The sequence below is a fragment of the Rathayibacter sp. VKM Ac-2927 genome (genome assembly GCF_022815525.1).
Classification (GTDB): domain Bacteria; phylum Actinomycetota; class Actinomycetes; order Actinomycetales; family Microbacteriaceae; genus Rathayibacter; species Rathayibacter festucae.
This window is the reverse complement of the sequence record NZ_JALGRT010000001.1, coordinates 1-55,392: the sequence shown is the minus strand read 5'-3', so window position 1 is coordinate 55,392 and position 55,392 is coordinate 1. Positions and strand designations below refer to the sequence as shown.

Here is a 55,392-nt window from a genome sequence, read left to right as displayed (position 1 = left end):
CGTCCGGCGTCATCCTGCTCTCGAAGAAGGACGGCAGCTCGTCGACCGACGTCGTCTCGGTGCCGAAGTCGCGCCTGCGCGAGCTCCGCGGCACCGACGTCGCGATGGTCTTCCAGGAGCCCGGCACCGCCCTCAACCCGGTCTTCACCGTCGGCTGGCAGATCGCGGAGGGGCTGCGCGCGCACGCCTCCGTCTCGCGCAAGGACGCGCGGAAGCGCGCCATCGACGTCCTGCGCACGGTCGGCATCCCCGAGCCGGAGAAGCGGGTCGACTACTACCCGCACCAGTTCTCCGGAGGCCAGAAGCAGCGCGTCGTCATCGCGATGGCGCTCGTGCTCGACCCGGGGCTGATCGTCGCCGACGAGCCGACCACGGCCCTCGACGTGACGGTGCAGGCGGAGATCCTCGACCTGCTCCGCCGCTGCCGCGACGACTTCGGCACCTCGATCGTCCTGATCACCCACAACATGGGCGTCGTCGCCGACCTGGCCGATCGCGTCGCGGTGATGTACCAGGGCGAGCTGGTCGAGGAGGCGCCGGTTGCCGAGCTGTTCGCCGCACCGAAAGCCGAGTACACCCGCAAGCTCCTCGCCGCCGTGCCGCACGTGGGCCAGGGCGTCGCCCGGGCGAAGGAGCGCGCCATCGAGCGCGCCGGCGCCCCGGAGGCGGAGACGCTCGTCCTCGCCGAGGATCTGCGGATCCAGTACCCGGGCCGCCTCGGCCGCCCCGGCTTCGTCGCCGTCGACGGCGTCTCCTTCCGCATCCGCGCGGGCGAGGTGCTCGGCCTGGTCGGCGAGAGCGGCTCGGGCAAGACGACCATCGGCCGCGCGATCGCCGGACTCACCACCGTCACCGGCGGCTCGCTGCGGGTGCTCGGCAAGGAGATGCGCGGCATCCGCGAGCGCGCCTTCCGCCCCGTCCGCGGCGACATCGGCTTCGTCTTCCAGGACCCGGCGTCGAGCTTCAACCCGCTTCTGACGATCGCCGAGTGCGTCGCCGAGCCGCTGATCGTGCACGGGCGAGCCCGCGACGCCGGTGCCGCCCGGAAGCGGGTCGACGAGCTGCTCGAGGCGGTGCAGCTGCCGCGCTCCTACGGCGACCGCTACCCGCACGAGCTCTCCGGCGGCCAGCGCCAGCGCGCGAGCCTCGCGCGCTCGCTCGCCCTCGAGCCGAAGCTGCTGATCGCCGACGAGCCGACCTCGGCGCTCGACGTCTCGGTGCAGGCGCGCGTGCTCGAGTTGTTCGCGGAGCTGCAGCGCGAGTTCGGCTTCGCCTCGCTCTTCATCAGTCACGACCTCGCCGTCGTCGACCTGCTCGCCGACCGGATCGCCGTGCTCTACCGCGGCGAGCTGGTCGAGGAGGGCACGGGCGAGGAGGTGCTGTCCGCGCCGAAGCACCCGTACACGCAGCGGCTGCTGGCCTCGCTGCCGGTGCCGGACCCGGGGGAGCAGGCCGAGCGCCGCGAGCTCCTGCGCAGCATCGTCGAGGCGGAGCGGAAGGCGTGAGCCGAGCCGCCGCCGCCTCGGCGCCCATCGTCGTCGACGACCTGAGCGTCGAGTACCCGCCGCGCGGCATCAGCGGGCGCTGGACCGCGCTGCGCGGGGTCAGCCTGCGCGTCGAGCCGGGTGAGGTGCTCGGGATCCTCGGCGGCAGCGGCTCCGGAAAGTCGACGCTGGCGCGCGTCCTCGGCGGCGAGGGTCTCGATGGCCCGGCCGGTGCCGGGGCGCGGACGCGGCCGGTGATCATCGGCGGCGAGGCCGCCGTCTCCGGCCACCGACTCCGCGGGATGCCCGCCCGCGAGGTCAAGCGCTTCACTTTCGACGTCGCGCACCTCGCGCAGGACGCCGGCGCGGTGCTGCGCCCGGAGCTGACCGTCTCCGAGCTGATCGCCGAGCCGATCTTCCTCCGCGACCGGCACTACGACCCGAAGAGCGCGGCGGTGCGGGTGGCGACGCTGCTCGACTCCGTGCACCTGCCGCTGTTCCTGCTCGACCGCTTCCCCTACGAGCTCTCCAGCGGTCAGCGGCAGCGCGTCGCGATCGCGCGCGCGCTCGTCCTCGGCCCGAAGGTGCTGATCGCGGACGAGCCGACCTCCGGCATCGACGCGACCGTCCGCGAGTCGATCGTGGACCTGCTGACGGATCTGCGCCGGCAGGAGGGCTTCGCCGCGGTCGTCGTGAGCCACGACATCGACGTCCTCAGCCGGGCCACCGACCGGATCGCCGTGCTGGTCGAGGGCGAGGTGGTCGCCTACGGCCCGCTGCTCGAGGTGCTGAACGACTCCCGGCACCCGTACGTCCGCGAGCTCGGCGCCGCCTTCGCCGAGTTCGAGCGCTTCGACGCCACCCGCGCCGCGCGCACGGCGCCCGCGGAGGAGGCCGGATGAGCGCGCCGCGCGTCGCCGTCCTGCCCCGGCCGAAGCAGACCTTCACCGACGCGATCGAGGCCGGCGGCGGCACCGTCGTCGGCGTCGAGGACGCGGATTCCCTGCTCTGGCTCTCCTACGGCCGCACCGACGAGCTCGCGGCGGTCCTCGCGGAGCACCCGGGCCTCCGCTGGGTACAGCTGCCCTGGGCGGGCGTCGACGTGTTCGCGCCCGTGCTGCGCAGCACCGCGCATCGAGGGCTGCGCTGGACGAGCGCGAAGGGCGCCTACGCCGAGCCGGTCGCCGAGCACGCTCTCGCGCTGACCCTCGCGCTGCTGCGCTCGCTGCCCGAGCGCGCGCGTGCCGACTCCTGGGGGGCGAAGCGCGCCAGGACGCTGCACCGCGCGCGAGTCGTCGTCGTCGGCGCGGGCGGCATCGCCGTGGAGCTGCTGCGGCTGCTCAGCGTCTTCGACGCCCACGTCACCGTGGTGCGCCGGACCGACGCCGCCCTGCCCGGAGCCGACCGCACGGTCCCCGCGGAGCAGCTGCCCGACGTGGTCGCCGACGCGGACGTGCTCGTGCTCGCGGCCGCCGCGACCGACGGCACGGCCCGGCTGGTCGACGCCGAGCTGCTGCGGCGGCTGCCGGCCGAGGCCGTGCTGGTCAACGTCGCCCGGGGGAGTCTCGTCGACACGGACGCTCTCGTGACCGCCCTCGCGGAGGGACGGCTCGCCGGAGCAGCCCTCGACGTCACCGACCCGGAGCCGCTGCCCGACGGGCACCCGCTGTGGAGCGAGCCGCGCTGCCTGATCACCCCGCACTCCGCGGACACCCCGGAGATGACGACGCCGCTGCTCGCCGAGCGGGTCCGCGCCAACGTCGCCGCCTTCGCCGCGGGTCGCGAACTGCTCGGCGTCGTCGACCCGGTGCTCGGCTACTGATCCAGGATTTGGAGTTCGCGCAGACTTTGCTAAAGTAGTCACGCGCTGTTCGCCTCCGGGTGAGCGGATGATCCTCGATAGCTCAATTGGCAGAGCAATCGGCTGTTAACCGGTAGGTTCTTGGTTCGAGTCCAAGTCGGGGAGCGAAGGGCCTGGGACTCCACTCCTGGGCCCTTTTTCGTGCCCTCGAGTCGGTCCTCCGGGCCCGGTCTCCGCGCCTCGTTCCCTGCGTGCTCACCGGTCCGCCGTGCTCCCTGCCACGACCCCGACCGGAGCCCCCATGCGCGACGACGTCCTCGACCTCCTCCGCCGCCGGCCCGACGTCGAGGCCCCCGACCTCGTCGCGGTCGACGCGAGCGACCGCCTCCTCCTCGACCTCGCCGCGGGGCACTCCCGGGTCGCCGTCGTCGGCGACGCCTTCGGCGCGCTGACGCTGGCCCTCGCCGCCGACGGCGTGGCGGTCTCCTCCGCCCAGGACTCGATCGTCGCCGAGCGGGCCCTCGCCGCCAACGCCGAGGCGGTCCGCGCCGCCGGCATCGAGCTCGCGCCCTTCACGATCGCCGACTCGATCGCCCAGGCGGTCGAGGGCGCCGAGATCGTGCTGCTGCGCCTCCCGCGCTCGCTCGACGCGCTGGCCGCCGTCGCGGCCGAGGTCGCGCTCGCGAACCCCGCCGCGCAGCTCATCGGCGCCGGGCGGATCAAGCACATGTCGCTCGGCATGAACGAGGTGCTGGCCCGCCGCTACGACCGGATCGACGTCAGCCTCGCCCGGCAGAAGTCGCGGGCGCTGCTCGCGAGCGAGGCGAAGGCGGAGCAGCCCCCCGCCGCCGGTGCGGAGCGCCGCCGTCTGGCCGAGCACCGGCTCGAGGTCGTCGCACTGCCCGGCGTCTTCGCCGGCGCCAAGCTCGACCTCGGCACCCGGGCGCTGCTCGCCGCGCTCGACCCGGCCGCGCTGCCCGGGGGAGTCGCGGTCGACCTCGGCTGCGGCTCCGGAGTGCTCGCCGCGTCGCTCGCGCTCGCCCGCCCGGACCTCGACGTGATCGCCACCGACAGCTCCCGCGCGGCCGTCGAGTCCGCCGGCCTGACCGCCGAGGCGAACGGCCTGGGCGACCGCATCCGGCTGCTCCGCGACGACAACGCCTCCACGCTCGCCGACGGCTCGGTCGACGTGGTGCTCTGCAACCCGCCGTTCCACTCCGACGGCGCGGTGACCGACCTCGTCGCGCGCCGGATGATCGCGGCCGCCGGCCGCATCCTCCGCCCCGGCGGCGAGCTGTGGACGGTCTTCAACTCGCACCTCGCGCACCCGGCCGAGCTGCGCCGCTCCGTCGGGCCGACCAAGATCATCGAGCGCAGCGCGAAGTTCACCGTCGCGCGCAGCCGCCGCGAGGGCTGAGCGCTCACTCGAGTCGGGTGAGTCGACCGCAAGCCCCCGCCGCGCCTCCGGCTCTCGCGCCCGCTCCCGGGTACCATCGCTCTCCGGCGTCCCCCCGCGCCGTTCCCTGATGCCCCGGAGGCCGTCGTGCTCGAAGTCGTCCTCGTCCTCGCCCTGATCGTCGCGGCGGGGGCGATCGTCCTGTGGCGCCGCTCCGCCGCCGCCGAGCGCCGCGCGCTCGACAGCCGGGCCGAGGAGACGGCGCGCGCCGTCGCCCTCGAGCTGTCGGTCCGGGAGCAGGAGGCGCGGCTGCGCATCGTCGGCGAGCTCGAGCAGCTCGCCGTCCGCGCCGCGTCGAAGGTGGTCGAGGAGGCCGAGAGCGTGCGCCTCACCATCGACCGCGATCCCGCCGCCGCCTCGCGCTCCGCCGGGCGGGCCGTCAGCGCCGCGGAGGCGTCGCTCGCCCAGCTGCGCCGCATCGCGACGGTCGCCGCGGTCGATCCGCGCGAGCTCCCCGCGACCGGCGGGACGGACGCCCTGATCGAGAGCGCCCGCGAGCGCGGCCTGATCGTGCAGGAGGAGACCTTCGGCGAGCCGTTCCCGCTGCAGGACGGCGCGGACGTCGCCGTGATGCGCGTGCTCGAGTACGCCTTCGACGAGGCCCTCGAGTCCGGCGGCACCGGCACCGAGCTGCGGATCACCTCCCGCTGGACCGCCACGGGCCTCCGCGTCGAGGTCGACGACGACCGCGAGCGCCACGCCGGCGTCGAGTCCGACGCGAGCGCCGTCGACGCCGACCTGCATGCGCTGACCGACCGGATCGACAGCCCGGCGCTCTCGGAGCTGCGCGAGCGGGCCGGCCTCTTCGGCGGCGACGTCGTCGAGAAGCGCACGCCGGGCGTCGGGCGCAGCGTCACCGCCTCCTTCCCGACCGTGCGCCACCACAACGGCGTGCACGGCGTCGACCTGGCCTAGGCCAGGGAGCGCCGGCCCGGAATCGGAGCGGAGGCGGGGTGCCTCGGACGCTCAGTCCTCGAGGTGCTCGAGGCCCGGGGTCCAGGAGACGCCGGGCACGCCCCAGCCGCGCTTGCGGGTGATCTTCGCGACGGGCTTGGCGTACTCGTGCTCGAGGCGGTCCGTGTAGAGGACGCCGTCGAGGTGGTCGAACTCGTGCTGGAAGACGCGGGCGAACCAGCCCTCCGCCTCGATCTCGAACGGCGTTCCGTCGAGGTCGACCGCGCGCAGGATCGCGCGCTCGGAGCGCCGCAGCGGGAAGCGCTCGCCGGGGAACGACAGGCAGCCCTCGGACTCGGTGTCCTCGTCGGCCTCGCCGAGCGGCGTCGGCGTGACGAAGAGCTCGGGGTTGATCGCGACGCCGCGGCGGGGAGTGCCGTCGTCGGCCTCGTAGTCGTAGACGAAGAGCCGCAGCGGCACACCGACCTGCGGTCCGGCCAGGCCGACGCCGGGCGCCGTGTCCATCGTCTCGAACATGTCCGCGACGAGCGTGCGGAGCGCGTCGTCGAACTCGGTGACGGGGGCGGCGGGGGAGTGCAGGACGGGGTCGCCGGCGATGCGGATGGGGAGGACGGCCATGGGGATCAGGGTATCGCGGGCCCTGCGGGCGGCCGTCCTGATCGTCATCCGCTGGTTAGCCGAGGTCCCCCGTGCGTCGGAGGATGCGCGGATCGAATCTGGGTAGGGTCGTCCCCATGCCCACTGATCTCACTGAATTGGCGGATCAGTTCACCCTCGATCCCGCGCAGTTCATCGGCATCCCGATCGCGCTGATCGGGGCGGTCTTCCTCTCGCTCGGTGCGCAGTTCCAGCACCGCGGAGTCGTCAAGGTGGAGCGCTTCTCGAAGCGCTCCGGTTCGAGCGGACTCAGCGGCGGGCAGCTCTTCGCGCTGCTGTCGCGGCCGTCCTGGGTGATCGGCACGCTGATGCTCGCGCTCGCGATCGTCTTCCAGCTCACCAGCCTCGGCTTCTCACCGCTCATCGTCGTCCAGCCGCTGGGCGCGGTCGCGCTCGTCATCACGGCGGTCGTGAACGCCCGGGTGAGCAAGGTGCGGCTGAACCCGTCCTCGATCCGGGCGATCGTCCTCTGCGTCGGCGGCGTGGGACTGTTCGTCCTCGTCGCAGCCTTCAACGCGGTGGACAAGTCCATCCAGACCTCGCAACTGATCACCATCCTCGTGATCCTCGCGGTCGTGCTGACCATCTTCGTGATCGCCTTCCGCGTCTTCCGCAAGAAGGCCCGCGCGATCTTCTACATCCTCGGCGCCGGCGTCGTCTACGGCTTCGTCGCCACCCTCGCCAAGGTCGTCCTCAACCGGATCAAGTTCGGCGAGTTCGACCCGCTGACCGTCGTCTGTATCGTGGCGCTCCTGGCGGCGACCGCGCTCGGCGGCTACTTCGTGCAGAACGCCTACGCCTCCGGGCCGCCGGACCTCGTCGTGGCCGGCCTGACCGTCGTCGACCCGCTGGTCGCCGTCGCGATCGGCATCATCGTCCTCGGCGAGGCGCAGTACGCGGCGCCGTGGGCGATCCCGCTCTTCATCGCGGCGGGAGTGGTCGCCATCTGGGGCGTCTTCCTCCTCGCGAAGCACCACCCGCAGGCCCGCTGAGCCGCCCGACGCGAGGCGCCGCAATCCCGGGTTCCGGCGCCCTCCGCGCCTACACTGGGACCGCTTCGAGACGCCGTGCACCCGCCCGAACCCACGCCGATCGCTCCACTCCCTCGAGCGACACGACATCGTTAGGACCCACTCCGTGTCAGATCCCCGCGACGCGTCACGCCCCGAGTCGTCGACCGGCGACTCCGCTCCGGTGGACGCCGCCCGCCGCCCGCTGACCGTCGTGATCGGCTGCGACACCTTCGCGCCGGACGTCAACGGAGCCGCCAAGTTCGCCGAGCGCCTCGCCGCCGGCCTGCAGGCGCGCGGCCACGAGGTGCACGTCGTCGCCCCGTCCGCCGACGGCTGGAGCGGCACCCGCGTCGAGGACCACGAGGGCCAGCGGATCATCGTGCACCGCCTCTTCAGCCTCCGGTGGCCCCCGCACGACTGGCTGCGCTTCGCGATGCCGTGGCGCATCCGCCAGAACAGCGCGCGGATCCTCGACGAGGTGAAGCCCGACGTCGTGCACTTCCAGTCCCACGTCATCGTCGGCCGCGGCCTCGGCCAGGAGGCGGCCAAGCGCGGCATCCGCATCATCGGCACCAACCACTTCATGCCCGAGAACATGCTCGAGTTCACGCTGCTGCCCAAGGCCGCCCAGGCGAAGGCCGTGGCGATGGCCTGGCGGGCCGCCCGCCGCACCTTCGGCCGCGCGGAGGCCGTCACGACGCCGACCCGCAAGGCCGCGCAGTTCCTCGAGAAGTACACCGGACTGCAGGGCGTGCGTGCGATCTCCTGCGGCATCGACGCCGACAACTACACGCCCGACTTCACTCCGCGCACCGCCAACCGCATCCTCTTCGTGGGGCGCGTCACCGGCGAGAAGCACATCGACGTCCTGCTCCGCGCGGTCTCGCTGCTCGATCCGTCGCTGGACGCGCAGCTGGAGATCGTCGGCGGCGGCGACCAGATGCGCAACCTGCAGCAGCTCGCCACCACCCTCGGCATCGCCGACCGCGTCCACTTCACCGGCTACGTCTCCGACGCCGAGCTGAAGCAGGCGTACAGCCGGGCGACCGTCTTCGCGATGCCCTCCATCGCCGAGCTGCAGAGCATCGCGACCATGGAGGCGATGGCCTCGGCCCTGCCCGTGGTCGCCGCCGACGCGATGGCCCTCCCGCACCTCGTCCACGAGGGCGAGAACGGCCACCTCTTCGAGCCCGGCAGCGCGCAGGCCCTCGCTGACGGCCTCACCGACGTCCTGACGGCCGACCCCGAGCGCCTCGAGGCCTTCAAGCGCAGCTCGCTCCGCATCGTCGCCGCCCACGACATCAACCGCACGATCAGCACTTTCGAGAGCCTGTATCGTGGGGAGCCGGTGGCCGATCCGGCTGCCGACGCAGCGTCCGCTCCGGCAGGCCGAGCCGCCTCCTGACGGCCCGCCCCGCTCGCCTCGGGTGCCGCGGGGCGTTAGCTCAGCCGGTCAGAGCAGCGGACTCATAATCCGTCGGTCACGGGTTCAAGTCCCGTACGCCCTACTTCAGTCCCCGTCCCCGTCGCGCCGCCGGCCCGCGCCTCGACTCCGCAGTAGTCGTCGTACTCGCGCGCTGAGTACGCCAACTTCTGCGCACTCGACGCGACCTCGCCGTCGGTCCCGCCGCGCGTGCGCGAAAGTCGTCGTACTCCGGCGGCGAGTGCGACAACTTCTGCGGAGTGGGCGGAGTGGAGGGCGTCAGGCGTCCGGGCGGGACTTCTTCAGGCGGGACTTCGCGGCGCGCTCGGTGAGGACGGAGAGGTAGTCCTGGACCGGGCGGTCGGCGAGGGAGTCGAGCTCCTTCTGGACGGCCGACTCCACCTCGGCGGCGGGGCGGTCGGGGAAGCGGGTGCGCAGGCGCGCGGACACTTCGGAGACGATCTGGTCGAGGTTCACTTCAGCGGTCACGGGCGGATCTTCCTCCCCGTTGGTTAACGGATGGTGTTCCTTCTGCGTCGACCGCGTCGGCGCTAGCACGTCCGCCGCCCGGAAGCCCGTAGTGGCCGGTCTCCGCACGACGTGGTTCGCTGTTCTCGTGCCTGACCTCCCGATGTTCCCGCTCGGCTCCGTGCTGCTGCCGCACATGCCGCTCCCGCTCCGGCTGTTCGAGCCGCGGTATCTGCGGATGCTCGGCGACGTGCTCGAGGACGACACGCTCTCGTTCGGCGTCGTGCTCATCGAGCGCGGGCAGGAGGTCGGGGGCGGCGATCAGCGCTTCCCGATCGGCACGGTCGCGCGCATCCTCAACATCGACGGCGCCGAGTCGTTCGTCACCATCGACAGTGTCGGCGAGAACCGCTTCGAGGTCGTCCGCTGGTACGACGACGACCCGTATCCGAAGGCCGAGGTGCGCCCCGTCGCGCCGCTGGAGTGGGCGCCGGAGCACGAGGAGCTGCTGCGCTCCGCCGAATCGGCGGTGCGGACGGCGCTGGCGGTCGCGAGCGAGTTCGTCGAGCAGCGCTACGGCGCCGTCGTCGAGCTGGCCGAGGACCCGGCCGCGCACGCCTGGCAGCTCGCGGGTGTCGCTCCGGTCACCGAGCTCGACCGGCTCGCGTTCCTGCGGAGCACCTCGATGGTGGAGCTGCTCGAGGCCGTGCGCGAGCGCTCATCCGAGGCGACCGAGTCGTTCCGGGCCGGCTGGGCCTGATCGAGCACTACCGCTGAGTTCTGTCTCCAGCTGACCGCGGGAGAGCGCCCTATTCCTCGAGTGCGACTCCGCGCTCGGCGGCGAGCTTCGCCAGGTCGTCGACGACGAGGAGCGCCATCCGCACCGAGCGGTCTCGCTGATACTCCTCGTCGTCCGCGTCGATCAGCGGCGCGCGGTCGAGGGTCTCCTCGATCGACTGCGACAGCTCGCGCCAGGCGTCCTGCCGAGCGTCGTCGACGAGCGAGGCCAGGTACTGCTCGTCCCGCGCGCGGTGGCGCAGGGAGTCGGCGACCGCGAGCGAGAGCCGCTCCCGGTGATCGAGGTTGTCGATGTCGGCGGAGCGGTAGTCGTGCACGTGGTCGGAGCGGCCGCCGACCAGGGTCGCGTCCGCGGCGATGGCGCGCAGGCGCTCGGCCGCCGCCTCGGACTCGTCGGCGAGCTTCTCCAGCTCGGCGGCGGCGATGACGGAGTAGTGCCGGACGTCGAAGGGGACGCCCTCCGCCAGACCGTCCATCAGCACGCGGTTCTTCACAGCCATGCGGCTCGCGTACTGGGCGAGCAGCAGGCCCTCCTCCGCGGCCTCCTCGACCGAGACGGGCTCGCGCGACGGGTTCTCGTCCGGGTCGTACGGCTCCATCTTGAACCTGCGTCGACGGCGGAACCACACGCGCGTCACCTGCACCCTCGGTTCGAGCGCCCCGCCCGCCGGAGCACCTCTTCGAGAATACCGGTCGGGCGGGCGCGATGGTCGGCCGGTCAGGCGTCCCGCCAGTCGTCCTGCAGCAGGTGCGAGCCGGCCTGCGGCCCCATCTGCAGCATGCCGCCGTCGACGGCGTAGGACGCTCCCGTGATGTAGGCGCCCGCGGGCGAGGCGAGGAGGGCGATCACGGCCGCGATCTCGCGCGCGTCGCCGGGACGGCCGAGCGGGATGCCCGGGCGGTCGATGCCCTGCGGATCCACGTCCTCCGCGTCGTTCATCGGGGTCGCGATCTCGCCGGGCGCCACCGCGTTGGCGGTGATGCCGTAGCGGCCGAGCTCGAGGGCGGCGACCTTCAGCAGTCCGCCGAGGCCGTGCTTGGCGGCGACGTAGGCGCTCGCACCGACGCGGGGCTGGTGCTCGTGCACGCTCGTGACGCCGATCAGCCGACCACCGGAGCCCTGCTCGACCATGATGCGGGCGGCGCGCTGGAGGCCGACGAACGCTCCGTCGAGGTTCAGCGCGACGACCTCGCGCCAGCTGTCCAGGCTCTGCTCGAGGAAGGGCTCGCCGCCGCCCCCGCCCGCGTTGTTGACGAAGACGTCGAGTCCGCCGAGGCGCTGGGCCAGGTCGTCGATCACGTCGCCGACCCGATCGAGCTCGGTCGCGTCGAGGTGGGCGACCTCGGCGCGGCGGCCGTGCGAGCGCACCTCCTCCGCGGTCTCCAGGGCGCCCTGCTCGTCGCTGTGCCAGGTGATGCCGACGTCCATGCCGGCCTCGGCGAGGGCGACGGCGGCGGCTCGGCCGATGCCGGAGTCCGAGGCCGTGACGACGGCGCGGGTGGGGTGGAAGTCGCGGGGTCCCTGGGTCATGTCGTCTCCTGTTCCGAGGCGCAGCGCGCCTCCTCGATCACGATCCCAGCACCGGCGTCGGCCGGCCGGCAGACGCTTGACACGCCGGTCACCGCGGTCGCGGGCGTGGCGGATGTCCGGGCGAGGGCCCGGATCGAGTTGACTGTCCTGATGGACTCCCGACGCATCTCCGTCGTCGTCCCCGTCAAGGACGACGCCCGGCACCTCGAGCGGCTGCTCGCCCTCCTGGCCGAGCAGACCCTCGCCCCCTTCGAGATCGTCGTCGTCGACGACGGCAGCACCGATGACAGCGCGGACGTCGCCCGTGCAGCGGGCGCGCGGGTGATCGTGCACGGCGGGACCGGCATACCCGCCAGCACGGCGCACGGCTTCGACGAGGCGGAGGGCGACGTGCTCGCCCGGCTGGACGCCGACTCTCAGCCCGACCGGCACTGGCTCGCGCGGATCGCCGCGCACTTCGCCGACCCGGGCGTCGGAGCGGTGACCGGCCCCGGCCGGTTCGTCGAGCTCGGCCCGGTCGCGCGGAACCTCGCCCGGATCGTCTACATGGACGCGTACTTCGTGCTGATGGGCTCCGCGCTGGCCAACTGGCCGCTCTTCGGCTCGAACTGCGCCGTCCGCCGCTCGGCCTGGCAGGAGATCGCGGGGGAGATGCACCGCGACGACCCCTACGTGCACGACGACGTCGAGATCAGCGTGCACTTGGGCCTGCGCCACCGGATCGTCTACGACCGCCACCTGGAGGTCGGCATCTCGGCGCGACCGTTCGGCGCCGCGGCCGACATGGTGCGGCGCCTCGACCGCGCCCTGCACACGCTGCGCCGGCACCCCGGGCTCGGCGACCCGGTGCAGCGCTGGATCCACCGCACCCGGCGCCGGCACGTGGAGCGGCTGAGGGCCCTCTCCGCCGCCCGCCGCGCTCCGCGCTAGGACTCCGCGGGGGTCGCGGCCGGAGCCTCGGCCGGTCGCGGGTCGTCCTTCGGCATCGCGCGGACCGCGAAGAGCATGCCGACGGCGAGCACCGTCAGCGCGATGCAGACGAAGCGGGTGCCGGCCGCGAGGCCCTCGGGCGTCGGATCGCCGCCACCGGCCTGGGCGTTGACGATCGCGCCGAACACCGCGACGGCGATCGCGCTGCCGATGTTGCGGGCGAAGAAGTTCGTCGAGGACACGACGCCGCGCTCGTTCCACTCGACGCTCGCCTGCGCGCGGATGAGGGTCGGCGTCGCGACCAGACCCATCCCGGCGCCGATCAGCACGCAGAAGCCCGCGATCTCCCAGAGGCTCGACGAGGCGCCGAGGAGGATCGTCAGCCCGGTGCCGATGGTGACCAGCGCCGCGCCGAGGAAGGCCGTGCGGCGGAAGCCGATCCGCAGGTAGAGCCTACCGGAGAGGCTCGCCGCGACCGGCCAGCCGATCGTCATCGCGGCGACCGCGAAGCCGGCGCCGAGGGCGGAGCTGCCGAGGACGCCCTGCGCGAAGGTCGGGAAGTAGGAGGTGACGCCGAGCGTGATCGCGCCGACCGTCACCGAGACGAGACTCGTCGAGAGCAGCACCCGCCGCGTGAGCACCCAGAGCGGCAGCACCGGGGCGACCGCTCGGCGCTCGATGGCGACGAAGCCGGCGAAGGCGAGCGCCGCGACGACGAAGACGCCGACGCCCGCGGGCGAGAGCCAGGGCCAGGCGTTGCCGCCCTCGAGCAGGCCGAGGATCAGCAGCGCGGTGCCGACGGCGAGCACCGACGCGCCGGCGAGGTCGAGCGGGGTGCGCTCGCCGCGGGTGGTCTCGCGGAAGCTGCGGATCAGGAGGAAGGCCGCGAGCAGGCAGAGCGGGATGTTGACCAGGAAGATCCAGCGCCAGGCGCCCAGGTCCGAGAGCACGCCGCCGAGAGTGGGGCCGACGACCGAGGAGATGCCCCAGACGCTGGCGAGGTAGCCCTGGGTCTTCGCCCGCTCGGCGACCGTGTAGATGTCGCCGGCGATGGTGATGCCCATCGGCTGGATCGCCCCGGCGCCGAGGCCCTGCAGGGCGCGGAAGGCGATCAGCGCGGGCATGCTCCAGGCCAGGCCGCAGAGCAGCGAGCCGACGAGGAAGAGGCCGATCCCGATCAGCATGATGGGCTTCCGGCCGATCACGTCGGAGAGCTTGCCGTAGAGCGGGACGGAGACCGCCTGGGCGAGCAGGTAGATGGAGAACAGCCAGGGGAACTGCTCGAAGCCGCCGAGGTCCGCGACGATCGAGGGCACCGCGGTGGAGAGGATGGTCGCGTCGAGGGCGACCAGCGCGGTCGAGATCATCAGCGCCAGGAGGATCGGACCGCGCTCGGAGCGCAGTCCGACGCTCGCGCGCGTGGGGGAGTCGGTCATTCCGCTCACGCTATTGCAGAGCCGGGCGATGGAACGGGGGCTCGACGCACTCGGTAGACTGGCCCTATGGAACTCGTGCTCTGGCTCGTCGTAGCCGCCATCGCCGGTGTCGGCCTCGTCTCCGGAGTCGCGGCTCTGGTCGCCATGACGAAGGCGCCCTGGTCCGACGGCAAGTAGCGGGGTCCGGGGTCGCACCCGCCCGCCCTCACTCGTAGTACCGCACCACGCTCCAGCACGGATCCGTCGAGGCGACGACGTCGAGCACGAACGCTCCGCCCGTCTCGAGATCGGTCGCCTGGAAGCGCCAGCCGCCGATGCTGACCGGCACGCCGCCGAACGTCGGCGGGAAGCCGTCGAGCGGCGCCCACCAGTCGCTGGTGCGCGTCCAGACCGTCGGCCGATCGCTCACCCGATAGCTGGCGCCGCGCCATTCGAGTGCGACGGGCACTCCGTCGCCGTCGGTCGCGACCATCGCCGTCTCCTCGATCACCGCCATCGTGGGTGCTCCCGCCTGCTCCTCTCGACCCGCCGGACTCGACTGGCCGTTCGAACATGTGTTCGATAGTCTGCGAGTGTACGCCGCGGCGCCCGTGCTCGCCACGGCAGCGGATCGACCGGGCAGGAGGCGAGATGATCGAGTGGAGTCCCCTCCAGATGCTGCGCAGCAGCGGGCCCGACGAGTGGGTCATGGTGGACGCGATGCGGACCGGGCGGATCGGGCTGATCCGCAGGATCGAGACGGGACCGTACCGCGAGAGCTGGTTCCGGGCCGTCACCTGGGCCGCGGAGCCGGGCAAGCGGACGCTGGTGGGCTACTCGCGGTCGATGGAGACCATCGCGGCCACGCTGTGGGCGCATCAGCCGCTGACCGCGCAGGAGAAGCCGTTCCCGGGCTACCCGGCGTCGAGGCCGGCCGGGGCGCCCGCGCCGTGAGTCCGGCGGCCGAGGCCGTCGTCCGAGCTCGCGCCCCCGCGGAGGAGAATGGCCGGATGCTTATCGCGCTCACCGGTGGCCCCACGGGGGAGTGGCGGGCGGTCGTCTCGGACGGCTCGGGGGCCGAGGTGGGCGGCGGGCGCGGTCCGGTCGAGCTGGCCGCCTTCGTCCGCGAGCGGGAGGCGGAGCGTCCGCGCTGGGTCTGGGACGACACCGCCCGCTGGTACCCGGCTCTCCTGGCCGAGGGCGTGCACGTCGCGCGCTGCCACGATCTCCGCCTCGCCCGGGCGATCCTCCGCCGTTCGGAGCAGACGGCGCGCTCGCCGCTCGCCCGCGCGGCTCCCGACGCCTGGGACGCCGGGGCCGCCGCCCCGGTCGCCGGCGACACGCTGCTCGGCTTCGAGGAGGCGCCCGCGGAGACGGACGAGCTGGACCCGCTGGTCGAGCTCGCCCGGCAGGAGGAGGCGCTGGCAGCGGCCGCGCAGGGCGGGCGCCTGCGACTCCTGCTCGCCGCGGAGTCGGTCGGCGCGCTGATCGCCCGCGAGATCGCCGCGGCCGGGCTGCCGTGGCGCGCCGACGTCCACGACCGCGTCCTCACCGATCTGCTCGGCCCGCGTCCGCGCTTCGGCGGACGGCCGGCCCGCCTCGAGGCCCTGGCCGACGACATCCGCCGTGAGCTGGACGCGCCCGAGCTGAACCCCGACTCGCCGGCGGACCTCCTGCGCGCGCTCCGCCGCGCCGGACTCACGGTCGAGTCGACCCGCTCCTGGGAGCTGACCTCGATCGAGCATCCGGTGATCCCGCCGCTGCTGGAGTACAAGAAGCTCTCGCGCCTGCTGACCGCCAACGGCTGGGCCTGGCTCGACGCCTGGGTGCACGACGGGCGCTTCCGACCGGAGTACGTCGTCGGCGGCGTCGTCACCGGCCGCTGGGCGACGTCGGGCGGGGGAGCGCTGCAGCTGCCGCGGCAGATCCGCGCCGCAGTGACCGCGGACGCGGGCTGGAAGCTGGTGGTCGCCGATGCGGCGCAGCTGGAGCCGCGCATCCTCGCCGCGCTGGCGGGCGACTCCGTGATGGCCGCCGCGGGTCGGGGCAAGGACCTCTACCAGGGCATCGTCGACGCGGGAGTCGTCCCGGACCGGCCGCGGGCGAAGGTGGCGATGCTCGGCGCGATGTACGGGGCGACGAGCGGTGAGGCCGGTCGGCTGCTCCCGCGACTCACGCGCGCGTACCCGCTCTCCGTCGCGCACGTCGAGGCGGCCGCCCGCGCCGGCGAGCGGGGCGAGCGGGTGTCGACCCGGCTCGGACGCAGCTCACCGCCCGGTGACGTCGACGCCGGTGGTCAGCGCGCACGCGACTGGGGGCGCTTCACCCGCAACTTCGTCGTGCAGGGCACGGCCGCCGAGTGGGCGCTCTGCTGGATGGGCGAGCTGCGGGCCCGGCTGCGCGCGGAGGGCGCGCTCGCGCACCTCGTCTACTTCCTGCACGACGAAGTGATCGTGCACGCGCCCGCGGAGGAGGCGGAGCGGGTCGCAGCGGTCGTGCGCGACGCCGCGGTGCGCGCGGGGCGGGCTCTGTTCGGCGATCAGGACATCGACTTCCCGGTCACCGTCGCGATCGTCGACGCCTACGACGAGGCGAAGTGACGCGAGTGCCCGACCGAGGCTCCGGTGCGGTGGCTCAGTACCAGTGCGGCGAGCGGTTGTTCCAGGCCGACCAGGCCGCGCACGGCGAGCCGTAGCGGTCGGAGATGTAGGCCAGACCCCAGTCGATCTGGGTCGCGGCGTTGGTCTGGTAGTCCGCGCCGTAGGTCGCCATCTTGCTCGCCGGCAGCGCCTGCGGGATGCCGTAGGCGCCCGAGGAGCGGTTCAGCGCGTTCCAGCGCCAGCCCGACTCGCCGTTCCAGAGCGGGATGAGGCAGCTGTCGGCCTGATCCTGGCCCCAGCCGTGGACGCCCATGACGGAGCGCGCGTAGTTCTGCGCCTGCGCCGGCGACATGCCGTCGGTCCGGCCGGCGTAGCTGCCGAGCGCGGCGATGGTCTTCGCACTGCTGTCCTTGCCGGACGCGTCGTCGTCGCCGAGCTCGACCGGGCCGCCGCCTCCGCTTGTCGACGGGGCCGCGGGCGCCGCCGGTGCCGGAGCGGAGGGTGCGGACGGCGCCTTCGCGGCCTGCTGACGCCGGGCCTCCGCCTCGGCGGCGAGGCGGGAGAGGCGCTCCTGCTCCTCGAACGCGGCCTTCGCCTCCTGACCGGTGGCGAACTCCTCCTCGAGCGCGGCCGTGGTGTTCTTCAGCGAGGCGAGCTGCTCGTAGAGCCCGGCGCTGTACTGCTCCTGGTCGGCGACCTTCGCGTCGGCCTCGGACTGCGCGGCCTGCGCCGTGGCGAGCGCGTCCTGCGCGGCGCTGACGAGGGAGAGCCGCTCCGTGCGCGCCTGCTCCGCCTGCTCGGCGAGGGAGGCGGCGGCGTTCTCGGTCGACTCGGCGTCGCTCTGGAGGCGGCTGGTCTGCAGGGTGAGCTGGCTCATGGTGCCGAGGCGGTAGAGCAGCTTGTCGGACTGATCGCCGCCGACCAGGAGGTTCAGCGTCGCGTCGGTGCCGCCGTTGCGGTAGAGCTGAGCGGCGAGCCGGCCTGCCTGCTCCTTCGCGGCGTCCGCGTCGGCACGGGCCGCGGCGGCGCGCTCCTCGAGGGCGGTCACGCGCTGGGTGGCCTCGTCGAGCGCGCTCTGAGCGGCGTCGGCCTCGGACGCGCGGGAGATGGCGGCGTCGGTGAGGGCGGCGGCCTGATCGCGCAGGTCGGCGAGGATCGCGGTGATGCGGTCGACCTCGGCGGCGGTCGCGGTCTCGCTCGACTTCGCGGCCTCGACGTCCGACCAGGACGGGTAGTCGGCCGGGTCGTAGGCGTTGGCCGCCATCGGCGCGGCCAGGGCGGCGCAGAGGACGAGGACCGTGCCCGCTCCGGCTGCGACGAGCCGTCGGCGCGCGGAGGTGGACACGCGGAGGCCGAGAGGCGAACGGATCATAGCCCCCACCCTAGGCGACGGCGCCCGCGCCTGTCTCGTGCCGGTCGTTCTGTGCGCTCAGCGGCCCCTCGGTCGCGGCGTCGTCCCGCGCCGCCGCCTTGCGTCCGCGCCGCGGGCGCTCGAGGGCGTAGCCGCGGACGGCCGCTCCGTCGCCCGCCCCGGCGAGCTCCTCTCTGGCGGCGTCGAGGAGCCGGCGCAGCGCGTCGTCGCGCACCAGCACCGCCCGTGCGGCGAGGCGGCGCTGCGGGTGCTCGTCGAGAGCCTCCTGCTCCTCGGGGAGCGTGCTCCCGTAGGCGTCGAGGACCGCATCGAGGTCGGCGTCGGAGAGGCTCGAGGCGAGGAGGATGCGGTCGAGCACGTCGTCCCAGTCCTCCTCGGCGGAGGCGCCCTCGCCGCTCAGCCAGGCGAGCGCCTCGGCCCGGCCCTCGTCGGTGAGCGCGTGCAGGGGGAGGCCGTCCTCCGTCGATCCCGCCGCCGCGACGAGGCCGCGCTCGCGCAGCCGGTCGAGCGTGGAGTAGATCTGCCCGACGTTGACGCGACGGCGGTGGGCCGCCCGATCGAGCAGCTCGGCGTGCAGCTGCAGCCCGTAGGCGGGACCGAGGGTGAGAAGAGCGAGCAGACCGTCGCGGACCGACACGGGGCTCCTCTCGAGCGGGTCGCGGGCCCGGAGCCGGGCGACGCCGCGGTTCGGGCGGACTTTCCCGAGTATAGGCAGGGGATCTGCGCGACCCGGCGGCGGGAGCGGCGAGGCGCCTTGTCGTGGCGCGGAGGGTCCTGCATAATCTCGACTGGTGGCTCGTCCACCGCACAAGAAGGCACTGCACGTCGCTCGTGGTCCAGGTCGTTGGGGAAGACGCACCAGGACGGACGGAGGACAGCGTGGTGACGCAACAGACTCGGGGTGTGCTCTTCGTGCACTCCGCCCCCCGCGCGCTCTGCCCCCATCTGGAATGGGGTGCGGGTCGCGCTCTCGGTCGTGCCGTGAACTTCGACTGGATCGAGCAGCCGGTGCAGCGCGGCGCCCAGCGCACCGAGTACGCCTGGGAGGGACCGGTCGGCACCGGTGCGGCGATCGCCTCCGCGCTCCGCGGCTGGGCCGACGTCCGCTACGAGGTGACCGAGGACCCCTCTCCGGGCGTCGACGGCGGCCGCTGGATGCACACTCCCGAGCTGGGCGTCTTCTACGCGCAGACGGACAGCGCCGGCAACACCGTCGTCCCCGAGGACCGCATCCGCTCCGCCATGGAGAGCGCCGGAGCCGACCCGATCGAGCTGCACCGGGAGCTGCGCCTCGCCCTCGGCCAGGCCTGGGAGGACGAGCTCGAGCCGTTCCGCGCCGCCAGCGACTTCGCGCGGGTCATCTGGATGCACAGCGTCGGCTGAGCGGGCGGTGCCCACTTCTGCGCCGCTCCCTGCGCGGCGCAGCGCGGTCGGCTCGGGGAGGTGGTCGCGTTCTGCAGAGCGGGGTGCGGACGGCGACGGCGATTCGCTGGTACGCGAATCGCCGGATGCGCCTCGGGGCGCCCGGCGATGCGGCGGGCGCGACTCTCTGAAGGGTGGGCGCATCTTCGGCTCGTGAGACGCGCTTCGGCTCGTCGGAACGGCGGGATCCGGCTGCTGTTCCGCCGTGCTGGGGACGGTGGGTCTCGATACGCCCCTTCGGGGCTACTCGACCAGCATGGCCGGGCGCTGGCGGAGGTTCCGGACGGAGCGAGCCGCAGGCGATGCGGTCGCTCCACCCGGAGTGCTGCAGCGAGTGTCCGACGGAGCGAGCCGCAGGCGATGCGGTCTGGTTCCCCGGACTGTGGGCGAGGGCTTGCGGTGAACGACCACCCTCGCGGCACGAGGCGTATCCGGCGATCCGCGTCCCAGCGGATCGCCGTCGCCGCACCGCACCGGCCCTGCGATCCGCAGCCCCGTAGGGAGCGGACGCGCCTGCGCCGCGCGATGCGCGGCGCAGCCCGCGTTCCGCTCGGAGTGACGGGGCTACGCCCCGTTACACCGACCGGAACGCGGCAACAGCATTGTGCCCCCCGAACCCGAACGAGTTGGAGAGGGCGACGAGGGGCAAGGCTCCGAGGTCGCGCGGGCTGGTGACCACGTCGAGCGGGATCTGCGGGTCCTGCTCGAAGAGGTTGATGGTGGGCGGGGCGGTGCGCTCGTGCAGGGCGAGGACGGTGAAGATCGCCTCGAGGGCGCCGGTGCCGCCGAGGAGGTGGCCGGTGGCGGCTTTGGTGGCGGAGACGGCGATGTTCGGGAGGTGGTCGCCGAAGACGCGGGCGAGGGCGCGGTACTCGGCGATGTCGCCGACGGGGGTGCTGGTCGCGTGGGCGTTGACGTGGGTGACGTCGGTGCGGGCGGCGCCGGCCTGCTCGAGAGCCTCGATCATGGCGCGGGCGGCGGCGGAGCCCTCGGGGTCGGGGGCGGTGATGTGGTACGAGTCGCTGGTGACGGCGCCGCCGGCGAGCTCGGCGTAGATGCGGGCGCCGCGGGCCAGGGCGTGCTCCTCGGTCTCGAGGACGAGGGTGGCGGCGCCCTCGCCGAGGACGAAGCCGTCGCGGGAGACGTCGTAGGGGCGGGAGGCGGTGGCCGGGTCGTCGTTGCGGCGCGAGAGGGCCTGCATCGAGGCGAAGGCGGCGAGGGGGAGCGGGTGGACGACCGACTCGGTGCCGCCGGCGATGACGACGTCGGCGAGGCCGCGCTGGAGGTGCTCGTAGGCGTTGGCGATCGCCTCGGTGCTGGACGCGCAGGCCGACACGTCGGTGCGGGCGTAGGCGCGGGAGGGGATCGACATGCTGATCGCGGCCGCGGCGGCGTTGGGCATGAGCATGGGGATGGTCATCGGGAGGACGCGGCGGGGGCCGCGCTCGCGGAGGGTGTCCCACGCGTCGATGAGCGTCCAGAGTCCGCCGATGCCGGTGGAGTAGTCGACGCCGACGCGCAGCGGGTCGACGTCGGTGATGCCGGAGTCGGCCCACGCCTCGCGGGCGGAGATCAGGGCGAACTGGCTGGAGGGGTCGAGGCGCTTGGCCTCGGGCCGGGGGAGGACCTCCTCCGGGCGCACCTTCGCCTGCGCGGCGAAGGTGACGGGGAGCTCGAGCTCGGTCACCCAGTCGGCCTGGATCGTGCTGACGCCGGACTCACCCGCGAGAAGGGCGTTCCAGGACTCGCGAGCGGTGCCGCCGAGGGGCGTGCTGGCTCCGATGCCGGTGACGACGATTTTCTTGGGACTCATGACGACGATCTCTGTTCCGTGACGGGTGGGTTCCGGGCGCACCCCGGCCGGGCTCAGCGCCCTGGCCGGGGTGTCCGCCGCGAGGACGGGAAGCGCGGGGCGCTGGTTACGCGGAGGCCTTGACGATGAAGGTGACCGCGTCGCCGACCGTCTTGAGGTTCTTGACCTCGTCGTCCGGGATCTTCACGTCGAACTTCTCCTCGGCGTTGACGACGATGGTCATCATCGAGATGGAGTCGATGTCGAGGTCGTCGGTGAACGACTTCTCCATCTCGACGGAATCGGTCGCGATGCCGGTCTCGTCGTTGACCAGTTCGGCCAGGCCGGCGAGGACTTCTTCGTTGGACAGTGCCATGGTTCTCTCCTTGAGGGGTGTTCGATCAGGGTGTTTCGACTCGGTGTACGTCGAGATCGAGGTGTTCGTCGTGTGACCGTAGGTCAGTTTAGGGGTGGGCCTGCGCCCCCTAAGGGAGCACCACGACCTGCGCGCCGAAGACGAGTCCGGCGCCGAAGCCGATCTGCAGGGCGAGTCCGCCGCTGAGCTCGGGGTGCTCCTCGAGCAGGCGGTGGGTCGCGAGCGGGATGGAGGCGGCCGAGGTGTTGCCGGTCGTCTCGATGTCGCGTCCGATGGTCACGGTCTCGGGCAGCTTCAGCTGCTTCGCGAGCTCGTCGATGATGCGCATGTTCGCCTGGTGCGGGATGAAGGCGGCGAGGTCCTCGGGCGCGACGCCCGCCTCGGCCAGCGCCTGCTTGGCGACCTTGGCCATCTCCCAGACCGCCCAGCGGAAGACGGAGGGGCCGTCCTGGCGCAGCGTCGGCCACTCGGCGACGCCGTCGCGGTAGGCGGCGAGCGGGTTGTCCATCCCGACGGTGTCCCACTTCGAGCCGTCGGAGCCCCAGACGGTCTTCGAGATGCCGACGGTGTCGCTCGGGCCGACGATCGCGGCGCCGGCGCCGTCGCCGAGGAGGAAGGAGATGCTGCGGTCGGTCGACTTCACGATGTCGGAGAGCTTCTCGGCCCCGACGACGAGGACGTACTCGGCGAGGCCGGAGCGGACGAACGAGTCGGCCTGGGCGATGCCGTAGGTGTACCCGGCGCAGGCGGCGGAGATGTCGTAGGCGGGGGCCGGGTTCGCGCCGATCCGATCGGCGAGGAGCGCCGCCAGCGACGGGGTCTGCACGGTGTTGCTGATCGTGGAGACCAGCACGAGGCCGATCTGGTCGGCGCGGATCCCGGCCTTCTCGATCGCCTCGAGCGAGGCGGTCGTCGCGAGGTCGACGGCCTGGATCTCGGAGGAGGCGCGGCGGCGCTCGACGATGCCGGTGCGCTGGCGGATCCACTCGTCGGAGGAGTTGATCGGGCCGACGAGGTCGTCGTTCGAGACGACGAGGTCGCCACGGGCTGCGCCGATGCCGAGGATGCGGGTGTACTGGCTGCCGCTGGACTGGGTGAGGGAAGGGGTCGTCATGGGTCTCTCCTGCTAGGCGGCGTGCTCGTCGATGAAGGCGCGGGCGGCGTCGAGGTCGTCGGGGGTCTTGATCGCGAGGGTCGGGAGGCCCTTGAGGCCGCGCTTGGCGAGGCCGACGAGGGCTCCGGCGGGGGCCAGCTCGATGAGCCCGGTCACGCCGGCCTCGGCGAAGGCCGCCATGCAGAGGTCCCAGCGGACGGGCGAGGCGACCTGGCCGACGAGCAGCTCCAGGAAGCGGGAGCCGCTGTCGACGACGGAGCCGTCGCTGTTCGTCCAGAGGCGCAGCGTCGGGTCGGCCGGGGTGATCGAGGCGGCGACGCCGGCGAGGGAGTCGCGGGCCGGCGCCATGTAGCGGGTGTGGAAGGCGCCGGCGACCTGCAGCGGGACGACGCGGGTGCCGCGGAGGGGCTCGTCCTTCAGCGCTTGCAGGGCGTCGACCGCACCGGCGACGACGATCTGGCCGCCGCCGTTGTAGTTGGCCGGCTCGAGGCCGAGCTCGTCGAGGCGGGCGAGGAGCGCCTCCTCGTCGCCGCCGAGGACGGCGCTCATCGCGGTGGGGGTCGCGGCGGCCGCGGCGGCCATGGCGCGGGCGCGCTCGCGGACGAAGACGAGGGCGTCGGGCTCGGAGAGGACCCCGGCTCCGGCCGCTGCGGTGATCTCGCCGACCGAGTGGCCGGCAATGCCTGCGATGCGCTCGCGGCGGCCGCCCTCGAGCAGCGCGGCCAGGCTGACCAGCCCGGCGGAGACGATCAGCGGCTGGGCGACAGCGGTGTCGCGGATCGTGTCCGCGTCCGAGACGGTGCCGTGGGCGGCCAGGTCGATGCCGACCGCCTCCGAGTGCGCGGCGACCTGCTCGGCGACCGAGGGGACGGCGAGCCAGGGCTCGAGGAATCCGGGGGTCTGGGAGCCCTGACCCGGGGCGACGACGACGATCACGCTTTCAGTCTTCCGATCCGCGCCGGTTCGTGCGGCGCTCTGAGGTACTGACAAACCACAAAGAGCTTGTGGCGGTTCTACAACGGGGTGCGAGGAGGGAGCGGCTCACTTGCGGGTCGGACGGCGGCGGACCGCTCCGTCCGGGTCGCTCATCGAGCCGAGGATGAGGGCCGACTGGAGGATGAGCGCCTCGCGGGCGCCCGTCGCGTCCCAGCCGATCACCTCCGCCACCCGCTTCAGGCGGTAGCGGACGGTGTTGGGGTGCACGAAGAGCTCGCGGGCCGTCGCCTCCAGCGAGCGGCCGTTGTCGAGGTACGCCCACAGCGTGGTGAGCAGCTCGGTCGAGTGCTTCTGCAGCGGCTTGTAGATCTGGGTGATCAGGCTGTGCCGGGCGAGGGGATCGCCGGCGAGGGCGCGCTCGGGGAGGAGGTCGTCGGCGTTCACCGGCCGTGGGGCGTTGCGCCAGGAGCGCGCGACCGCGAAGCCGGCCAGGGCGGCGCGGGCGCTGCGCGAGGCCTCGACGAGCGTCGGCACCTCGTGGCCGAGGACCAGGTGACCGGAGCCGAAGCCCGGCTCGAGCGCGTTCGCGATCTCGAGGAAGGCGACCGGCGGGCCGGTCTCCTCCGTCGCGTTCTCGCTCGGCTCGGCGCGGCCGATCACCAGCACGAGCCGGCTGCCCTGCACGCCGATCAGCACGTCGGCGCTCATGTGCCGGGCGGTGCGGCGGAGCTGGTCGACGTCGAGCATCTTCGGCGCGGTGCCCACGAGCACCGCGACCTCGCCGTGGCCGTGCCAGCCGAGGGCCGCGATGCGGCTCGGCAGCTCGTCGTCGGCCTCGCCCGTGAGGATCGAGTCGACGACGAGCGCCTCGAGCCGGGCGTCCCAGAGGCCGCGCGCCTCGGCCGCACGGGCGTAGACGTCGGCCGCGGCGAAGGCGATCTCGCGCGAGTAGAGCAGGATCGCCTCGCGCAGGTCCTCGCCGCGGTTGGTGATCCGCTCCTCGACGACCTCGACGGTGACCTTGATCAGCTGGAGGGTCTGGGTCAGCGAGACGGAGCGGAGCAGCTCCCGGGGAGCCGCTCCGAAGACGTCGGCGGCGATCCACGGCGTCGCCGAGGGGTCGTCGAACCAGGAGATGAACGAGGTGATGCCGGCCTGCGCGACCATGCCCACCGCGGAGCGGCGGCCCGGGGGCATGCTGCCGTACCAGGGCAGCGTGTCCTCGAGCTTCTTGATGGTCTGCGTGGACAGCTCGCCCGAGAGGGTGCGCAGCCACGCGAGGGTCTGCTCCTTCGTGCGCGGAGCGCCCGGCCGGGTGGCCGGACGCTCCGCGGAAGGGGCAGTGCCCCGCGTCGACTGCGCGTCGTCGGAGGAGAGCACCGAGCCGTCCGTCAGCTCTCGCCGCCCGCGTTGCCGGTGGTGCCGGCGTTCACGTCGTGGAGGCTGTACTTCTGGATCGCCTGGGCGGAGAGCGAGGGGTCGACCTCGCCGCGCTTGGCGAGCAGCTGCAGCGTGCGCACCACGACCGACGGTCCGTCGATCTTGAAGTGGCGACGTGCGGCGGCGCGGGTGTCCGAGAAGCCGAAGTCGTCCGCTCCGAGCGTCGCGAAGTCGCCCGGGATGAACTGGCGCAGCTGGTCCGGGACCTGGTGCGAGAAGTCCGAGACGGCGACGAAGGGGCCCTTCGCGTCGGCGAGCTTCTGCGTGACGTAGGGGACCTGCGCCTCGTCCTCGGGGTAGAGGAAGTTGTGGTGCTCGGCGTTGATGCCGTCGCGCCGCAGCTCGTTCCACGAGGTGACCGACCAGACGTCGGCCGACACTCCCCAGTCCTCGGCGAGGAGCTTCTGCGCCTCGATCGCCCACGGCACGGCGACGCCGGACGCGAGCAGCTGGGCCTTCGGGCCGTCCCACTGACCCCAGGAGACCCGGTGGATGCCGCGGACGATGCCGTCCACGTCCACGTCCTCGGGCTCCTTCGGGTGCACGATCGGCTCGTTGTAGACCGTCACGTAGTACATGACGTTCGGCTCCGGGTGCTTGCCGCCGTACATCCGCTCGAGACCGGACTGCACGATGTGCGCGATCTCGTAGCTGTACGCCGGGTCGTAGCTGACGACGGCCGGGTTGGTGGCGGCGAGGATCGGCGAGTGGCCGTCCGCGTGCTGGAGGCCCTCACCGGTCAGCGTCGTGCGACCGGCGGTCGCCGCGATCATGAAGCCGCGGGCCATCATGTCGCCCGCCGCCCAGATCGCGTCGGCCGTGCGCTGGAAGCCGAACATCGAGTAGAAGACGTAGACCGGGATGAGCGGCTCGCCCTGCGTCGAGTAGGACGTGCCGACCGCGGTGAACGCCGCGAGGGCGCCCGCCTCGTTGATGCCGACATGCAGGATCTGACCCTGCGGGCTCTCCTTGTAGGCCAGGAGCAGCTCGCGGTCGACCGACGTGTAGTGCTGACCGCGCGGGTTGTAGATCTTCGCGTTCGGGAAGAACGCGTCCATGCCGAAGGTGCGGGCCTCGTCGGGGATGATCGGGACGACGCGGTTGCCGAAGTCCTTCGAGCGCAGGATGTCCTTCAGGATGCGGACGAACGCCATGGTGGTGGCGATCTCCTGCGTGCCGGAGCCCTTCTTGCCGATCTTGTAGGCCGAGTCGTCCGGCAGCGAGAGCTGCGTGTACTTCGACCGGCGCTCGGGCAGGTAGCCGCCGAGCGCGCGGCGGCGCTCCTGCATGTACTCGATCGCCTCGTCGCCCTGACCGGGGTGGTAGTACGGCGGGAGGTAGGGGTTCTCCTCGAGCTGGGCGTCCGTGATCGGGATCCGCATGGTGTCGCGGAAGCCCTTCAGGTTGTCGAGCGTCATCTTCTTCATCTGGTGGGTCGCGTTGCGGCCCTCGAAGCTGCGGCCGAGACCGTAGCCCTTGATGGTGTGCGCGAGGATGACGGTCGGCTGGCCCTTGTGCTCCGTCGCGGCCTTCATCGCGGCGTAGATCTTGCGGTAGTCGTGACCACCGCGGCGCAGGCCCCAGATCTGCTCGTCGCTGTAGTCCTCGACGAGCTTCTTCGCGCGCTCGTCGCGGCCGAAGAAGTTCTCGCGGACGTAGGCGCCGTCCTCGGTCTTGAAGGTCTGGAAGTCGCCGTCGGGCGTCTTGTTCATCAGGTCGAGCAGCGCGCCCTCGGTGTCGCGGGCGAGCAGGTCGTCCCACTCGCGGCCCCAGATGAGCTTGATGACGTTCCAGCCGGCGCCGCGGAAGAACGACTCCAGCTCCTGGACGATCTTGCCGTTGCCGCGGACCGGGCCGTCGAGGCGCTGCAGGTTGCAGTTGATGATGAAGTTGAGGTTGTCGAGGCCGTCGTTCGCGGCGACCTGGAGCTGACCGCGCGACTCGACCTCGTCCATCTCGCCGTCGCCGAGGAACGCCCAGACCTGCTGGTCGGAGGCGTCCTTGATGCCGCGGTTGGTGAGGTACTTGTTCGCCTGCGCCTGGTAGATCGCGTTGATCGGGCCGAGGCCCATCGACACGGTCGGGAACTGCCAGAACTCCGGCATGAGGCGCGGGTGCGGGTAGCTGGAGAGCCCGCCGCCCTGGTGCGACTTCTCCTGGCGGAACCCGTCGAGCTGGTGCTCGCTCAGGCGTCCCTCGAGGAAGGCGCGCGCGTAGGGGCCGGGGGAGGCGTGGCCCTGGATGAAGATCTGGTCGCCGCCGCCCGGGTGGTCCTGGCCGCGGAAGAAGTGGTTGAAGCCGACCTCGTAGAGCGAGGCGCTCGACGCGTAGGTCGAGATGTGCCCGCCGACGCCGATGCCGGGGCGCTGCGCGCGGTGCACGAGGATGGCCGCGTTCCAGCGGATCCAGGCGCGGTAGCGGCGCTCGACGTCCTCGTCGCCGGGGAAGTCGGGCTCGTTCTCGGCCGCGATGGTGTTGATGTAGTCCGTCGTCGGCACCATCGGAACGCCGAGGTGCAGCTCCTTGGAGCGCTTGAGGAGGCTGAGCATGACGTCGCGTCCGCGACCGGCACCCCGCTCCTCGACGAGCGCGTCCAGCGACTCGTTCCACTCCGACGTTTCCTCGGGATCCGAGTCGACGTGTCCGACGGAATACGGGTCCTGATCGTTAACAGTCACCCTCGACCTCTCTCTGGGGGCAGATCGTGCCCGAGACATCACTCTCATGAAGCGGTGCGGATCCGCGCGCAGGACCCTCGGATGACGAGGAGCGCGCGGGCACCCGTGCAAGCCTAGCGATTCCGGTCATGTGTGGCGATCCACGACGGAACCGCACAGGGCACTGTGGGATTTCTCCATCCGGACCGCGTCCAGCGGCCGATCGTCGCGGTCCCTTGGCCGATCGGCGGAGCGGGTCTAGCATTGCCCCTCGTGCTCGCGCGACATTCGTGCGCATGGAAGGACATCGTCCGATGGCTCTCGAGAAGCTCACGCTGGCTCCCGACTTCGAACTCGCGAACCAGTACGGCGAGCGCATCCAGCTCGGCGACTTCCACGGGCGGCGCAACGTCGCCCTCGTCTTCTTCCCCCTCGCCTTCTCCGGCACCTGCACCGGCGAGTTCTGCGCACTGCGCGAGAACCTCTCGCTGTTCGAGCACGCGGAGGTCGAGCTGATCGGCATCTCCGTCGACTCCAAGCACACCCTGCGCGCCTGGGGCGAGAAGCAGGGCTACGACTTCACGCTGCTCTCCGACTTCTGGCCGCACGGCGACGTCGCCAAGCAGTACGGCGTCTTCCTCGAGGGCAAGGGCTACGCGACGCGCGCGACCTTCCTCATCGACAAGGAGGGCGTCATCCGCGACACCTTCATCACGGCTCCCGGCGAGGCCCGCTCGATGGACGACTACCGCGCCGCGATCGACGCGCTCACTCCGGCCCACGCCTGACACCCTCCGCGAGATGCCACTTGTGACCGCCTTTCACGGCGTGTCGCGCTCATAAGTGGCATCTCGCGGGAGGGGTGCAGGGGTGCACACGCCAGGGCGTCAGTTGAGGATGTTCACCGCTCGGGAGATGACCAGGGCCAGCAGGACGAAGCCGGTGAAGCCCTCGAGGGCCATCAGGAGCTTCACCCGGCTGGACAGCGGCATCGTGTCGGTGGGGCTGAACGCCATGGTGTTCGTCGTCGAGACGTAGAGGTAGTCGACGAAGCCGGGGCGCCAGTCGGCCTTCTCGGAGGAGCCGACCGCGACCTCGCTGACGGTGTCGCGGTAGGTGTCCTGCGGGAAGGCGAAGTCGGCGGGCGGCAGCTGGGAGCGCTCGAGCGTACCGCGCGAGACGGGGCCGCCGCGGTCGAGCTCCCAGTAGATCAGCGCGTAGGCGACGACGTTGGTGACCCAGACCTGCAGCGCGGTGAGCAGCAGGAGCGGGCCGTCGGCGGATCCGTCGACGAGGTCGATCACGACCCGGACGACGTTGATCTGGTTCGCCGCGGCGAGCACGACCGCGAGGGCGATCGACACTCCGCGGGACCAGCGGGTCTCGGTGTCCAGGCGCCGCGGGTTGACCACGAACAGCGGGATCAGCAGCGCGAGTGTCAGGACCGCCGCGGCGATCCGGACGACCGAGGTGCCGGGATCGTGCCCGACGAGGTTGAGCGCCACGGCCACGAGGATCGCGGCGGACGCCGGCCAGCGGCTCTCGGCCCGGCGCCTCGCGCGGGTGTCGTCCGTGTCCGCCATGCGCCGAGAGTAGCGCTGCGAGCCGTGTCGTAGGATCGATCCGATCGTCCGCGGCCCGGCCGCGACGGGGGCCTTTAGCTCAGTTGGTAGAGCGCCACGTTTACACCGTGGATGTCATCGGTTCGAGCCCGGTAGGGCCCACAGGAGAACCTCGCGGGACCTCGGGTCAGCGGGACTGGCGGCGCTTGTAGGGCTTGGGCTGGCCCTTGACGACGGGGGCGCGGCCGGTGCCCTTCGAGGCCTTGGCCTTGCCGCCGGACTTGGGGGCCTCCTCCGGCTCGTCGCCGAGGGCGGCGAGCTCCTCGCGGGCCGAGACGAGGCGCTGGCGGCCGGCGGCGGTGAGGGTCGTGGCGGCGGCGCCGGGCTCGAAGAGCGGGCGGCCGAGGTCGAGCTCGACGGCGGCGACGGAGGAGTCGAGCTTCGCGCGGGAGATGCCGAGCTTCTCGGCGGCGCGCACGAAGTGGAGCTCCTCGGCGACGGCCACGAAGTGACGCAGCTGGCTGATCTTCATGAGGAACCCTTCGCGGCCGCTCGCTGCGACCGCCTCCACCCTAGGCGGACCCCGGCGCGCGGCGGACACCCGCCCCGGCGCGGACGGACGCTCGCGGACACCCGCCCCGGTCGAGACCGGCCCTACGCGGACGGCGTCAGCCGCTGATCGCCGACCACCCCGAGCAGCCGGAGGGCCTCGGCGGAGGCGGGCGATCCGGCGCGCGGCGTCAGCACCAGCAGCACCTGCGCCTGGTTCTCGGTGAAGAGGGCCTGGCAGTCGACGTCGATCTCGCCGACCTCGGGGTGCCGCAGGGTCTTGTGGTCCTCGAAGCGGGCCGTGACCTCCTGGAGCTCCCAGTAGCGGCGGAACTCCTCGCTCCGACCGAGCAGCGACTCGATGATCCGGGCGGCCAGCGGGTCGGCGTCGGGTGCCGCGGCGGCGAAGCGCAGCTGGGCGGTCTGCATCCGCCCCTGGTGCTCGTGCTCGCGCTCGGGGTAGCTGCGCCGGGCCTCGTCGGGGTGCGCGAACCAGCGGTGGATGCCGCTGCGGTCCAGGCCGGTCCAGGCGGCGCCATCGCCGAAGAGGGCGCGGGCCAGGCGGTTCTGCACCAGGGTCTCGCCGAGCTCGGTGATCACCAGCGCCGGAGTGTCGTCCAGCCGGTCCAGCACGCGGAGCAGCCCGGGGGAGACGTGCTCGTCGCGCCGGTGCCGCGCGGGCGGGGTCTGCCCGGCGAGCCGGAAGAGGTGGTCGCGCTCGTCGAGGTCCAGGCGCAGCCCGCGGGCGATCGCGGTGAGCATCTGCTCGGACGGCTGCGGGCCGCGCTGCTGCTCGAGCCGCGACCAGTAGTCGGCGGACATGCCGACGGCGGCGGCGATCTCCTCCCGGCGCAGGCCCGCGGTACGGCGGCGCGCTCCGGGCGGCATGCCGACGTCGGACGGCTGCAGCCGCTCGCGTCGGCCGCGGAGGAACTCGGCGAGCGCAGGTCGGTCCATGCGCTCATCCTGCCGGTCCGCTCGCATGGCGGACCAGGGAGCGCCGATCCCTGGATCGTCCAGCCCTTCCGGCCCGCACGGCCCGGGGCGACGCTGGGGTCAGCCGGGCGGGACAGCCCGGGACACGGAGGAGACCACATGAAGACCACGGGCAGCACCATCCTGATCACCGGCGCGACCTCGGGCATCGGCCGGGGCCTCGCCGAGCGCTTCCTCGACGCGGGGAGCACGGTGATCCTCGGCGGTCGCCGCAGCGAGCTGCTGGACGAGTTCACGGCGGCCCACCCCGGCTCGCACTCGGTCGTGATCGACGTCACCGACCCGGAGTCGATCGCCGCCGCGGTCGAGACGGTCACCCGGGAGCACCCCGACCTCGACGTCGTCGTCACGATGGCCGGCATCATGCTGCCGGAGGACCTCCAGGACTCGGGGCACCTCGACACCGCCGCGGCCATCGTCGAGACCAACCTGCTCGGCACGATCCGCACGCTGACCGCGTTCACGCCGTGGATCGCCGCGAAGCCGGACGGCGTGCTGATGACCGTGTCCTCGGGGCTCGCGTTCGTGCCGCTGCCGGCGACCCCGACCTACAGCGCGACCAAGGCCGCGGTGCACTCCTACACGCAGAGCCTGCGGGCGCAGCTCGCGGAGACTCCGGTGCAGGTGATCGAGCTGGTGCCGCCGGCCGTGCAGACGACGCTGATGGGGCAGCAGGACGACCCGAGCGCGATGCCGCTGGACGAGTTCCTCGACGAGACGGTGCGGATCCTCGCCACGCAGCCGGACGTGGAGGAGGTGCTCGTCGACCGGGTGCGCTTCCTCCGCGACGCCGAGGCCGAGGGGCGCCACGCCGACGTGCTGGCGCTGCTCAGCGGCCGCCACTGAAACCGGTGCGGGCCGCCGCCGCCGCGGGGCCGCCGTTCAGCGACTGTTCTGCGTCAGCCGTTGCGCTGGAGCGCTCTCACGCCTACCCTCGCGGGCGTGGACGGAACCCGAAGCCGGCCGCGGAGGAGGCCACTGTGGGCGCGCTCGTCTACAGCGGTGTGGCCTCGATCGACGGCTACACCGTCGACGAGACCGGGGATTTCAGCTGGGCCACGCCCCGCCCCGAGGTGCACCGCTTCATCAACGAGACCGAGACCGGAGTGGGCACGTACCTCTACGGCCACCGGATCTACGAGACCATGCGCGGCTGGGACGCGGGCTACGAGCTCGCCGAGCAGTTCGCCTTCATCCACGACTTCCAGGAGATGTGGCGCGCGGCGGACAAGGTCGTCTACTCGACGACCCTGCCCGCCGTGCGCACCCGCCGCACCCGGCTCGAGCGGACGTTCGATCCGGTGGGCGTGGCGCAGGAGGTCCGCTCGAAGCCGCACGACGTCTCCGTCGGCGGCGCGACCCTCGGGGCGCAGGCGCTCCTGGCCGGCGTGGTCGACGAGATCCGCTGGTACGTGGCGCCGATCGCGGTCGGCGGCGGGACGCCGTTCCTCCCGCGTGGCTTCCGCAGCCGCCTCGAGCTCCGGCAGCAGCGCAGCTTCGCGGACGGGACGGTGTTCCTCCGCTACGGCGTGAAGCGCTGAGGAGGAGCGACGCGGGCGCCGGTCAGGCGCGGGCCGGCTCGTCCGCGCCGACCAGTGCGGCGATCCGGGCGGCGATCCGCGCGCCCTGCGCCCGGCCGGCCTGCGCGGCGGCGGGACGGACCTCGGGGTCGAGCGAGTTCGGGCCGAAGGCGGCGATCGACGCCTCGTCCGCGTAGACGACCTCGACGCGCGAGCCCGACAGCGCCTCGAGCTCGGCGGTGGGCAGCGTGCCGACACCGGGCGAGCCGATGCCGGACATCGGCGTGATGACGACCACCCAGTCGGCACCCGCGGCGAGGTCGGCGTTGCTGCCGGAGCGCACGCCGCCGTCCATGTAGCGGACGCCGTCGATGCTGACCGGCGGCCAGACGCCGGGCACCGCGCAGCTGGCGGCGATGGCGTCGACGAGGCCGACGCCGCTCGTGCGGTCGAAGACGGCGAGCGCCCCGGTGGCGGTGTCGATCGCGGTGATCAGGAGGCGCTGCTCGGGCCAGTCGGCGTCGGCGATCCGCGCGGCGATGACGTCGCGGCGGGACTCCTCGGACAGGGTCGCGGTCTCGAGGGCGAGCACGCCGATGCGGCGCCGGGCGTCCTCCGGCGAGGTCGCGCCCTCGATCGCGGCGGCGTAGCTCGCCTGCAGGCGCTCGACGTCGACGACGGCGCCGATCTCGGCGGACTCCTCGCGCAGCTGGGACGCGTAGGCCTCGTCGAGGCCGACGGAGGTGCTCAGCTGCGAGGCGACGGCGGAGCCGGCCGAGGTGCCGATCAGGGTCGTCGAGGTGTCGAGGAGGAGGCGGGCCGCCTCGGGCGAGGCGTCGCTGAGGCCGCGGACGATGCCGAGCTCCCAGGCGATTCCGGCGAGGCCGCCTCCGGCGAGGACGAGGGCTCCGGGCATGGGTGGTCCTTTCGATGGTGCGGTGAGGGGTGCTGCCAGCCTGGCCCCCGAGGCTGGGAGGCGCCGGCCGGTGGCGCGTACCCGGCGCCGGTCAGGCGCGCGCTGCGGCGATCGCGTCGGCCGCGAGCCGCGTCGAGTTGTCCCGGTCGCGGAGCCAGAGCGGGACCGAGTGCACGCGCAGACCGGTGCCGTCGAGGGCACCGACGGCCGCCGCGTCCTCCTCGCCGACCAGCCAGGCGTCGAGCAGGCCGCCGGCCGAGCGGGCGCCGTAGTGCCGGCCCACAGCCTCCGCCGAGGTCTCGACGCCGATCGCGGGCAGGCAGTGGTCGGCCATGCCGCGCACCACCGCGCCGCCGATGATCGGCGAGACGCCGACGACCGGGGCCGAGGTGGTCCGCACGGCCTCCGCGATGCCGGGCACGCCGAGGATCGTCCCGATCGACACCACCGGGTTGGACGGGGCGATCAGGACCGCGTCGGTGTCGGCGATCGCCTCGAGCACGCCCGGGGCGGGGCGCGCCTCCTCGACGCCCTGCTGGACGAAGCGGCGGGCGGGCACCGACGCGCGCAGCCGCACCCACCACTCCTCGAAGTGCAGCAGTCGGACGCCCTCGCCGGGCAGGTCGACCTCGACGTGGGTCTCGACGTCGGAGTCGGACATCGGCAGCAGGCGGACGCCCAGCGGCCAGCGCGCGGTGATCCGCTCGGTGGCCTCGGAGAGGGTGAGCCCGTCGCGCAGCATCGAGGTGCGGGCGAGGTGCGTGCCGATGTCGAGGTCGCCGAGGGTGAACCACGGCCAGCCGACGCCGAACGCGGTCAGCTCGGCCGAGACGCGCTCGCTCTCGCCGGCCCGGCCCCAGCCGCGCTCGGTGTCGTTGACACCGGCGAGCGCGTAGGTGAGCGAGTCGAGGTCGGGGCAGACCTTGAGGCCGGTCAGCCACATGTCGTCGCCGGTGTTGGCGACGACCGTGATCTCGGAGGGACCGCCGCCGGCCGCCTCGAGGTCGCGGAGGTGCTCGCGCACCGCGGAGGTGAAGCGGGCGCCGCCGACGCCGCCGGCCAGGATCGTGATGCGCATCCGTCGACGCTACCGCGGACGGCCCCCACCGCGGATTCCGAAGGGGCCGAGGCCTTAATGCTGCGGATCCGTGCCGGAAACACCCGGGAAACGTCGGAGGACGACGATGAACCCCTGTCCGGCGCACGGAGCGGAAGCGGTCATTGCCTTCGACCCTCGCGCGGACCACAGTGAGACCACGGCCCCTCGGCCCCGCCTCCCGCGTCTCGCGGGACCTCGGCGGAGCCTCGACCGGGCCGACCGAAGCATGGAGGTACCGATGACCATCGTCCGCGCAGCGATCACCCAGACCACGTGGACCGGCGACAAGGAGTCGATGCTCGACAAGCACGAGCAGTTCGCCCGCGACGCCGCCGCCCAGGGAGCGCAGATCGTCTGCTTCCAGGAGCTGTTCTACGGCCCGTACTTCGGCATCACCGAGGACAAGAAGTACTACCGCTACGCCGAGCCGGCCGACGGCCCGATCGTGCAGCGCTTCGCCGCGCTGGCGAAGGAGCTCGGCACGGTGATGATCCTGCCGATCTACGAGGAGGACATCACCGGCGTCTACTACAACACCGCCGTGGTCGTCGACGCCGACGGCACGATCCTCGGCAAGTACCGCAAGCACCACATCCCGCACCTCGACCGCTTCTGGGAGAAGTTCTACTTCCGTCCCGGCAACCTCGGCTACCCGGTCTTCGACACCGCGGTCGGCAAGGTCGGCGTCTACATCTGCTACGACCGGCACTTCCCCGAGGGCTGGCGCGAGCTGGGCCTGAACGGCGCGCACATGGTGTTCAACCCGAACGCGACCAAGCCGGGCCTCTCGAACCGCCTGTGGGAGGTGGAGGGCCCGTGCGCCGCCGTGGCGAACGGCTACTTCGTGCTCCAGCCCAACCGGGTCGGCCGCGAGGACAACGAGTACGGCGAGCTGGCCGTCGACTTCTACGGCACCAGCCAGGTGATCGACCCGCGCGGGAACTTCGTCGGCGAGCGCGGCTCGGGCGACAGCGAGGAGATCCTGATCCGCGATCTCGACCTCGACATGGTGCAGCAGATGCGCGACGACTGGCAGTTCTACCGCGACCGCCGTCCGGACTCGTACACGAGCATCGCCACGCCCTGACCGCCGACGAACCGACCGCGCGACCGCCGCAGCACCGGAACCACCGAGGAGCATCGATGAAGACCCTCATCACGAACGGCACGGTCGTCAACGCGACCGGCACCGCCACCGCCGACGTCCTGATCGACGGCGAGACCATCGCCGCGGTGCTCGCGCCCGGCTCGACGCTGCTGGGCTTCGACCTCGCGGCGAACGTCGACCGCGTGATCGACGCGGCCGGCAAGTACGTCATCCCCGGCGGGATCGACGCGCACACGCACATGGAGATGCCGTTCGGCGGCACCTTCGCCTCGGACACCTTCGAGACCGGCACCCGGGCCGCGGCCTGGGGCGGGACGACCTCGATCGTGGACTTCGTGGTGCAGTACCCGGGCGAGAGCGTGGTCGACCGCTACCAGGCCTGGCAGGAGAAGGCGGCCGGGAACTGCGCGATCGACTACGGCTTCCACCAGATCCTCTCCGATGTGCAGGACTCGTCCCTGGTGGCGATGGACGAGCTGATGGCCGAGGGGGTGACCAGCTTCAAGCTCTTCATGGCCTACAAGGGCGTGTTCCTCTCGGACGACGGGCAGATCCTGCGGGCGTTCCAGAAGGGCGCCTCGAACGGCGCGATGATGATGATGCACGCCGAGAACGGCGCGATCATCGACGAGCTGGTGAAGCAGTCGCTCGCCGCCGGCAACACCTCGCCCTACTTCCACGGCACCTCGCGGCCGTGGCAGGCGGAGGAGGAGGCGACGCACCGGGCGATCATGATCGCGGACCTCACCGGCGCGCCGCTCTACGTGGTGCACGTGTCGGCGAAGCAGGCGGTGGAGCAGATCGCGCAGGCCCGCGACCGCGGGATGAACGTGTTCGGCGAGACCTGCCCGCAGTACCTCTACCTCTCGCTCGAGGAGCAGCTCGGCGCACCGGGCTTCGAGGGCGCGAAGTGGGTGTGTTCGACGCCGCTGCGCTCGAAGGCGGAGGGGCACCAGCACCACATGTGGCAGTCGCTGCGCACGAACGACATCCAGATGGTCTCCACCGACCACTGCCCCTTCTGCATGAAGGGCCAGAAGGACATGGGCGTCGGCGACTTCTCGAGGATCCCGAACGGCATCGGCTCGGTCGAGCACCGGATGGACCTGATGTACCAGGGCGTCGTGTCCGGGCAGATCTCGCTGCCGCGCTGGGTGGAGCTCACCTCGACCACTCCGGCGCGGATGTTCGGGATGTACGGGAAGAAGGGCGTGATCCAGCCCGGCGCCGACGGCGACGTGGTCGTCTACGACCCGAACGGGCACACCTCGATCGGCATCGGCGAGGGCCGCAGCCACCACATGAACATGGACTACTCCGCCTGGGAGGGCTTCGAGATCGACGGCCACGTCGACACCGTGATCTCCCGCGGCAAGGTCGTCGTCGACGACGGGGACTACATCGGCACCGCGGGCGACGGGAAGTACATCAAGCGGGGCTTGTCCCAGTACTTGATCTGACCCGAAGTCCCCTTTTCCCACCGCAACGAAGGAAGCCCCCATGGACTTCGGAGTCGTCCTCCAGACCAACCCGCCCGCCTCGCGCACCGTCGCGCTCGCCGTCCTCGCCGAGACCTACGGCTTCGACTACGCGTGGACCTTCGACTCGCACCTGCTCTGGCAGGAGCCGTACGTCATCTACTCGCAGATCCTCGAGAAGACCCACCGGATCACCGTCGGCCCGATGGTGACCAACCCGGCGACCCGCGACTGGACCGTCATCGCCTCGCTGCACGCGACCCTCAACGAGATGTACGGCAACCGCACCGTCTGCGGCATCGGCCGCGGCGACTCCGCCGTCCGCGTCACCGGCGGTGCTCCCACCACGCTGAAGACGCTGCGGGAGTCGATCCACGTCATCCGCGAGCTCGCCAACAGCCGCTCGGTCGAGTACAACGGCTCGACCCTGCAGTTCCCGTGGAGCCGCGGCTCCTCGCTCGAGATGTGGGTCGCCGCCTACGGACCGCTCGCGCTCAAGCTGGCGGGGGAGACGGGCGACGGGTTCATCCTGCAGCTCGCCGACCTCGACATCGCGCGCTGGATGATCCAGACCGTCAAGGACGCGGCGGCGAACGTCGGCCGCGACCCGGAGTCGCTGCAGTTCTGCGTCGCGGCGCCGATGTACATCGGGACCGACCGGGCGCACATGTACGACCAGTGCCGCTGGTTCGGCGGGATGGTCGGCAACCACGTCGCCGACATCGTCGGCCGCTACGGCACGAGCGGCGCCGTCCCGCAGGCGCTCACCGACTACATCGCCGGGCGCGAGGGCTACGACTACAACGAGCACGGGCGGGCCGGCAACTCGCACACCGCGTTCGTGCCCGACGAGATCGTCGAGCGCTTCTGCGTCCTCGGCACGGCCGACGAGCACATCGCGAAGCTGACGGCGCTCGCCGAGATCGGCGTCACGCAGTTCGCCGGCTACCTCCAGCACGACAACAAGGAGGAGACGCTGCGCGTGTACGGCGAGCGCGTCATCCCGGCCCTCGGCCCGCACATCGTGGCCAAGGCATGAGGTCGCCGGCCGCGACGCGCGGGGTCCTGCTCGGCGCGGCCGGGCTGCTCCTGCTCGCGGTGCTCTGGGAGGTCTACAAGGCCCTGGGGCCGGAGACCGGCGTCGTCGTCGGCGGCGTCACCGTGCTCCCGCGCACCAGCGCCATCGCGATGCCGCACCTGTGGGAGATCGCCGGGCGGCTCGTCGAGCCGGTGACCGGCGCTCGCAACGCCCCGGTGCTCTGGCTCGCGGTGCTGCAGGCCAGCGCCTTCTCGCTGGGCGTCGCGGCCGTGGGCTGGGTCGTCGGCGTGGTGGTCGGGCTGATGCTCGCCGTGCTGATGCAGCGCTTCCGCACGGCCGAGTCCGCGGTGCTGCCGTGGATCGTGCTGAGCCAGACGGTGCCGCTGATCGCGATCGCACCGCTGGTGCGCCGCTGGGGCTCGCAGCTCGAGCTCGGCGCCCTCACCTGGGAGAACTGGATGTCGGTGGCGCTGATCGCCTCCTACCTCGCCTTCTTCCCGGTCTCGATCGGGGCGCTGCGCGGACTGAACGCGCCGTCGGCGCACCAGGTCGAGCTGATGCGCGTCTACGGCGTCGGCTGGTGGAAGACGCTGCTGCGGCTGCGCCTGCCCGCGAGCGTGCCGTTCCTCCTGCCGGCGCTGCGGCTCGGTGCCGTCAGCGCCGTGATCGGCACCGTCGTCGCGGAGGTCTCGATCGGCCTGCGCGGCGGCATCGGCCGGATGATCATCGAGTTCGCCTCCTCCGCCGGGGGAGACCCCGCCAAGCCCTGGGCGCCGATCCTGGGCGCAGTGCTGGTGGGCCTCGCGGCCGCCGGCGCCGTCGCGCTGATCGGCACCGCCCTCCGTCCGTTCCGCAGAGGGGAGCAGCCCGCATGAGCGCTGCCGAACCGGCCGTCGTCGTCGACTCCGTCACGAAGACGTTCACCACGAAGAAGAGCACGAGCGTCACCGCGCTCGACACCGTCTCGCTCGAGATCGCCGCGGGGGAGTTCGTGTCGCTGATCGGACCCTCCGGCTGCGGCAAGTCGACGCTGCTGCGCCTGATCGCCGACCTCGACGAGCCGACCTCCGGCTCGATCTCGGTCTTCGGCAAGACGGCGCGGCGGGCCCGGCTCGATCAGGAGTACGGCATCGCCTTCCAGCAGGCGGGGCTGCTGCCGTGGCGGAGCATCCGGGCGAACATCGCGCTGCCGCTCGAGCTGCACGGCGTGGGCACCGCCGCCCGCCGGTCGCGGGTCGACGAGCTGCTGGCGCTCGTGGGGCTCGGCGACTTCGCCGACTCCTACCCCGACCAGCTCTCCGGCGGGATGCAGCAGCGGGTCGCCATCGCGCGCGCCCTCGCCGAGAGCCCCCGGCTGCTGCTGATGGACGAGCCGTTCGGCGCCCTGGACGAGATGACCCGCGAGCGGATGCAGACCGAGCTGCTGCGCATCCGGAGCGAGACGGGGGCCGCCGTGGTCTTCGTGACGCACTCGATCCCGGAGGCGGTGTTCCTCTCCGACCGCGTCGTCGTGATGTCGCCGCGACCCGGGCGGATCCGCGACGTGCTGCGGATCGCGCTGCCGGACTCCTCCGAGCGCGAGGCGGGGGTGCGCGAGGACGCGGCGTTCTTCGCCGACGTCGGGGCCGTGCGCGAGCTGCTGCACGGCGACGCCGCCGCGGTGCCGCGCGGGGTGGAGAACCGGTGACCAGCCCCGCGCTCGCCCGGGCGGTCGTCGCGCCGCTCGTGCTCGGTGTCGTGGCGCTGCTGCTTTGGCAGGTCGGCGTCACGACGCTCGACGTGCAGCCGTTCGGGCTGCCCTCGCCGCTCGCGATCGGGGCGGAGTTCGCGCAGAACGCGGGCTCGGTCCTCGCCGGGAGCCGGGTGACCGGCGGCAACGCGCTGATCGGGCTCGTCGCCGGGGCGGTGCTCGCGGTGCTCGTCGCCGCGGTGTCGGCGCTGGTGCGGGTCTTCGACGGGCTGACGGCGGCGATCGTCGCCGCCGCGGCCGTCGTGCCGATCGTGGCACTGGCCCCCGTGCTCTACACGATGTTCGGCGCCAACGTGGAGACGGCGCGGCAGCTCGTGGCCGCGCTCGCGGTCTTCGTGCCGGTGTACGTCAACACGCTGCGAGGGCTCCGGCAGGCTGCTCCCGTGCACCGCGATCTCATGCGCGCCTACGCCGCCTCGCCGTGGCAGACGGCGCGGACGATCACGCTGCCCGGGGCGGTGCCGTTCTTCTTCACTGGGCTGCGGATCGCCTCCTCGCTCGCCGTGATCTCGGCGCTGGTCGCCGAGTACTTCGGCGGGCCGATCGGGGGCCTCGGCAAGTCGATCACCTCGGCGGCGTCGGGCAGCGACTACGCGCTGGCCTACGCCTACGTGCTCGGCGCCGTGCTCGTCGGCCTCGTCTTCTACTGCGTCACCGCGGGCCTCGAGGCGCTCGCGCTGCGGCGCAGCCACGCGCGCTGAGACGCGCCCCTCGACTCCCGCCGGCTCGCGCCGGACGGGCACTTCGGCACCACCCGAACGCACCACCCGCACCACTGCACTCGCACCACCGCACTCGCTCCATCCGCTCCACCGCTCCATCCGCACCACGGCACTGACGGCCCGTCCGGGCCGCATCCCGCACCGCACCGCACCAGGAGGAACAGTGAACAGACGCACGCGCATCGCGATGACGACCACGGCGGGGCTCGCCGCCGTCGGCCTCGCGCTCACCGGCTGCAGCGCAACCAGTGACACCGGCTCCGGAGCCTCGGGGGACTCCGGGGATCTCACCCCCGTCACCCTGCAGCTCCAGTGGGTCGCCCAGGCCCAGTTCGCCGGCTACTACGCCGCCGTCGACCAGGGCTACTACGAGGACGAGGGCCTCGACGTGACCATCGCCGAGGGCGGCGGCGACATCGTGCCGCAGGACGTCCTCGCCTCCGGGGACGCCGACTACGCGATCTCCTGGGTCCCGAAGGTGCTCGGCTCGATCGAGAACGGCGCGAACATCACCGATGTCGCGCAGATCTTCGAGCGCAGCGCGACCACGCAGATCTCGTTCAAGGACAAGGGCATCACCTCGCCCGCCGACCTCGCGGGCAAGCAGGTCGGCAGCTGGGGCTACGGCAACGAGTGGGAGCTCTTCGCCGGCATGCAGAAGGACGGCGTCGCGCTCAGCGACATCTCGCTCGTGCAGCAGCTCTTCGACATGAACGGCTTCCTCGCCGGCGACATCGACGCCGCGCAGGCGATGACCTACAACGAGTACGCGCAGGTCCTCGAGACGGTGAACCCCGACACGGGCGAGCTCTACACGCCGGACGACCTCAACGTGATCAGCTGGAACGACGTCGGCACCGCGATGCTGCAGGACGCGATCTGGGCCGACGCGGACAAGCTCTCGAGCGACGACGCCTACGCCGAGCAGACCGTCGCCTTCATCAAGGCGTCGATCAAGGGCTGGATCTACGCGAAGGACAACCCGCAGGAGGCGGCGGACATCGTCACCGCGGCCGGCTCCACGCTCGGCACGAGCCACCAGCTCTGGATGACCAACGAGGTCAACAAGCTGATCTGGCCCTCGACCGACGGCGTCGGCATGATCGACGAGGCCGCCTGGGACCAGACGGTCGACATCGCCAAGACGACGGAGAACGAGACCGGCGCGACCATCATCAGCGAGGACCCGCCGGAGACCGCCTACTCGAACGAGTACGTCGAGAAGGCGCTCGCCGAGCTCGCGGACGAGGGCGTCGACACCAGCGGCGCCGACTACGAGCCGATCGAGGTGACCCTGCAGGAGGGCGGCGCCTGACGCGTCCCCTTCCACTGACCACCCTCTCCACTCCGCAGAAGTTGCGGTAGTCGATCCCGGCTACCGCAACTCTCGCGTACTCGCCCGCGACTTCTGAGGAGTGGGGGTGCGGGGTGTCGGCGGGATCCGCCGGACCTCCGCCCGGGCGTGGCGCGGGGGGTCTAGGCTCGATCCTCGTGACTACTTTCAAGAAGACGCCGTTCACCGTGAACGTGCGCGACATCGTGAACCGCCCGGGGGAGATGCGCGAGCACCGTCTCGACCTCGACGCGCCCGAGGCCTTCGGCGAGGGAATCGTCGCCGTCCGCCAGGGCGCGCCGCTCGATCTCGACGTCCGGATCGAGTCGGTGCACGAGGGCATCCTGGCCAGCGTCCAGGTGTCCGCGGAGGCCGTCGGCGAGTGCAGCCGCTGCCTCACCGACATCTCCCTGCCTGTCGATGTCGAGTTCCAGGAACTTTTCGCGTACTCTTCTGACGAAGCTTTCGACTATGAGGTTCACGACGACCACGTGGATCTTGAACCTCTGGTCAGGGATGCGGTGGTGCTGTCGCTGCCGTTCCAGCCGGTCTGCCGGCCGGATTGTCCGGGCCTCGACCCTGTCACGGGGGAGCGGCTGGCCGAGTCCTCCGTGTCCGAGCCCGAGGCTCCGCGCGACTCCAGGTGGGCCGCGCTCGCCGGGTTGGGCGGGTCGGGGACCGGTGGGGCCGCAGCGCCCGGAGCTTCCGCAGACAGTGGTGCCGGCGCCGAGCCGCGCACCGAAGACGACCGAATCTGATCAGCCCCGCCTGATCCGACCGAGCTAGAGAAGAGAGAATCATGGCTGTTCCCAAGAGGAAGAAGTCCCGCGCGAACACCCACGCTCGTCGTTCGCAGTGGAAGGCGGAGGTCCCGCCCCTGGTGAAGACCGTCGAGAACGGCAAGACCGTCTACAGCCTCCCGCACCGCGCCAAGGTCGTCGAGGACTCCGCGGGCACCGCGCTGTTCCTCGAGTACAAGGGCCGCAAGGTCGCGAACGTCTGATCCAGTCCCTTCGGCTCCGCGTCGCTCCGCGACACGAGCCGTGCGGTCCATGGTGAACCAGACCTCTGCCACACCCTCCAGCGACGACCGGTCGCGTCTGGAGGCCACGCTCGGCGTGAGCCTCGACGGTGAGCTCTTCGAGCTCGCCCTGACGCACCGGTCGTTCGCTTTCGAGCACGGCGGCCTCCCGCACAACGAGCGCCTCGAGTTCCTCGGCGACTCGATCCTCGGGCAGGCCGTGACGGTCATGCTCTACACCGAGTACCCCGCGCTGAGCGAGGGCGACCTGGCCAAGCGCCGGGCGAGCCTCGTCTCGACGGTCGCGCTGGCCGAGATCGCCCGCGGCATCGGCCTGGGCGAGCACCTCCGCCTCGGCCGCGGCGAGGAGATGACCGGCGGCCGCGACAAGTCGTCGATCCTCGCGGACACCGTCGAGGCGATCATCGGCGCGGTCTACCTCGGCACCGGCCCGGACGCCGCGCGCGATCTCGTGCTGCGGCTGATCGCCCCGCTGACCGCGGATCCGCTGCGCTTCGGCGTCTCGATGGACCCGAAGACGAGCCTCCAGGAGGCGGCGGCCGAGCGCGGTGCGCCCGCGCCCCGCTACGAGATCGCGGCGACCGGACCGGACCACAGCAAGGTCTTCGTCGCCACCGTCGTCGTCGGCGGGCTCGTCACGGCGCGCGGCGAGGGGACGAGCAAGAAGGCGGCCGAGATGGCCGCCGCTCTCGACGCCTGGACGCGCCTCTCGGCGACGGCTCCGGGTGAGCCGGTCGCGCCCGCGGCGCCCGCCGCTCCGATCGAGGGCTGACCGTGCCCGAGCTGCCCGAGGTCGAGGTGGTGCGGGCCGGGCTCGCTCCCGCCGTCACCGGCTCGCTGGTGACGAGCGTCGAGATCGTCGACGAGCGCTCGCTCAAGCGCCATGTGCACCCGCTCGGCTCGTTCGAGGGGCTGCTCGTCGGGCGGCGGCTGCGCGGCGCGGTGCGGCGCGGCAAGTTCCTCTGGCTGCCGGCCGGTCGCGACGAGGCGCTGCTCGTGCACCTCGGAATGAGCGGGCAGGTGCTGCTGCGGACGGCCGACGCCGCGCTCGCGAAGCTGACCCGGATCCGGATCGGCATCGAGCATCCGGAGCACGGCGAGCTGGCCCTGCACTTCGTCGACCAGCGGATCTTCGGCTCGATGGCGATCGACTCGCTGGCTCCCACCGCGGACGGCGCGCCGGGCGGCTACGCCGGCGACGACGCGGTCGACGGCGACTGGCTGCGGGCCGTGCCCTCGCAGGTCGCGCACATCGCCCGCGATCCGCTCGACCCGTTCTTCGACCTCTCCGCCGTCCTCGCCGTGCTGGCCCGCCGGAACAGCGGCATCAAGCGCTCCCTGCTCGATCAGACGCTGGTCAGCGGCATCGGCAACATCTACGCGGACGAGTCGCTGTGGGCGGCCGAGCTGCATCCCGAGACGCCGAGCTCGTCGCTGACCGAGGCGCGGATCCGCCGCCTCTTCGCCGAGGTCCGCTCGGTGCTCGAGCGCGCCCTGGCCGAGGGCGGCACCAGCTTCGACGCCCAGTACGTCAACGTGAACGGCGCCTCCGGCTACTTCTCGCACAGCCTCAACGCCTACGGCCGGACCGGCAAGCCCTGCCCGCGCTGCGGCGAGCCGATCGTCCGCGTGCCGTTCATGAACCGCTCGTCGCACCTCTGCCCGCACTGCCAGCGCGCACCGCGCTGAGCGGTGCGACCTCCGGTTCGGTCGGCGCTGCCTCCGATGGAGGAGCCGCTGCAGAACATCAGCTGAGGTGGCAGGTCAACGCTGATGAGCGATGAGCAGGACTCCTGGCTGATGTTCTGCGTCGGCCCGCTCTGTGAGACGGGGTCGAGCCGGGTCAGGCCGCGGCCTTCTCCTCTGCGGGGGTGGCGTGCTTGACGTGGGCGAGGAGGTGGCCGAGGAGCGAGGCGATCAGAGTGATGGCGGCCGCGATGGCGAGGCCGAGCCAGAGGCCGACGTTCAGTGCCAGGGCGCCGACTCCGGCGCCGGCGGCGATCAGGACGACGGCGGTGGCTCGGCGGAACCAGGGCTGGCCCTTGCCGCCGCCGAGGCGGGAGTCGGCGGCGAGGCCGGTGATGGTCGAGGTGACGACGACGGTGGTGACGTCCTTGACCGCGATGTGGCGGGCGGTCGCGGCCTGGAGGCCCATCGCGAGGCCCAGGACGCCGGTGACGGTGAGGGCCAGGGGCTCGGGGTGCTCGGGGACGACGCCGAGCACGACGGCGAGCACGGCCATCAGCAGGCCGACGACGGTGAAGAGCCAGGAGGAGCGGGTGGTCCAGCCGGCCTTCACCGGGCGCAGGACGCGGCCGCCGATCGCGGCGCCGAGCATGAAGCCGGCGAGGGCGATGATCGGGCCGACGATGGGGAGGTCGTCGGCGCCGGCGAGCGCCATGCCGAGGATGACCACGTTGCCGGTCATGTTGCCGGTGAAGACCCGGTCGAGGCCGAGGTAGCCGACGGCGTCGATAATGCCGGTCGAGAAGGTCAGGGCGAGCATGAGGCCGAGGTGGACGTTGTCGGTGCGCGTGCGCAGGCGTCGGAACACGGGGGTCCTGTCGTCGGAGGGGTGGGCGGGCACCGCGAGATGCCACTTGTGAGCGCCTCCGTCGGCGTGTCGTGTGCACAAGTGGCATCTCGCGGGAGGGAGCGAGGGTGGTGCGGGGCCGATACTGCCATGGATGCGGCGGGCGGCCGGGACACGAGGGCGCAACACGGCGCCGCTACTGTCGGACGGAGTGCGGGGCGGGCCCGCGCGGAGAGGCGGCCATCGTGCAGGACGTGCAGAGGCGGGACGCGCAGGGGCGGCCTGCGCAGGAGCGGTCGGCGGTGTGGGCGGTGCAGCCCGGGGAGGGATTTCCGGAGGGGGTCGAGTACCTGCCGGCCGGTCCGGGATCGGTGCTGTGGGGGCGGCTGCCCTGCGCGAGCGACCGGGCGGTGCTCACCGTGGACTCCGGTGCCGAGGTCGTCATCGACACGCTGAGCCACGAGGGGGTTCTGGAGGATCAGGGGCGCGATCCGGTCGCGTTCTTCGGGGCGCACGGTGTGGCTCCCGAGGGGGTGCTGCGCGACGCGATCGAGCTCGCCGCGGCCGGGCCCTTCCGCGACACCGCCGTCGACGGGCCGCACGTGGTGACCGGGCCGATCGCGGTGCGCGGCGCGCAGCCGGGCGATCTGCTCCGGATGACGCTGCTCGAGGCCGAGCCGCGCGTCCCGTACGGCGTGATCTCGAACCGGCACGGGCGCGGCGCGCTGCCGGGGGAGTACCCGCTCGCTGCCGGCCCGTTCAGCGCCTTCGCTCGGGTGGAGGAGGGCGTCGACGGCATCCGGCGGGGCGTGCTGCCGCTGACCCCGGGCGGTGAGCGCTCGGCGCGGTTCGAACTGCACCCGTTCCTCGGGATCATGGGCGTCGCGGTGGCGGGCGACGAGCGGCCGCACTCCGTGCCCCCGGGCGCGCACGGCGGCAACATCGACATCTCGCTGCTCACGGCGGGCACGAGCGTGTACCTGCCGGTGCAGGTGCCGGAGGCGCTCGCCTACGTCGGGGACCCGCACTTCGCGCAGGGCGACGGCGAGGTCGCGCTGACCGCGATGGAGGCGAGCCTGCGGGTGCGGGTGCGCTTCGAGGTGATCCCGCGGGCGGAGGCGCTCGCCGCGTTCGGCGAGATCGCCGGGCCGCTCGGCGAGACGGCCGAGTTCCTGGTGCCGACCGGGATGGACGAGGACCTCGACGTCGCGGTGCAGAACTGCGTGCGGGCGGCGATCGCGCTGCTCCAGGCCCGCTACGGAATGGACGCGAGCCTGGCCTACGCGTACCTCAGTGCCGCGACGGACTTCAACATCTCGCAGGTCGTCGACCTGGTGAAGGGCGTGCACGCCCGCGTGCGGACGGCGGACTTCGATGACTGAGCAGGACGGCCCTGATCCGCGCGTCACGACACTGGAGGGGCAGCTGCCCGACGGGCTCGTCGACGCGGTGCTCGCCTACGAGGCCGCGCTGGCGGCCGACGACGTGCCGGCGCTCGCCGACGCCTTCGTCCGAGAGCCGACGACGCTGCGCGGCGACGCCTCCGGGCTGCTCGTGGGGCACGAGGCGATCACGGGGTTCCGCGGTCGGCGCGGCGGGACCCCTCCGAGGGCTCTCGCGGAGCTGCACGTGCGGGCCCTCGGGGCGGACGACGCGCTGGTCGTGACGGTGAACCTGCCGGCCCGCGGGGGGCGCGGGCTGGTGACGCAGCTGTGGACGCGGGACTCCGGAACCTGGCGGGTGCGCGCCGCGCAGGTGCAGGCGCCCGCGCCGGCGCTCGACGTGCGGGTGTGGCGGGCGGGCGGGGCGCCGCTCGTGCCCGCCTCCGCGTCGGGGCCGCTCGACGGGCTGGACGTGGCGGTGAAGGACCTGTTCGCGATCGAGGGGCAGCGGATCGGCGCGGGGATCCCCGTGCGGCTGGCGGAGGCCGAGGTCGAGCGATCCACCGCTCCCGCCGCCGCGATGCTGCTGGGCGCGGGGGCATCGGTGCGCGGGATCGCGCAGACCGACGAGTTCGCGTACAGCATCGCGGGGCGTAACTCGGGCTACGGGACGCCGCCGAACCCGGCGGTCCCGGGGGCGATCCCAGGCGGCTCCTCGAGCGGACCCGCGACCGCGGTCTCGCTCGGGCAGGCGGCGGTCGGGCTCGCCACGGACACGGCGGGGTCGATCCGCGTGCCCGCTTCGTACCAGGGGCTCTGGGGGCTGCGGACGACCCACGGCGCGGTGCCGGTCGAGGGGCTGCTTCCGCTCGCTCCGAGCTTCGACACGGTGGGGTGGCTGACGCGGGATCTCGAGACGTTGCGGAAGGTCGCCGCGGTCGCGCTGACCGGGCCTGCGGAGCCGCCGGTGAGTGGATTCGTCGTGGCCGAGGCGCTGCTCGAGAGGGTCGACGCTTCGGTCGCGACCGCGTTCTCGGCGGTGGTCGACGGGCTCGAGGTGGAGCGGATCGCGCTGCCGCCGGTGGCGGAGATGTTCGAGGCGTTCCGGCTCGTGCAGGCCGCGGAGGCGTGGGCGTCGGACGGTGCCTGGGTCACCGCGCACCCGGGCGTGCTGGCGCCGGACGTGCAGGGCCGGTTCGACGCGGCGGCGCGGATCGATGCCTACACCGAGGCGGCGGCGCGGGAGCGTGTCGCGGGGTTCCGCGAGCAGCTCGACGCGGCGCTCGGCGGGCGGGTGCTGCTGCTGCCGTCGGCGTCGTCGGTGGCGCCGGCGCTCGACGCGTCGGCCGAGGTCATCGACGCGGCTCGGACGGCGACTCTCGGGTTGACCTGCCTCGCGGGGATCGGCGGGTATCCGGCGCTGTCTGTGCCGCGGTTGAGCGTCCACGGCAAGCCGGTGGGGCTGTGCCTGGTCGGGCCGCGCGGGGCGGATCTGGCGCTGCTGGAGCTGGCGGCGGAGGTGCTGGGGTAGGCGGGTCTCCCGGAGCAGAGCACCTTGTCGATGGTGGATGACCCCACGCATGCTGATCGAGTAGCCCGCGGAGCGGGCGTATCGCGATCCGCCCGCGCCAGGACAGGAGTCTGCAGACCTCCCCTGCTGATGACGGTGGGTCTCGATACGCCGCTGCGGGGCTACTCGACCAGCAAAGGCTGCGGGCGTCTCTTCCCCGTGGACCCTCCGGCGCCGAAACATCGACGAAACGTCTGTTGCAGTAGAGTCGTGACCTGAAACAGGTTTTTCTCTGCACGTCCGACTGCGAAGAAGGTGGCTCCCATTCCGACCGCGCCCGCGATCTCGACGTTCCTCCCCATCGACCCGCCGCCCCGGCTGCTGATGGGCCCCGGCCCGATCAACGCCGACCCGCGGGTGCTCCGCGCGATGTCCGCGCAGCTTGTGGGCCAGTACGACCCGTTCATGACCTCGATGATGAACGAGACGCAGGAGCTCTACCGCCGCGTCTTCGCCACCTCGAACGAGAAGACGATGCTGGTCGACGGCACCAGCCGCGCCGGCATCGAGGCCGCGCTCGTCTCGATGCTCGAGCCGGGCGACAGAGTGCTCGTGCCCGTCTTCGGCCGCTTCGGCCACCTGCTCCGCGAGATCGCCGAGCGCTGCGGCGCGGAGGTGCACGTGATCGAGGCGGAGTGGGGCCAGGTGTTCCCGGTCTCGGTCATCACCGAGGCGATCGAGCGCGTGCGCCCGAAGGTGCTCGCGGTCGTGCACGGCGACACGTCGACGACGATGGCGCAGCCGCTCGAGGAGCTCGGCGCCGTCTGCGAGAAGCACGGCGTGCTGTTCTACACCGACGTCACCGCGTCGCTCGCGGGCAACGCGTTCGGCGCCGACGAGCTCGGCCTCGACGCCGTCTCGGCCGGCCTGCAGAAGTGCCTCGGCGGGCCCTCCGGCTCCGCTCCCGTCACCTTCTCCGAGCGCGCCGTCGCCGTGATCGAGGCGCGCAAGAGCATCGAGGCCGGGATCCGCGACGAGGGCGACGCGGTCAGCGCGCACCCGGTCCGCTCCAACTACTTCGACCTCGGCATGGTCTTCGACTACTGGGGTCCGCGCCGGCTCAACCACCACACCGAGGCCACGACGATGCTCTACGGCGCGCGCGAGTGCGCCCGGCTGATCGTCGAGGAGGGCCTCGACACCACCATCGCGCGGCACGAGCTGCACGGTGCGGCGATGCTCGCCGGCGTCCAGGGTCTCGGCCTCCGCGTCTTCGGCGACCTCGCGCACAAGATGAACAACGTCGTCGCGGTGCACATCCCGGACGGCGTGAACGGCGACGCGGTGCGCGGCGCGATGCTGGAGGACTTCGGCATCGAGATCGGCACCTCCTTCGGGCCGCTGCACGGCAAGGTCTGGCGGATCGGCACCATGGGCTACAACGCGCGCCAGGACACGGTGCTGACCACGCTCGCCGCGCTCGAGGCGGTCCTGCGCCGCGCGGGCGCGACCGTCGCTCCGGGCGGCGGGGTCGCGGGCGCGTACGGCGTCTACGACTCCGCACGGGGAGGCGCGGCGTGAGCGTCGTCGACGCCGCCGCGATCATGGCGCGCTGCGACGAGCTCGCGGCGGTGTCGAGCACCCGCGGCGCGATCGAGCGCGTCTACCTCTCTCCGGAGCACGCCCGCGTGAACGCGATGGCCGCGCGCTGGATGGAGGACGCCGGCATGCGCACCTGGCAGGACGCGGCCGGCAACCAGTGCGGCCGCTACGAGGGCGCCACGCCCGGACTGCCCGCGCTGCTGCTGGGCTCGCACCTGGACACCGTGCCCGATGCGGGGCGCTACGACGGGATCCTCGGCGTGATGCTCGCGATCGCGGTCGTCTCCCGGTTGAACGCGGCTGGGACCCGGCTGCCGTTCGCCGTCGAGGTCGTCGCGTTCGGCGACGAGGAGGGCACCCGCTTCGGCACGGCCCTGCTCGGCTCCCGCGCGGTCGCCGGCACCTGGGACGAGCACTGGTGGGAGCTGGAGGACGCGCACGGCACGACCCTCGTCGAGGCGTTCCACGAGTTCGGCCTCGATCCCTCGCGCATCTCGACCGCGGCGCGCGACGCCGCCGACGTCCTCGCCTACCTCGAGACGCACATCGAGCAGGGCCCGTACCTCGAGGAGGCGGACCGCGCCCTCGGCGTCGTCTCCTCCATCGCCGGCGCCCGCCGCTTCGCGCTGACCCTCACCGGCAAGGCCGGCCACGCGGGCGGCGTGCCGTTCGACCGCCGCCGCGACGCACTGACCGGGGCCGCCGAGGCCGTGCTCGCCGTCGAGCGCATCGCCCGCGAGCACGGGGCGATCGCCACCGTCGGCCGCCTCGAGGCGTTCCCCGGCGCAGTCAACGTGATCCCGGGCCGAGTGGAGTTCTCGCTCGACCTGCGGGCCGAGTTCGACGACGTCCGCGACACCGTCTGGGACGGGATCGAGCACTCGATGTCGGAGACGGCCCGCCGCCGTCGGCTCGCGCTGACCGTCGAGGAGACGCACGGAGCGCCCGCCGTCGTCGCGGCCGACTGGCTGCAGGACGTCGTCCGCACCGGCATCCGCGCGACCGGCGACGAGGAGCCGATGGTGCTGTTCTCGAAGGCCGGGCACGACGCGATGGCGATCGCCGACCTCACCGAGTACGCGATGCTCTTCGTCCGCTGCGAGGGCGGCGTCAGCCACCACCCGGAGGAGAACGTGACCGAGGCCGACGTCGCGACCGCGCTGGACGCCTTCGAGGCGGCGGTGCACGCGTTCGCCGAGGCGCGGGCAGGACGGGTGTGACCGCCTCGGCGCCGATCGCCGAGCACCGCGCTGAGGCCTCCGCACCGAGCATCGGTCACCGGATCGACGCGGGCTACGCCTCGCTCTCGCGGCAGGAGCAGCGCACGGCCGACTTCATCCTCGACCACCTCGGCGACCTCGCCAGCTACACCGCCACCGAGCTCGCGCAACACAGCGGAGTGTCGAAGGCCACGGTCTCGCGGCTCTTCCGCCGCCTGGGCTTCTCCAACTCGCAGGAGGTGCGCGAGCACGCGCGCGCGCTGCGCAGCTCCGGGGTGCCGGTCGGCCCGGCCTCGGCCGGTGCCCCCGCCGACGCGCTGGCCGCGCACCTCGAGAGCGAGCACGCGAACCTCCGCCGCCTCGCGACGACCTTCGCCGACGGGCGGCTCGAGGAGTCCGTCCGGCTGCTCTCCGGCGCCCGCGAGGTCGTCGTGATCGGCCTGCGCAACAGCTACCCGGTCGCGCTGCACCTGCGCCAGCAGCTCGCCCAGGCGCGCGCCCGGGTGCGGATCGCGCCGCAGCCCGGGCAGTCGCTCGGCGAGGAGATCGCCGGACTCGGCGCGGAGGACGCGGTGGTGCTGGTCGGCTTCCGGCGGCGGCCCGCCTCCTTCGCGGCCGTCGTCGACGTGCTGGCCGCGCACGGGGTGCCGGTCGTGCTGCTCGCCGATGCGCACGCGCGGCGGTTCGCCGACCGCTGCGCGGTCTGGCTGGAGTGCCCCGTCGACAGCGAGACGGCCTTCGACAGCTACGCGGCGGCGATGAGCGCGGTCGCCGTGCTGGCCGCCGGGGTGCTCGGCGCCGTGCCGCGCGAGTCGCGCGAGCGGATCGCGGGCATCAGCACCCTGTACGCCGAGCTGGCCGAGTTGGAGGAGCGGCCGTGAGCGCCGAGGCGGCCGAGCTGATCCGGGCGCACGCGCGGCACCCGGTCGGGCGCGACGACGCGATGCCGGCCGGGGTGCTCGGCCGGGCCGAGCTGCTCACGCCGACCTGCGGCGACCGGATCGAGGTCCGGGTCTCCGGAGACGCGACGGCGCTGGCGATCAGCTGGAGCGGGCGCGGCTGCGAGGTGTCGCAGGGCTCCGCGTCGCTGCTCGCGGACGAGCTCGACGGGCTCGACGCGGTCACTGCCCGCGGGCGCGTCGCCGCCTTCCTCGACGCGATGGCGGCGCACGACGCGGTGTCCGGTCGCGGGGCGGATCCCGACGGCCCGGCGGGCCAAGCGCTCGGCGACGAGGCGGCGCTGCTGCTGGTCGCCGCGAACCCGGTGCGCTCGGTCTGCGCGGCGCTCGCCTGGCGCGCGCTGCGCGACGCGCTCGACGTGAGCGGGCTCGGATGACCGCGTCAGCCGGGTCCGTCGCGGTCGGCCCCCGAGGAGAGATCGCCGCACTCCACCGCGAGGGCGCCGTGCCGCGCGAGGTAGTCGCGGGCGCCGGAGTCGCCGGTGAGCGTTGCCGCGAGCGGCCGCCAGTGCGCGCTGCCCAGCAGCACGGGATGACCGGGGCGACCGCGGTAGGTCGCGCGGGCGAGCACCGACGGGCCGACGGGGGAGTCGCGGAGGACGCGCTCGCCGACCGCGGCGGGTTCGTCCGGCAGATCGACGAGCGTCACCAGGGCGGCGTCACCGTGCGCGGCGCGCAGCCCGGTGCGCAGGGAAGCGGACAGTCCCTCGGCCCAGTCCTCCGCGACGACGACCGCCGCTCGTTCGGGCACCAAGGGGCGCGCCTCGTCGGCCTCAGCGCCGAGCACGACCAGCACGCTCCCGCAACCCGCGTCCTCGAGTCGCGCCACGGCACGCTCGACCCAGCTCACGCCCTCCGCATCGACCCGCAGCGCCTTCGGCCCGCCCGCCCGGCGGCCGGCACCCGCGGCGAGCACCACCCCCACCACGTCCATCCGACCATCGTGCCGCACACCCGGGCCGACGAGGAGACCGCATGACCGACCCCACCCCCCTCCGCGACGCGCTGCTGGCGTGCCTCGCCGTCCCGCGCTGGGCCGATGAGGTCGCCGCGGGCGCGCCCTACGCCTCGACCGGGGCTCTCGCCGCCGCGGCCGACGCGAGCGCGCGCACGCTGACCGCCGACGAGGTGGAGGCGGCGCTGGCCGACCACCCCCGGATCGGCGAGCGGCACGCGGGGACCGGACGCTCCTCCGACTTCTCCGCCGCCGAGCAGGCGTCGAGCCTCTCGCCGGACGAGGCGCTGGCCGAGCGGCTGCTGGCCGGCAACCGGGCCTACGAGGAGCGGTTCGGGCGGGTGTTCCTGATCCGGGCGGCCGGACGCGACCGATCGGAGATCGTCGCCGAGCTCGAGCGCCGGCTCGGCCTCGACGAGGACACCGAGCGCGGGATCGTCGCCGACCAGCTGCGCGAGATCACGGTGCTGCGGGTGCGCGCGCTCGGACCCGAGACCGGCGCCGTCGCGGAGGCGGCTCGATGAGCGCGCACCGCAGCCACGTCACGACGCACGTGCTCGACGCCGTGCTCGGCCGGCCGGCGCAGGACGTGCCGGTCGCGCTCGAGGCGCGACGAGGATTCGGCTGGGAGCCGATCGCGACCGCGCGGACCGACGCCGACGGCCGCGTCGCCGAGTTCGGCCCTACCGAGCTGCCCGCGGGGATCTACCGCGTCGTCTTCGACACCGCCGCGTACTTCGAGCGCTCGGGCACCGCGTCGTTCTACCCCGAGGTGGTCGTCGCGTTCCGTCTCGAGGACACGGCCGCGCACTTCCACATCCCGCTGCTGCTGAGCCCGTTCGCCTACTCGACCTACCGGGGGAGCTGAGCGTGCAGCTCCGGGAGCTCCTCGACGCGCCGACACTGCGGATCCGCGCCGTGCACACCACCGAAGAGGCGCTCGCTCGCGAGGTGAACTGGACCTTCACCACCGATCTGCTCGACCCGCGCCGCTACCTGGCGCGCGATCAGCTCGTGCTGACCGGGATGATGTGGCGGCGCACGGCCGAGGACAGCGAGGCCTTCGTGTCCGCGGTCGCCTCCTCCGGCGCCGTCGCGCTGCTGGCCGGTGAGGGGCTCCTGGGCTTCGTGCCCGACGATCTGGTCGTCGCCTGCCGCACGCACGGCGTCGCGCTGTTCGCAGTGCCGGCCGACGTGTCCTTCGCCTCGATCACCGCGCACCTCTCCAATGCGCTGGCGGGCGACCGGGTCGCGCGGCTGACCGCCGGGCTCGCGCGCCAGCGGCAGCTGCTGACCGAGGTCTACCGCGGGCAGCTGCTCGACGAGCTGATCGCCCGCACCTCGACCGAGCTCGGGAGGCCGGTGCGGGTGCTGACCGCGACCGGGCGCTCCGCCGCCGCGTCCGCGGACCCGCTGAGCGCCGACGAGGTCGACCGCGTCGTGCACGCCGCCCTCACGTCGCGCCGCACTCCGGTGACGGTGCCGGACGCGCACGGAGGAGTGCTGTCGATCCTCGCCGTCGCGGGAGCGGAGGAGCACCGCGCCGCCTCATGGTTCGTCGTCGTCGCCGGAGACTGGAACGAGTGGCACCCCTCGCTGCTCGACGCGATCACCGAGCTGACCGGCGTCATCGGGCTCTACCGGCTGCAGCGCGAGGCGGCCCTGCTCGCCGACGCGGCGCTCGTCGACCGGCTGCTCGAGCTGATCGAGGAGGACAGCGAGCAGCCCGAGACGACGGTCTACCTCCGCCAGCTGGGCCTCGGCGGCGTCGAGCGCTTCGCGGTGCTGGCGGCCGCGGCGGACGGCGACGGCGAGCTCGCGCGCTCGGTGCTCACGGATGCGGTGGCGCACCTGGGGCGGGCCGTGGTGGGGCGCGATGCCGACGGAGCGGTGGCGCTGGTCCCGGTGGCGGACGACGAAGCCCTGGCCGTCGTGACCGCGGCGCTGCGCCGGGCCGGTGCGGCGTTGGACGGCGCGGTGCTGCGGGTCGGAGTGAGCGCGCCGAGTCCGCTGGCCGCGCTCGGCGGGGCGCTGCGGTCGGCGCGCTACGCGCTGCGGCTGCCGTCCGCGCCGGGCGACGCGTCGCCGGTGCGGATCGGGACGGCCGGCGAGGTGACCTCGGCGGTGCAGCTGCTGAGCGCGGTGCCGGACCACCTGCGCGCGGTGTTCGTCGAGCTGGTGCTGGGCCGGCTGATCGAGCACGACGCGCGCTACAACTCGCAGCTGGTGGCGACTCTGTCGGCGTTCCTCGACTGCGGCGGCTCCTGGGTGCGCGCGGCCGAGCAGACGCACCTGCACCTCAACACGGTGCGCTACCGCATCGCCCGGGTGGAGGAGCTGACGCAGCGCGACCTCTCGAACACGTCGGACCGCGCCGACCTCTTCCTGGCGCTGCGGCTGCGCTGAGCAAACCATGTCGATCGAGTAGCGCGCGCAGCGCGCGTATCGGTGATTGCCTTGGTGTGTCGCGGGGTTCTGACTCGTCTGCGTATCTGACGCCTGGCAGGGCTGTCTGGA

At 72.7% G+C, this 55,392-nt stretch carries 56 protein-coding genes and 3 tRNA genes (1 of these 59 only partly in view); 38 read left to right on the top strand and 21 right to left on the bottom strand.

Translation table 11 applies throughout. The annotated features are described in order from the left end of the window. From MT353_RS00300 to MT353_RS00275, 6 genes are all read left to right on the top strand, one after another. Positions 1-1,505, top strand: the 3' portion of a protein-coding gene (locus MT353_RS00300; RefSeq protein ID WP_123735468.1) for an ABC transporter ATP-binding protein. It extends 235 nt beyond the left edge of the window; the window shows 1,505 of its 1,740 coding nt (coding positions 236-1,740); the start codon falls outside the window, past its left edge; it ends in the stop codon at positions 1,503-1,505. After that, entirely contained in the window at positions 1,502-2,386 is an 885-nt protein-coding gene (locus MT353_RS00295; RefSeq protein WP_243623289.1) for an ATP-binding cassette domain-containing protein, read from the top strand. Before MT353_RS00300 ends, MT353_RS00295 begins: the two co-directional genes overlap by 4 nt. Beyond that, a complete protein-coding gene (locus MT353_RS00290) occupies positions 2,383-3,306 on the top strand; it encodes a D-isomer specific 2-hydroxyacid dehydrogenase family protein (RefSeq protein ID WP_243623288.1) in 924 nt (307 codons plus the stop codon). Before MT353_RS00295 ends, MT353_RS00290 begins: the two co-directional genes overlap by 4 nt. A 71-nt stretch (positions 3,307-3,377) precedes the next feature. Further along, a tRNA-Asn gene (locus MT353_RS00285) sits at positions 3,378-3,450 on the top strand. Positions 3,451-3,586: 136 nt separating this feature from the next. Continuing rightward, positions 3,587-4,702: a class I SAM-dependent methyltransferase gene (locus tag MT353_RS00280; protein WP_243623287.1), complete on the top strand. Its 1,116-nt coding sequence runs from the start codon at positions 3,587-3,589 to the stop codon at positions 4,700-4,702. A gap of 126 nt (positions 4,703-4,828) precedes the next feature. Then, positions 4,829-5,656: a hypothetical protein gene (locus MT353_RS00275; RefSeq protein WP_243623286.1), complete on the top strand. Its 828-nt coding sequence runs from the start codon at positions 4,829-4,831 to the stop codon at positions 5,654-5,656. Positions 5,657-5,707: 51 nt separating this feature from the next. Here MT353_RS00275 and def read toward each other — a convergent pair whose 3' ends face one another. Next, positions 5,708-6,274 carry a peptide deformylase gene (gene def / locus MT353_RS00270; RefSeq protein WP_243623285.1) on the bottom strand — a complete coding sequence of 189 codons (567 nt, stop codon included), beginning with the start codon at positions 6,272-6,274 and terminating at the stop codon, positions 5,708-5,710. Between the two features lie 116 nt (positions 6,275-6,390). Here def and MT353_RS00265 point away from each other — a divergent pair, with 116 nt between their 5' ends. The 3 genes from MT353_RS00265 to MT353_RS00255 all read left to right on the top strand — a co-directional run bounded on the left by MT353_RS00265 (position 6,391) and on the right by MT353_RS00255 (position 8,834). After that, complete coding sequence (locus tag MT353_RS00265) at positions 6,391-7,305, top strand: DMT family transporter (RefSeq protein WP_243623284.1); 915 nt, start codon at positions 6,391-6,393, stop codon at positions 7,303-7,305. Between the two features lie 202 nt (positions 7,306-7,507). Continuing rightward, entirely contained in the window at positions 7,508-8,731 is a 1,224-nt protein-coding gene (locus MT353_RS00260) for a glycosyltransferase (protein WP_243623754.1), read from the top strand. Between the two features lie 29 nt (positions 8,732-8,760). Next, a tRNA-Ile gene (locus MT353_RS00255) sits at positions 8,761-8,834 on the top strand. Between the two features lie 194 nt (positions 8,835-9,028). On the opposite strand, the gene MT353_RS00250 is transcribed toward MT353_RS00255, so the two are convergent. Beyond that, a complete protein-coding gene (locus MT353_RS00250) occupies positions 9,029-9,238 on the bottom strand; it encodes a three-helix bundle dimerization domain-containing protein (protein WP_132437785.1) in 210 nt (69 codons plus the stop codon). Between the two features lie 127 nt (positions 9,239-9,365). Here MT353_RS00250 and MT353_RS00245 point away from each other — a divergent pair, with 127 nt between their 5' ends. Then, a complete protein-coding gene (locus MT353_RS00245) occupies positions 9,366-9,977 on the top strand; it encodes an LON peptidase substrate-binding domain-containing protein (RefSeq protein ID WP_243581747.1) in 612 nt (203 codons plus the stop codon). A gap of 49 nt (positions 9,978-10,026) precedes the next feature. Here MT353_RS00245 and MT353_RS00240 read toward each other — a convergent pair whose 3' ends face one another. Both MT353_RS00240 and MT353_RS00235 read right to left on the bottom strand, forming a co-directional pair. Next, a complete protein-coding gene (locus tag MT353_RS00240) occupies positions 10,027-10,614 on the bottom strand; it encodes a hypothetical protein (RefSeq protein WP_243623283.1) in 588 nt (195 codons plus the stop codon). 119 nt (positions 10,615-10,733) lie between these two features. Continuing rightward, positions 10,734-11,546, bottom strand: coding sequence for an SDR family oxidoreductase (locus tag MT353_RS00235; protein WP_243623282.1), 813 nt, complete (start codon positions 11,544-11,546; stop codon positions 10,734-10,736). Between the two features lie 150 nt (positions 11,547-11,696). On the opposite strand from MT353_RS00235, the gene MT353_RS00230 reads away from it, so the two are divergent. After that, positions 11,697-12,476, top strand: a complete 780-nt coding sequence (locus MT353_RS00230; protein ID WP_123735474.1) for a glycosyltransferase family 2 protein — start codon at positions 11,697-11,699, stop codon at positions 12,474-12,476. On the opposite strand, the gene MT353_RS00225 is transcribed toward MT353_RS00230, so the two are convergent. Both MT353_RS00225 and MT353_RS00220 read right to left on the bottom strand, forming a co-directional pair. Beyond that, a complete protein-coding gene (locus MT353_RS00225; protein ID WP_243599067.1) occupies positions 12,473-13,912 on the bottom strand; it encodes an MDR family MFS transporter in 1,440 nt (479 codons plus the stop codon). The two genes, MT353_RS00230 and MT353_RS00225, sit on opposite strands and share 4 nt — an antisense overlap. Positions 13,913-14,117: 205 nt before the next feature. Next, entirely contained in the window at positions 14,118-14,408 is a 291-nt protein-coding gene (locus MT353_RS00220) for a hypothetical protein (protein WP_243623281.1), read from the bottom strand. Between the two features lie 134 nt (positions 14,409-14,542). Between MT353_RS00220 and MT353_RS00215 the strand changes: the two genes are divergently transcribed. Both MT353_RS00215 and MT353_RS00210 read left to right on the top strand, forming a co-directional pair. Next, positions 14,543-14,845, top strand: a complete 303-nt coding sequence (locus tag MT353_RS00215) for a hypothetical protein (protein ID WP_123445655.1) — start codon at positions 14,543-14,545, stop codon at positions 14,843-14,845. A gap of 56 nt (positions 14,846-14,901) precedes the next feature. Then, the gene (locus tag MT353_RS00210; RefSeq protein WP_243623280.1) at positions 14,902-16,491 is read left to right on the top strand and encodes a bifunctional 3'-5' exonuclease/DNA polymerase; all 1,590 of its coding nucleotides are present in this window, start codon (positions 14,902-14,904) and stop codon (positions 16,489-16,491) included. A gap of 34 nt (positions 16,492-16,525) precedes the next feature. Here MT353_RS00210 and MT353_RS00205 read toward each other — a convergent pair whose 3' ends face one another. After that, positions 16,526-17,863: a hypothetical protein gene (locus tag MT353_RS00205; RefSeq protein ID WP_279400452.1), complete on the bottom strand. Its 1,338-nt coding sequence runs from the start codon at positions 17,861-17,863 to the stop codon at positions 16,526-16,528. A gap of 10 nt (positions 17,864-17,873) precedes the next feature. Continuing rightward, positions 17,874-18,500, bottom strand: a complete 627-nt coding sequence (locus MT353_RS00195) for a PadR family transcriptional regulator (protein WP_243581738.1) — start codon at positions 18,498-18,500, stop codon at positions 17,874-17,876. 266 nt (positions 18,501-18,766) lie between these two features. On the opposite strand from MT353_RS00195, the gene MT353_RS00190 reads away from it, so the two are divergent. Continuing rightward, on the top strand, positions 18,767-19,246 hold the full coding sequence (locus MT353_RS00190) for a DUF3145 domain-containing protein (RefSeq protein WP_123703159.1): 480 nt from the start codon (positions 18,767-18,769) through the stop codon (positions 19,244-19,246). 613 nt (positions 19,247-19,859) lie between these two features. On the opposite strand, the gene MT353_RS00185 is transcribed toward MT353_RS00190, so the two are convergent. The 6 genes from MT353_RS00185 to aceE all read right to left on the bottom strand — a co-directional run bounded on the left by MT353_RS00185 (position 19,860) and on the right by aceE (position 27,621). Next, positions 19,860-21,098: a beta-ketoacyl synthase gene (locus tag MT353_RS00185; RefSeq protein WP_243623279.1), complete on the bottom strand. Its 1,239-nt coding sequence runs from the start codon at positions 21,096-21,098 to the stop codon at positions 19,860-19,862. Between the two features lie 106 nt (positions 21,099-21,204). After that, complete coding sequence (locus MT353_RS00180) at positions 21,205-21,453, bottom strand: acyl carrier protein (protein ID WP_123445660.1); 249 nt, start codon at positions 21,451-21,453, stop codon at positions 21,205-21,207. Between the two features lie 109 nt (positions 21,454-21,562). Further along, positions 21,563-22,567, bottom strand: a complete 1,005-nt coding sequence (locus tag MT353_RS00175; protein ID WP_243623278.1) for a beta-ketoacyl-ACP synthase III — start codon at positions 22,565-22,567, stop codon at positions 21,563-21,565. Positions 22,568-22,579: 12 nt separating this feature from the next. Then, on the bottom strand, positions 22,580-23,503 hold the full coding sequence (locus MT353_RS00170; RefSeq protein WP_243615521.1) for an ACP S-malonyltransferase: 924 nt from the start codon (positions 23,501-23,503) through the stop codon (positions 22,580-22,582). A gap of 105 nt (positions 23,504-23,608) precedes the next feature. After that, a complete protein-coding gene (locus MT353_RS00165) occupies positions 23,609-24,775 on the bottom strand; it encodes a CdaR family transcriptional regulator (RefSeq protein WP_207901826.1) in 1,167 nt (388 codons plus the stop codon). Positions 24,776-24,894: 119 nt separating this feature from the next. Beyond that, positions 24,895-27,621, bottom strand: a complete 2,727-nt coding sequence (aceE, locus tag MT353_RS00160) for a pyruvate dehydrogenase (acetyl-transferring), homodimeric type (RefSeq protein WP_123445664.1) — start codon at positions 27,619-27,621, stop codon at positions 24,895-24,897. 293 nt (positions 27,622-27,914) lie between these two features. Here aceE and MT353_RS00155 point away from each other — a divergent pair, with 293 nt between their 5' ends. Beyond that, positions 27,915-28,388 (top strand): peroxiredoxin, encoded by a 474-nt coding sequence (locus MT353_RS00155; protein WP_123445665.1) that lies wholly within the window; start codon positions 27,915-27,917, stop codon positions 28,386-28,388. Between the two features lie 99 nt (positions 28,389-28,487). Here the strand turns inward: MT353_RS00155 and MT353_RS00150 are convergent, their stop codons facing one another. Continuing rightward, the gene (locus MT353_RS00150; RefSeq protein WP_127886308.1) at positions 28,488-29,183 is read right to left on the bottom strand and encodes a DUF1345 domain-containing protein; all 696 of its coding nucleotides are present in this window, start codon (positions 29,181-29,183) and stop codon (positions 28,488-28,490) included. 68 nt (positions 29,184-29,251) lie between these two features. Between MT353_RS00150 and MT353_RS00145 the strand changes: the two genes are divergently transcribed. Further along, a tRNA-Val gene (locus tag MT353_RS00145) sits at positions 29,252-29,324 on the top strand. 25 nt (positions 29,325-29,349) lie between these two features. On the opposite strand, the gene MT353_RS00140 is transcribed toward MT353_RS00145, so the two are convergent. After that, positions 29,350-29,694: a LysR family transcriptional regulator gene (locus tag MT353_RS00140; RefSeq protein ID WP_243615523.1), complete on the bottom strand. Its 345-nt coding sequence runs from the start codon at positions 29,692-29,694 to the stop codon at positions 29,350-29,352. Positions 29,695-29,816: 122 nt separating this feature from the next. After that, complete coding sequence (locus MT353_RS00135; protein WP_243623277.1) at positions 29,817-30,668, bottom strand: helix-turn-helix transcriptional regulator; 852 nt, start codon at positions 30,666-30,668, stop codon at positions 29,817-29,819. A gap of 138 nt (positions 30,669-30,806) precedes the next feature. Between MT353_RS00135 and MT353_RS00130 the strand changes: the two genes are divergently transcribed. Both MT353_RS00130 and MT353_RS00125 read left to right on the top strand, forming a co-directional pair. Continuing rightward, on the top strand, positions 30,807-31,553 hold the full coding sequence (locus MT353_RS00130) for an SDR family oxidoreductase (RefSeq protein WP_243623276.1): 747 nt from the start codon (positions 30,807-30,809) through the stop codon (positions 31,551-31,553). A gap of 134 nt (positions 31,554-31,687) precedes the next feature. Then, on the top strand, positions 31,688-32,248 hold the full coding sequence (locus tag MT353_RS00125) for a dihydrofolate reductase family protein (protein WP_243623275.1): 561 nt from the start codon (positions 31,688-31,690) through the stop codon (positions 32,246-32,248). Positions 32,249-32,270: 22 nt separating this feature from the next. Here MT353_RS00125 and MT353_RS00120 read toward each other — a convergent pair whose 3' ends face one another. Together MT353_RS00120 and cofD are read right to left on the bottom strand one after the other, a co-directional pair. Then, the gene (locus MT353_RS00120) at positions 32,271-33,143 is read right to left on the bottom strand and encodes a patatin-like phospholipase family protein (RefSeq protein ID WP_243623274.1); all 873 of its coding nucleotides are present in this window, start codon (positions 33,141-33,143) and stop codon (positions 32,271-32,273) included. Between the two features lie 91 nt (positions 33,144-33,234). Beyond that, positions 33,235-34,221, bottom strand: a complete 987-nt coding sequence (cofD, locus tag MT353_RS00115) for a 2-phospho-L-lactate transferase (protein ID WP_243623273.1) — start codon at positions 34,219-34,221, stop codon at positions 33,235-33,237. Positions 34,222-34,480: 259 nt separating this feature from the next. Here cofD and MT353_RS00110 point away from each other — a divergent pair, with 259 nt between their 5' ends. The 11 genes from MT353_RS00110 to mutM all read left to right on the top strand — a co-directional run bounded on the left by MT353_RS00110 (position 34,481) and on the right by mutM (position 44,403). Then, the gene (locus tag MT353_RS00110) at positions 34,481-35,329 is read left to right on the top strand and encodes a nitrilase-related carbon-nitrogen hydrolase (RefSeq protein ID WP_243623272.1); all 849 of its coding nucleotides are present in this window, start codon (positions 34,481-34,483) and stop codon (positions 35,327-35,329) included. 56 nt (positions 35,330-35,385) lie between these two features. Further along, on the top strand, positions 35,386-36,810 hold the full coding sequence (gene hydA / locus MT353_RS00105; protein WP_243623271.1) for a dihydropyrimidinase: 1,425 nt from the start codon (positions 35,386-35,388) through the stop codon (positions 36,808-36,810). A gap of 40 nt (positions 36,811-36,850) precedes the next feature. Continuing rightward, positions 36,851-37,867 carry a TIGR03842 family LLM class F420-dependent oxidoreductase gene (locus MT353_RS00100; protein WP_123735494.1) on the top strand — a complete coding sequence of 339 codons (1,017 nt, stop codon included), beginning with the start codon at positions 36,851-36,853 and terminating at the stop codon, positions 37,865-37,867. Continuing rightward, the gene (locus MT353_RS00095; protein WP_243623270.1) at positions 37,864-38,742 is read left to right on the top strand and encodes an ABC transporter permease; all 879 of its coding nucleotides are present in this window, start codon (positions 37,864-37,866) and stop codon (positions 38,740-38,742) included. Before MT353_RS00100 ends, MT353_RS00095 begins: the two co-directional genes overlap by 4 nt. Further along, positions 38,739-39,554 carry an ABC transporter ATP-binding protein gene (locus MT353_RS00090; protein WP_243623269.1) on the top strand — a complete coding sequence of 272 codons (816 nt, stop codon included), beginning with the start codon at positions 38,739-38,741 and terminating at the stop codon, positions 39,552-39,554. Before MT353_RS00095 ends, MT353_RS00090 begins: the two co-directional genes overlap by 4 nt. Further along, complete coding sequence (locus tag MT353_RS00085; RefSeq protein ID WP_243623268.1) at positions 39,551-40,318, top strand: ABC transporter permease; 768 nt, start codon at positions 39,551-39,553, stop codon at positions 40,316-40,318. The genes MT353_RS00090 and MT353_RS00085 overlap by 4 nt, the downstream gene beginning before the upstream one ends. 184 nt (positions 40,319-40,502) lie before the next feature. Further along, positions 40,503-41,654, top strand: coding sequence for an ABC transporter substrate-binding protein (locus MT353_RS00080; RefSeq protein ID WP_243599080.1), 1,152 nt, complete (start codon positions 40,503-40,505; stop codon positions 41,652-41,654). A gap of 176 nt (positions 41,655-41,830) precedes the next feature. Further along, the gene (locus MT353_RS00075) at positions 41,831-42,430 is read left to right on the top strand and encodes a DUF177 domain-containing protein (RefSeq protein ID WP_374204674.1); all 600 of its coding nucleotides are present in this window, start codon (positions 41,831-41,833) and stop codon (positions 42,428-42,430) included. A gap of 41 nt (positions 42,431-42,471) precedes the next feature. Next, the gene (gene rpmF, locus MT353_RS00070; protein WP_123445680.1) at positions 42,472-42,675 is read left to right on the top strand and encodes a 50S ribosomal protein L32; all 204 of its coding nucleotides are present in this window, start codon (positions 42,472-42,474) and stop codon (positions 42,673-42,675) included. A gap of 49 nt (positions 42,676-42,724) precedes the next feature. Continuing rightward, on the top strand, positions 42,725-43,486 hold the full coding sequence (rnc, locus tag MT353_RS00065) for a ribonuclease III (RefSeq protein ID WP_123732146.1): 762 nt from the start codon (positions 42,725-42,727) through the stop codon (positions 43,484-43,486). Positions 43,487-43,488: 2 nt separating this feature from the next. After that, positions 43,489-44,403 carry a bifunctional DNA-formamidopyrimidine glycosylase/DNA-(apurinic or apyrimidinic site) lyase gene (gene mutM, locus MT353_RS00060; RefSeq protein WP_243623267.1) on the top strand — a complete coding sequence of 305 codons (915 nt, stop codon included), beginning with the start codon at positions 43,489-43,491 and terminating at the stop codon, positions 44,401-44,403. Positions 44,404-44,557: 154 nt separating this feature from the next. Here mutM and MT353_RS00055 read toward each other — a convergent pair whose 3' ends face one another. Then, positions 44,558-45,268, bottom strand: a complete 711-nt coding sequence (locus MT353_RS00055; RefSeq protein ID WP_308197495.1) for a YoaK family protein — start codon at positions 45,266-45,268, stop codon at positions 44,558-44,560. A gap of 233 nt (positions 45,269-45,501) precedes the next feature. On the opposite strand from MT353_RS00055, the gene MT353_RS00050 reads away from it, so the two are divergent. The 6 genes from MT353_RS00050 to MT353_RS00025 all read left to right on the top strand — a co-directional run bounded on the left by MT353_RS00050 (position 45,502) and on the right by MT353_RS00025 (position 52,297). Next, on the top strand, positions 45,502-46,629 hold the full coding sequence (locus tag MT353_RS00050) for an acetamidase/formamidase family protein (protein ID WP_243623750.1): 1,128 nt from the start codon (positions 45,502-45,504) through the stop codon (positions 46,627-46,629). Beyond that, complete coding sequence (locus tag MT353_RS00045; protein WP_243623266.1) at positions 46,622-48,160, top strand: AtzH-like domain-containing protein; 1,539 nt, start codon at positions 46,622-46,624, stop codon at positions 48,158-48,160. The genes MT353_RS00050 and MT353_RS00045 overlap by 8 nt, the downstream gene beginning before the upstream one ends. 363 nt (positions 48,161-48,523) lie before the next feature. Then, complete coding sequence (locus tag MT353_RS00040) at positions 48,524-49,720, top strand: alanine--glyoxylate aminotransferase family protein (RefSeq protein WP_243623749.1); 1,197 nt, start codon at positions 48,524-48,526, stop codon at positions 49,718-49,720. Continuing rightward, positions 49,717-50,961 (top strand): allantoate amidohydrolase, encoded by a 1,245-nt coding sequence (locus tag MT353_RS00035; RefSeq protein ID WP_243623265.1) that lies wholly within the window; start codon positions 49,717-49,719, stop codon positions 50,959-50,961. The genes MT353_RS00040 and MT353_RS00035 overlap by 4 nt, the downstream gene beginning before the upstream one ends. Further along, positions 50,958-51,842 carry a MurR/RpiR family transcriptional regulator gene (locus MT353_RS21810; protein ID WP_243623264.1) on the top strand — a complete coding sequence of 295 codons (885 nt, stop codon included), beginning with the start codon at positions 50,958-50,960 and terminating at the stop codon, positions 51,840-51,842. Before MT353_RS00035 ends, MT353_RS21810 begins: the two co-directional genes overlap by 4 nt. Continuing rightward, entirely contained in the window at positions 51,839-52,297 is a 459-nt protein-coding gene (locus tag MT353_RS00025; RefSeq protein WP_243599085.1) for an iron-sulfur cluster assembly scaffold protein, read from the top strand. Before MT353_RS21810 ends, MT353_RS00025 begins: the two co-directional genes overlap by 4 nt. A 5-nt stretch (positions 52,298-52,302) precedes the next feature. On the opposite strand, the gene MT353_RS00020 is transcribed toward MT353_RS00025, so the two are convergent. Further along, a complete protein-coding gene (locus MT353_RS00020; RefSeq protein ID WP_243599086.1) occupies positions 52,303-52,854 on the bottom strand; it encodes an NTP transferase domain-containing protein in 552 nt (183 codons plus the stop codon). Between the two features lie 41 nt (positions 52,855-52,895). Between MT353_RS00020 and uraD the strand changes: the two genes are divergently transcribed. The 3 genes from uraD to MT353_RS00005 are packed head-to-tail and all read left to right on the top strand — an operon-like array spanning position 52,896 to position 55,281. Then, positions 52,896-53,399: a 2-oxo-4-hydroxy-4-carboxy-5-ureidoimidazoline decarboxylase gene (uraD, locus tag MT353_RS00015; protein ID WP_243623263.1), complete on the top strand. Its 504-nt coding sequence runs from the start codon at positions 52,896-52,898 to the stop codon at positions 53,397-53,399. Continuing rightward, positions 53,396-53,743, top strand: coding sequence for a hydroxyisourate hydrolase (gene uraH / locus MT353_RS00010; protein ID WP_243623262.1), 348 nt, complete (start codon positions 53,396-53,398; stop codon positions 53,741-53,743). Before uraD ends, uraH begins: the two co-directional genes overlap by 4 nt. A gap of 2 nt (positions 53,744-53,745) precedes the next feature. Continuing rightward, positions 53,746-55,281: a helix-turn-helix domain-containing protein gene (locus MT353_RS00005; RefSeq protein ID WP_243623261.1), complete on the top strand. Its 1,536-nt coding sequence runs from the start codon at positions 53,746-53,748 to the stop codon at positions 55,279-55,281. Positions 55,282-55,392: the final 111 nt, after the last annotated feature.

Bases quoted from the DNA above. Each gene is read 5' to 3' on its own strand.
- MT353_RS00210 (WP_243623280.1), top strand. From the start codon at position 14,902: ATGCTTATCGCGCTCACCGGTGGCCCCACGGGGGAGTGGCGGGCGGTC.
- uraH (WP_243623262.1), top strand. From the start codon at position 53,396: ATGAGCGCGCACCGCAGCCACGTCACGACGCACGTGCTCGACGCCGTG.
- MT353_RS00225 (WP_243599067.1), bottom strand. From the start codon at position 13,912: ATGACCGACTCCCCCACGCGCGCGAGCGTCGGACTGCGCTCCGAGCGC.
- MT353_RS00230 (WP_123735474.1), top strand. From the start codon at position 11,697: ATGGACTCCCGACGCATCTCCGTCGTCGTCCCCGTCAAGGACGACGCC.
- hydA (WP_243623271.1), top strand. From the start codon at position 35,386: ATGAAGACCCTCATCACGAACGGCACGGTCGTCAACGCGACCGGCACC.
- MT353_RS00130 (WP_243623276.1), top strand. From the start codon at position 30,807: ATGAAGACCACGGGCAGCACCATCCTGATCACCGGCGCGACCTCGGGC.
- MT353_RS00150 (WP_127886308.1), bottom strand. From the start codon at position 29,183: ATGGCGGACACGGACGACACCCGCGCGAGGCGCCGGGCCGAGAGCCGC.
- MT353_RS00235 (WP_243623282.1), bottom strand. From the start codon at position 11,546: ATGACCCAGGGACCCCGCGACTTCCACCCCACCCGCGCCGTCGTCACG.
- MT353_RS00120 (WP_243623274.1), bottom strand. From the start codon at position 33,143: ATGCCCGGAGCCCTCGTCCTCGCCGGAGGCGGCCTCGCCGGAATCGCC.
- MT353_RS00220 (WP_243623281.1), bottom strand. From the start codon at position 14,408: ATGGCGGTGATCGAGGAGACGGCGATGGTCGCGACCGACGGCGACGGA.
- MT353_RS00185 (WP_243623279.1), bottom strand. From the start codon at position 21,098: ATGAGTCCCAAGAAAATCGTCGTCACCGGCATCGGAGCCAGCACGCCC.
- MT353_RS00215 (WP_123445655.1), top strand. From the start codon at position 14,543: ATGATCGAGTGGAGTCCCCTCCAGATGCTGCGCAGCAGCGGGCCCGAC.
- MT353_RS00240 (WP_243623283.1), bottom strand. From the start codon at position 10,614: ATGGAGCCGTACGACCCGGACGAGAACCCGTCGCGCGAGCCCGTCTCG.
- MT353_RS00020 (WP_243599086.1), bottom strand. From the start codon at position 52,854: ATGGACGTGGTGGGGGTGGTGCTCGCCGCGGGTGCCGGCCGCCGGGCG.
- rpmF (WP_123445680.1), top strand. From the start codon at position 42,472: ATGGCTGTTCCCAAGAGGAAGAAGTCCCGCGCGAACACCCACGCTCGT.
- MT353_RS00265 (WP_243623284.1), top strand. From the start codon at position 6,391: ATGCCCACTGATCTCACTGAATTGGCGGATCAGTTCACCCTCGATCCC.
- MT353_RS00090 (WP_243623269.1), top strand. From the start codon at position 38,739: ATGAGCGCTGCCGAACCGGCCGTCGTCGTCGACTCCGTCACGAAGACG.
- MT353_RS00095 (WP_243623270.1), top strand. From the start codon at position 37,864: ATGAGGTCGCCGGCCGCGACGCGCGGGGTCCTGCTCGGCGCGGCCGGG.
- MT353_RS00175 (WP_243623278.1), bottom strand. From the start codon at position 22,567: ATGACGACCCCTTCCCTCACCCAGTCCAGCGGCAGCCAGTACACCCGC.
- cofD (WP_243623273.1), bottom strand. From the start codon at position 34,221: ATGCGCATCACGATCCTGGCCGGCGGCGTCGGCGGCGCCCGCTTCACC.
- MT353_RS00280 (WP_243623287.1), top strand. From the start codon at position 3,587: ATGCGCGACGACGTCCTCGACCTCCTCCGCCGCCGGCCCGACGTCGAG.
- MT353_RS00135 (WP_243623277.1), bottom strand. From the start codon at position 30,668: ATGGACCGACCTGCGCTCGCCGAGTTCCTCCGCGGCCGACGCGAGCGG.
- MT353_RS00205 (WP_279400452.1), bottom strand. From the start codon at position 17,863: ATGATCCGTTCGCCTCTCGGCCTCCGCGTGTCCACCTCCGCGCGCCGA.
- MT353_RS00110 (WP_243623272.1), top strand. From the start codon at position 34,481: ATGACCATCGTCCGCGCAGCGATCACCCAGACCACGTGGACCGGCGAC.
- MT353_RS00180 (WP_123445660.1), bottom strand. From the start codon at position 21,453: ATGGCACTGTCCAACGAAGAAGTCCTCGCCGGCCTGGCCGAACTGGTC.
- MT353_RS00290 (WP_243623288.1), top strand. From the start codon at position 2,383: ATGAGCGCGCCGCGCGTCGCCGTCCTGCCCCGGCCGAAGCAGACCTTC.
- uraD (WP_243623263.1), top strand. From the start codon at position 52,896: ATGACCGACCCCACCCCCCTCCGCGACGCGCTGCTGGCGTGCCTCGCC.
- def (WP_243623285.1), bottom strand. From the start codon at position 6,274: ATGGCCGTCCTCCCCATCCGCATCGCCGGCGACCCCGTCCTGCACTCC.
- MT353_RS00040 (WP_243623749.1), top strand. From the start codon at position 48,524: ATGGGCCCCGGCCCGATCAACGCCGACCCGCGGGTGCTCCGCGCGATG.
- MT353_RS00045 (WP_243623266.1), top strand. From the start codon at position 46,622: ATGACTGAGCAGGACGGCCCTGATCCGCGCGTCACGACACTGGAGGGG.
- MT353_RS00100 (WP_123735494.1), top strand. From the start codon at position 36,851: ATGGACTTCGGAGTCGTCCTCCAGACCAACCCGCCCGCCTCGCGCACC.
- rnc (WP_123732146.1), top strand. From the start codon at position 42,725: ATGGTGAACCAGACCTCTGCCACACCCTCCAGCGACGACCGGTCGCGT.
- MT353_RS00155 (WP_123445665.1), top strand. From the start codon at position 27,915: ATGGCTCTCGAGAAGCTCACGCTGGCTCCCGACTTCGAACTCGCGAAC.
- MT353_RS00140 (WP_243615523.1), bottom strand. From the start codon at position 29,694: ATGAAGATCAGCCAGCTGCGTCACTTCGTGGCCGTCGCCGAGGAGCTC.